A 57,671-nucleotide genomic window follows, 5' to 3' on the forward strand; every position below is an offset into this window, starting at 1 on the left:
AGCTACTCAAAGGAATACTCCTGACGAGGAGTATTCATATTACTGGCTGTGTTATCGGCACGCTGTTGAGTTCTCAAAGAACACGCGCTCACCGGATCCGATCTCCGTTTCCGGAGACTTTCTCTCGGGGCTTGTGTCGAAAGCTTAGCTCGTTCGTTTTCGCTTTGTCAAATCGGCCGTTTTGGCTTCTTCGGTGCGGCGCAAACTCGCTTCGCATTCAGTTTTTGCTTGGTTCAGAAGTTATCCGACTGGCTTTTCCGGTGTCAAATCGGGATCATTTTCAGATCCCGGACAGCCCGGTAGGCCGTTCATTTACTTCTGGGGGTTTGACGCCGTGAAACCTTACCCGGCCCGATCCGCAGTGTCAACCGCTCGTTCCGGGGGTCTCGCTTGCGACCCGGAGAAAGTTACTCACCGGGACGGGCGGTGTCAAATCGCCTGGTCAGCGGGCTGTTTGATCGGCACGGAGGGCGGCGGAGCCGTCGGCTTGGCGCCGACCGGACGCGGTCGCAGCCACAACGTGACCGACCGCAGACCCTCCATCGCCCGCACGATCTGCTCGGGAGCGGCCGGTTGACGGGTGGCCAGCGGCACCAGGTCGTAACCCCAGATGCCGAACTCCTTGAGGACCGTCACCGGATCGTCACCGAAGTCGGCGGTCGCGGTCGCGGAGAACTCCAGGAACACCTGCGGCCGGTCCCTGCGCAGCAACCGGACCAGCCCGGCCAGTGCGCGATGACCGCGTCCGGGGGTGTCGACCCGCACGACCGAGAGCTTCATCCCCTGCGCCAGGGCGATCTCGTCGAGCTCCTTGTCCAGGCGCACCGCCCGCACCCGCGGGACGTCCGCACCGGCGTCGGCCGGCAACGGCACCACCGACACACCGCCGGTCAGCGTCGGCGCGGCCGCGAGCTCGCCCGTGCTCTCCCACGCGGCGCCCTCGATCACGGTCATCCGCGCGGCCACCGCGGCGGGCAGGTTCGCCGTCACGTTGTGCCGAAGCAACGCGGCGGCACCCGGATCGGGCTCGACGGCGACGACCGCGCCCATCAGCCCGAGCCGTGACAACACCCGGACCGAGTGGTAGCCGACGTACGCGCCGACGTCGAGGAAGATCCCGTCCGGCTCGATCTGCGCGTCCAGCAGTTCGGCGAGGTCCGGTTCCCACACGCCGTTGGACGACAGCAGCGGCAGCATGAACGCGTCGTCGGCGGGCAGCCGCAGCAGGCCCGCGTCGCACAGCACCAGTGAGCTGCGCACCCCCGGCACGTCGGCGGAGGTCTCGTGCTGGCGCACGACCACGCGCCGCAACGCGTCCGCGGTCTGCTGTGCCTGGTGAGCGGCACGGGTGACGGCGTCCAGGCGGGTGTCGCGCTCGCGGAAGACCTCGACGACCCGCGACTCCAGGGCGTCGATCCGGTCGAGCGTGCGGTCCAGCGCCACGGTCAGCTTGTCGATCCGCTCGGCCAGCACGTCGCCGGTCTTCGCGCGCTTGGCCGCCTCGGCGACGACCGCGTCCTCGATCTCGCGCAGCCGACGGCCCTGACCGGCCAGGTCGGCGCGGACCCTGACCACGCCGTCGTCCACGCCGACGAGCTGGTCGCCGAAGTGCGACTGCCGTGCGGCGACCTGGTCGACCTCGGCGCGCAGCAGCTCCAGCTCGCCCGCGCCGACACCGGCCCGCAACGCGTCCTGCCGGTTGACCAGCTCGGACACCGTGCGTTCGACGCCGTCGACGAGGGTGTGGAGCACCTCGCGCATGTGGTTGTCGTAGTGGTCCAGCGCGCGCAGCATGACCTTGCGCAGCGCGGGCGCCATGGGCGTGCGGTGAGCGGATCCCACGTCGGGCTGGCGCAGCAGGGCGTGTTTGGCCGACTGCAGCGCGAGCAGCGGGTCGATCTCGGGCCGCGGCTTCGGCCGGCGTGCCCGCCACCCCCGGTAAGAGTGCTCGACGCGCTCGCGGAGGATCTCGCCAACGCGTGCGACGGACCGCACGGACAGCACGTGCTCCCGTGCGGCAACACCCAGTGCCGCCGCCGTGCCGAGGTCGTCGGCCAGGGACCGCATCAGCTTCGCGGCCGCCTGCACGTCGGGTTCCGCGCCCTGGTGGCACGGCACGAGCACCGCGGTCTTGCCGAACAGCTCGGCCACCGCGCCGTGGTCGGAGGCCAGCACGGGGATCCCGCGCACGGCGAGCTCGGCCAGGCGCAGTGCGATCCGGTCGTCCGCGCCGCCGCGGTGCAGTGACACGACGACGTCGGCCGTCTGGCACACGTCGAAGTCCTCGGCCAGGGAGATCCGCTGGTCGGAGGAGGTGGCGAGGCGCAGCCGCTCGGCGGCCTCCGGGTGGTCGTACGCACCGGTCACCGCGATCTGCAGCGACACGTCGGTGCGGTCCGGGAACGCGGTCAGGAACGCCGACACGACGCCGAGCACGTTGCCCGGCCTGTCCAGCGCGTGGTCCGCGATGGCCGCGAACACCACCACCGAGCCGGCCTCGTGCTCACGCGCTCCCACGTCGTGGACGGGCACCGGGACGACGCGCACGACCGGTCCGCCGGGGCGTTCCGCGGCAGCGCGTGACGCCTCGGACGACACCCACAGCTCGTTCACGCCGGTGCGGTCGTCGGCCGGTGACGCGTCCAGCGCGACGTCGACGACGAACCGCCCGTCCGGCACCTCCTCGTCGGACGTGCGCACGACGACGGGGTAACCGGCGGAGTCGGACACCGGCAGCCCGGACGCCCGCGCGGCCGCGAGCACCAGCTCGGCGAGCGGCCCGCTGCCGACGACGGACACGCCGAGCTGGTCGAGCAGCGCCGGGCCCTCGGTCCGCGGCTGCGGCACGGCGGGCACGGGCAGCCGCCCGGAGGCCACACCGGCACCGGCGCACCACTCCCGCCAGGCCTCGAAGTCCGCGCCGAACGGCGCCGGGAACTGCTGTTGCAACGCGGGGTCGGCGCGCCACACGGCGTCCGCCCAGCGCGTGCCGCCCTGCTCGGTCTGCTCGCACGCCCAGATGAGGAACCCGCCACCGCCGTCCGCGCCGAACGCCGGCAGCGGTGTCGGCGAGGTGGCCCGGTAGTCGGCGCGCAGCTCGGACGGGATGACCGTGCCGTCGATCAACGTCCCGAACCGGTAGGGCACCGGGGCCGTGGTCCACCCGCAGCGCACCAGCTCGGCGCGGTAGGCCGTGCACAGCTCGGCGACCAGGGGGTGCTCGGACAGCAGCACGCGCGGCCGTTCGACGAACTCGGCCGACAGCATCCACGGCCGCAGCGGGTCGAAGCCCGCGAAGTGCACGGTCAGCAGGTCCTCGCCGATGACGGTCAGCGAGCCGGACTCCGAGCGGTGCAGCGGCCGGTCGGCCACGTTCCACACCGACAGTCCGACCCGTGCGTCACGCACGACGTGGTGCGGCACGATCGCCGGCATGTCCAACGAACCGAGGTAGGGCTCGGAACCGGGTCCGACCGCGATGAAACCGGGGTCGAACGCGCCGTGCTCGTGCAGCTCCCACGGTCCCGGCTGCAACCCGTCGTCCGGCAGCGGCCGCAGCGTGCGCGGCAGCAGCACGACCGGCGCCGTGCGCAACGCCTCCAGCACCAGCTTCGTGACCGACCCGAACACCTGCACCCACGGGTCGAGGTAGAGCACCGGCATGCCCTGCTGCAGCAACGCCTCCAGCAAGCGCGGCAGCACCGCCGCCTTCAGCCCCGCCGCGTCCAGCTCGGTGGCCAGCACGTGCAGCTCGACCTCGGACACACCGATCTCGAGCGGGGTGATGAGGCCGGGACCGACGTGCTCCGGCTGCGCGTCGACGACCAGCGCGACGAACCTGCCTTCGGGGTGCTCCGCGAGGAAGGAGCTGGACAGCACCTTCACCGCGGGCAGCTCCGCGGCCGTGGCGACCGTGCACGCGCAGATCGTCGGCTGGAACTCGGGTACCTCAGTCACGGAGAGCAACGTAGCGGCCTCACAGCACGGGAAGAAGTGTGCGCAACTCGTACGGGGTGACGCTACGACGGTACGCGTCCCACTCCGTCCTCTTGTTGCGCAGGAAGAAGTCGTAGACGTGCTCGCCGAGCGCTTCCGGGAGCAGCTCCGAGTTCTCCATCTCGGTGAGCGCCTCGCCGAGGTTCTGCGGCAGGTTCGCGTAGCCCGCGGCACGGCGTTCGCGGTCGGTCAGCGACCACACGTCGTCCTCGGCGGGCGGCGGCAGCTCGTAGCCCTTCTCGATGCCCTTGAGGCCGGCGGCCAGGATCACCGAGTACGCCAGGTACGGGTTGCACGCGGAGTCCAGCGTGCGGACCTCGACGCGGCGCGACGACGACTTGCCCGGCGAGTACATCGGCACGCGGACCAGCGCGGAGCGGTTGGCGTGGCCCCAGCACACGGCCGTGGGGGCCTCGCCGCCGACGATCAGGCGCTTGTAGGAGTTGACCCACTGGTTGGTGACGCCGGAGATCTCGCGCGCGTGCTTGAGGATGCCCGCGACGAACATCTTGCCGATGTCGGAGAGCTGGTAGGGGTCTTCCTCGTCGTAGAACGCGTTGCGGTCGCCCTCGAACAGCGACAGGTGGGTGTGCATGCCCGAGCCCGGCTGGTCGGAGAACGGCTTGGGCATGAACGAGGCGCGCACGCCCTGCGTGATCGCGACCTCCTTCACCACGTACCGGAACGTCATGACGTTGTCGGCCATGGTCAGCGCGTCGGCGTAGCGCAGGTCGATCTCCTGCTGGCCGGGCGCGCCCTCGTGGTGGCTGAACTCGACGGAGATGCCCATGGCCTCCAGCGCCTCGATGGCGTGGCGGCGGAAGTGCGTGGCGGTCTCGTGCGAGGTCTGGTCGAAGAACCCGCCGTTGTCGGCGGGGACCGGCTCGCTGCCGTCGCCGGGCAGGTCCTTGAGCAGGAAGAACTCGATCTCGGGGTGCACGTAGCAGGTGAACCCGGCCTCGCTGGCCTTCGACAGCGTCCTGCGCAGCACGTGGCGCGGGTCGGCCCACGACGGGGAACCGTCCGGCATGGTGATGTCGCAGAACATGCGCGCGGAGTAGTTGTTGCCCTCCGGCGTCTGCCAGGGCAGCACCTGGAACGTGGCGGGGTCCGGCTTCGCGACCATGTCCGACTCGTAGACGCGCGCGAAGCCCTCGATGGCGGAGCCGTCGAAGCCGATGCCCTCGCTGAAGGCGCCTTCCAGTTCGGCGGGTGCGACCGCCACGGACTTCAAGAAGCCGAGGACGTCGGTGAACCAGAGCCGGACGAACCGGATGTCGCGTTCCTCGAGCGTGCGGAGCACGAACTCCTGCTGGCGGTCCATAACGCGCAGCCTAAGGCCTGGGGGGACTCTACGATCAACGCATGTCCGCCCGTTGGTTGTCGGTTTGCTTACTCGCCCTGCTCACGAGCTGCACCTCAGGCGGGGATCTCCCCGATGGTGCGACCTTGCTCTCGAAATCGGCGGAGGCGATGCGCTCGGTGTCGAGCGTCCACTTCTCCATCAAGGTCGACGGGGAGCTCCCGGACGTGCCGGTGAAGGACGCCGACGGCGACCTCACCTCGGCCGGGGAGTCCAAGGGCAACGCGAAGGTGACCTTCGCGGGTCAGCTGCTGTCCGTCGAGTACGTGCTGACCGGCGGGAACCTGCACTTCAAGGGCCCGACCGGCGGGTACACGAAGCTGCCGGCGGCGTTCGCGGGCCAGGTGTACGACCCGTCGGCGATCCTGAACCCGGACAAGGGCGTGGCGAAGGTGCTGGCCGCGGCGAAGGACCCGAAGACCAAGTCGTCCGGTGACGTGTCCGTGGTCGAGGCGACCGTGCCGAAGGACGTGGCCGCGGGCCTGGTGCCCGGCATCTCCGCGGACGTGAAGGCGACGTTCTCGATCGACAAGGACTCGATGCTGAAGAACGCGCTGTTCGAGCTGCCCGGCGGGCAGAAGGTCGACGTCGGGCTGAAGGACTTCAACAAGCCCGTCACGGTGACGGCACCCGCATAACGTGCGCAAAGTAGCCCTCGCCGCGTCCGGCGCGGCCGTGCTTCTGGGTGCGTTGGACGCGTACGTCGTCGTCGGCGTGCTCACGGACATGGTGCGCGACCTCGGCATCGCGGTGAACCAGCTGGAGCAGGCCACGCCGATCGTCACCGGGTACCTGCTCGGGTACGTGGCGGGCATGCCGTTGCTCGGGCAGCTGTCGGACCGGCTGGGGCGGCGGTTCGTGCTGCAGGTGTCGCTGCTCGGGTTCCTCGTGGGGTCCGTGGTGACGGCGCTGGCGGCGGACGTGCCGTTGCTGGTGCTCGGCCGGGTGGTGCAGGGGCTCGCCGGCGGTGCGCTGCTGCCGGTGACGATGGCGCTGGTCGCGGACCTGTGGGAGGCCGGGAAGCGGTCGGCCGCGCTCGGGACCGTGGGTGCGGCGCAGGAGCTCGGGTCGGTGCTCGGCACGCTCTACGGCATCGGGGTGGCGTCGCTGTTCAACGCGATGCCGTTGTTCGAGGCGTGGGAGCCGCAGAGCTGGCGGTGGGTGTTCTGGGTCAACGTGCCGTTGGCGGTCATCGCGATGGTGATCGTGCAACGGACCGTGCCGAACACACGGCGTCCTGTTCGGATCGACGTCGTCGGCGGTGTGCTGCTGGCCGTGGCGTTGTCGCTGCTCGTGGTGGCCCTGTACAACCCGAAGCCCGCCGAGTCGGTGCTGCCGTCGTGGGGCTGGCCGGTGCTCGGGGCGGCCCTGGTGGTGCTGGCGGGCTTCTTCGGGTGGGAACGCCGTGCCGCCGTGCGGCTCATCGACCCCGAGGGCGTGCGGTGGGGGCCGTTCTGGGCCGTGCTCGGGGTGTCGCTGGCGGCCGGTGCGGCGTTGATGGTGACGCTGGTCGACGTGGAGCTGTTCGCGCAGACGGTGCTGCGGCGGGACTCGGCCGCGGCGGCGACGCTGCTGACCCGGTTCCTCGTGGCGCTGCCGGTCGGTGCGGTCCTGGGTGGACTGCTGGCCGGCCGGGTCGGTGACCGCTGGGTGTCGTTCGGCGGTCTGGCGATTGCATCGGTGTCGTACGTGTTCATCGCGCGGTGGCCCGCGGATGTCAGCGGGCTCGTGCTCACGCGGGACCTCGCGATCGCCGGGTTCGGGCTGGGCCTGGTGATCGCGCCGCTGTCCGGTGCGGTGCTGCGGGTCGTGCCGCCGATCCGGCACGGGGTGGCGTCGGCGTTCGTCGTCGTCGCGCGCATGACGGGCATGCTCGTGGGCGTGGCGGCGTTGTCCGCGTGGGGACTGCACCGCTTCCGCGAGCTCACAGCAGACCTGGCCACCCCGCTGCCGTTCGGGGTCGAGCCCGCCGAGTTCCAGCGGCAGTTCGCCGAGTACCAGCGCGGGCTCACCGAGGCGCTGCTCACCGAGTACCACGAGATCTTCCTGATCACGTCGGTGATCTGCGCGCTCGGAGCGCTGGGCTCGGTCTTCCTGCCCGGCCGTCAGCAGACCGGGTCGGTCTCCGGCAACCTCAGCTCCACCAGGTAGTTCGTCGCCACCCCGTCCACGCAGCCGATGCCGGCCAGGAACGCCGTGTGCTGGTTGCCGTTGTAGGTCAGCAGCCGCGCGCCCAGTGCGGCCGCGAGGTCCACACCGGACTGGTACGGCGTGGCCGGGTCGCCGGTGGTCGAGATGACGAGCACCTGCGGCAGCCCGGTGACGTTCGGCGGATGCGGTTCCGACGTGTGCGGAGCGGGCCAGAACGCGCACGGGCCGAGGGCGGCGTCGTCGGTGGGGACGGTGTCGTTGCCCAGGATCTCCAGCAGTCTGCGGCGGTTGGACTCCAGCGTGGCGCGGTCCTTGACCGGCGGTTCGTCGACGCAGCGGATCGCGACGAACGCGTCCTGGATGCGCGAGTACGTGCCGTCCTGGGCGCGGCCGAGGTACTGGTCGGCGAGCTGCAGCAACGTGGTGCCGCGGTTGGCGCGCAGCTCCTGCAGGCCCTTGAGCGCGGTCTCCCACAGCCGGTCGCTGTACATCGCCTGGATGATCGCCGTGTTCGCGTCCGAGTGCGACAGCCTGCGGTCGCCGACGGCCAGCGGTGCCTTCTTCAGCGGCTCGATCAGCTGCCGGAACTTCGACTCGGCGACGCCCGTGTCCTTCCCGATGGGACAGTCGCGTTGCGCGCACCAGCCCGCGAACCGCTGGAACGCCTGCTCGAAGCCCTGCGCCTGGCGGGCCGCCGCGTCCACCTTGTCGCCGTCGACGGCCACCGCGCCGTCGAGCACCATCGCGCGCACGTTGCGCGGGTACATCTCGGCGTACAACGTGCCGATGCGCGTGCCGTAGGAGTAGCCGAGGTAGGTCAGCTTCTTCTCGCCCAGCGCGGCACGCAGCACGTCCACGTCCCGTGCGACGTCACGGGTGCCGACGTTGCGCAGCAGGTCGATGCCGCTGCGCTGGGCGCACTTGTCGACGAAGAACCTGTTCTCCGACTCCGTCTGGCTCGCGTTCTCGCCCCTGGGCCGCAGCCGCTGGGCGTCCCGTTCGGCGTCGGTGAGGCACTGCACGCGCGGCTGGCTCGCCCCGACGCCGCGCGGGTCGAAGCCGACCACGTCGAACCGCCTGCCGACCGGGTTGTTCGGCTGCATGTTCGCGACGTGCGTCATGCCCGAACCACCCGGACCGCCGGGGTTCACCACGAGCGAGCCGACCCGGCGCTGCTGCTCGGCGGCGGGCCGACGTAACAGCGCGATCGTGATCGTGCCGATGTCCGGCTTCTCGTAGTCGAGCGGTACGTACAGCCGTGCGCACTGGATGCCTTCGCGTTCGAACAGGCCCTTGCTCTTCGCATCGGTCGCGTAGGGCTGGCACGCGCCCCACGACAACGCCTGCGCGTAAAAGCGTTCGATGCCCTTGCGCGCGGCGACCGCGCTGCCGTCGATGCGCGCGTAGGACGTGGACGTGCCGAGAACGACGATCAGGGCGAACAGGGCCGCGGTGACTCGGGACCGCCGCTTCGTCATGGGGCGCACCGGGTTCCGTCGGCGGGCAGGGTCTGGTCGATCAGGTACTTCACGCCCGCCGCGTCGACGCACGGCTGACCCTGCAGGAACACGGTGTGCTGGACGCCTTCGAACGTGAGCAGCCGCGAGTTGAGCGCCTTGGCCAGGTTCACGCCGGCCTCGTACGGCGTGGCCGGGTCACCGGTCGTGGAGATGACCAGCAGCGGCGGGATGCCGTCGGCCTTGGGCGGGCCGGTGCGGGCGGACACCGGTGCCGGCCAGAACGCGCACGCGTCGAGCGCCGCACCGGGCGGGTTGCCGTCGTCGAGGAACGGCGCGGCGGCCTTGTACTGCCGGGCGGTCTCCAGCAGGGCGTTGCGGTCGGTCAGCCGCGGGTCGTCGACGCAGTGCACGGCGCTGAACGCGTCCGTGATGGTCGAGTAGCCGCCCTGGTCGTCGCGGTCGTAGTACGCGTCGGCGAGGCGCAGCAGCATCGCGCCCTTGCCGTTCTTCAGCTCGTTGAGCCCCTGCAGCAGCAGCGGCCACAGCTGCTCGGAGTACAACGCCTGGATGGCCGCGGTCATCGCGTCGTTGTAGGACAGCTTGCGGTTGCCGACGTCGACCGGCTTGGCGATCAACGGCGTCGTGAGCTGCCGGAAGCTCGTGTTGGCGTCACCGCTCAAAGGACAGTCGTCCTTCTCGCGGCACCACTTGATGAACTCGTCGAACGCCTTCTGGAAGCCGGCACCCTGCGCGACCAGCGACTGCAGCTGGTCCTGGGTCGGGTCGACGGCGCCGTCGAGGATCAGTGCGCGCACGTTCTGGGGGAAGGTCTCGGCGTACTCGGTGCCTATGCGGGTGCCGTACGAGTAGCCGACGTAGCTCAGCTTCGCGTCGCCGAGCGCAGAGCGAAGGACATCCATGTCCTTAACTACGTCCCGCGTGCCCATGTTGGCGAGCATTGACGCACCGAATTTTGTCCCGGCGGCACACTTCTCGGCATACGCCCTGTTCTCCTGCTCCGTTTGGGCGATTCCGGCCGGAGAAGTGTCGATGTCGAGGTCCAGCCGCTCCGCGTCGCGCTCGGAGTTGGACAGGCACCTGACCGCCGGCTCGCTCGCGCCGATGCCCCGCGGGTCGAACCCGATCAGGTCGAACCGTTTCGCGAGGTCGGTCTTGCGGTAGTCAGAGACCATGCCCGCGGCCGAGGCCATGCCGGACGCGCCGGGCCCGCCGGGGTTGGTCAGCAGCGAGCCGATCTTCTGGCCGGTGGCCCGGTACCGCAGGACGCCGATGGTGATGGTGTCGCCCTCGGGCTTGGCGTAGTCGAGCGGCACCTCCAGCCGGGTGCACTCGACGTCGCGCTTGGTGCCGTAGGCCTGCCGGCTCGAGCCGGTCGTGGCGAACGGCGCGCAGTCCTGCCAGGCGAGCTGCTGCCCGTAGAACTTCTCCAGGCCCGCGGGGACGGTGCCCGCCGGGCCGGGCTTCTCGAAGGTCACGCCGGGCTTGGCATCCCCTCCGACGATCGAGGTGCACGAGGCCAGCAGGGGAATGACGAGCAACACGCTCAAGAGACGGACCACAGCCCGATGGTATGGGAGATGATGAGCACATGCCGCAGCTACGCATCGCGCTCGCCCAGGTCAACGCCACTGTGGGCGACCTTTCCGGCAACGCCGCGCTGGTCGTGGAGTGGACCCGCAAAGCCCGTGAGGGCGGCGCCCACCTCGTGGTGTTCCCCGAGATGGTGCTGACCGGCTACCCGGTCGAGGACCTGGCCATCCGCACGTCCTTCGCCCGCGCGTCCGCCGAGGCGCTGGAGGCGCTGGCGGTCTCGCTCGACGACGCGGGCCTCGGCTCGGTGGCCGCGGTCGTGGGCTACCTGGAGCACGACTCCGTCGGCCCGCGCAACGCCGCGGCGGTGCTGCACGGCGGGCGTGTCGTGGCACGGCAGTCGAAGCACCACCTGCCCAACTACGGCGTGTTCGACGAGCGCCGGTACTTCAAGCCGGGGTCCTCACTGGACATCGTGCGGATCAACGGTGTCGAGGTCGGCATGGTGATCTGCGAGGACCTGTGGCAGGACGGCGGCCCGATCACCGCGCTCGGCGACGCCGGCGTCGACCTCGTGGTCTCACCGAACGCCTCCCCCTACGAGCGCAAGAAGGACGACGCCCGGCTGCCCCTGGTGGCCCGCCGCGCCGCCGAGGCCCACGCCCCGCTGGCCTACTGCAACCTCGTCGGCGGCCAGGACGAGCTGGTGTTCGACGGCGACTCGCTGGTCGTCGGCGCGGACGGCCAGCTGATCGGGCGTGCGCCGCAGTTCGTCGAGCACCTGATGCTGGTCGACTTCGACCTGCCGGAGTCCGCGGCATCGCGGGAGCAAGGGCAGGTCGGCGACTTCTACGTGCGCCGGGTGTTCGTTTCGGACGCTGTTCCGGCATATGAGCCGCTGCCCGCACCGCGCGTGTTCGAGCCGCTGTCCGATGAGGCAGAGGTGTGGCACGCGCTGGTGACCGGTCTGCGTGACTACGTGCACAAGAACGGCTTCCGGTCCGTTGTGCTCGGTCTGTCCGGTGGCATCGACTCGGCCGTGGTCGCGGCACTGGCCGTGGACGCCCTCGGCGCCGACTCGGTCTACGGCGTCTCGATGCCGTCGTCGTACTCGTCGGAACACTCCCGTTCGGACGCGTCGGACATGGCCGCGCGCACCGGCCTGCACTTCACCACCGAACCGATCGGCGACATGGTGTCCGTGTACGTCGAACAGCTGAAGCTCACCGGTCTGGCCGAAGAGAACATCCAGGCCCGATGCCGCGGCATGCTGCTCATGGCGTTGTCGAACCAGCACGGCCACCTCGTGCTCGCGACCGGCAACAAGTCCGAGCTCGCCGTCGGCTACTCGACCATCTACGGCGACGCGGTCGGCGGCTACGCGCCGATCAAGGACGTGCTGAAGACGCTGGTCTGGGACCTGGCCCGCTGGCGCAACGCCGAAGCCGAGAAGCGCGGCGAGACCCCGCCCATCCCGGAGAACTCGATCTCCAAGCCGCCGTCGGCCGAACTGCGCCCCGGCCAGGTCGACTCCGACTCGCTGCCCGACTACGAACTCCTCGACGACCTGCTCGACGACTACGTCGAAGGCGACCGCGGGTACGACGACCTGCTGGCCGCCGGGTTCGAGCCGGAGCTCGTGGACCGGGTGCTGCGGATGGTGGACAAGGCCGAGTACAAGCGGCGGCAGTACCCGCCGGGGACGAAGATCTCGAACAAGGCCTTCGGGCGGGACCGGCGGTTGCCGATCACGAACGGGTGGCGTGAGGGCTGAGCCCCTGCCCTGGTGGGGTCGGAGGCTGTGAGGTCGGAGACGGCGAGGTCGGAGGCTGTGAGGTCGGAGGCGGCGGGGTCGGAGGCGGTCTGACCTCGGCGGACCGCTCCGGCCGTCACTCCTTCGGGTGGTCGTTGTCCTGATCCACGCCCGGCCCCGTCTCTTCTCATGTCCTGAACACCTGGTCATCCCCGCCCGCCGAATGAGGAAGCGCGGGGGTGGGCGGGTGTCGGCCAGAGGCAGGGAGGAGGGGTGGCCGCCGGGGAGTGGAGCCTGCTCTACCGCGAACGGACCGGCCGGGTGGCTACGTTTGCACGCATGAAACGGATCTGGGCCGCGCTGGTCTACCTCGCGACCGGGTTGCTGACCGCGATCGCCGCGTGGCTCGCGCTGAGCGTGTTGCTGCTGTCCGTGGTCGTGCTGCCGTTGCTGCCGGTCACCGCTCCGCTCATCCGCAGGATCGTGGACGTCGACCGGTGGCGGCTCGCGCGGTACACCGGCACCGGGGTGCGGGAGCAGGAGCCGCTCGACGGGCCGTGGCTGCACCGGGCGCAGCGGGTGCTGGCCGACCCGGCGAGCCGGCGCGACGGGTTGTGGTTGCTGGTACACGCGCTGGTCGGCACGGTGTTCGGGTCGATCGCCATCTCGATTCCCGGGTCGCTCGTGCAGCAGCCGGTGGCGGCGTTGCTGTGGTGGGTGGTGCCCGGCGGGATCGAAAACTCCTTCGGCATCCACATCGACTCGTGGGCGAAGGCGTCGCTGAGCGTGCCGATCGCGCTCGTGCTCGCGCTCGTCCTGACGCAGCTGCCGCGGCTCGCGGACGTGGACGCGCGGTGGGCGAAGAAGTTGCTGGCGCCGCCGCGGGCCTCGCTGGAGACGCGGCTGGCCGAGGTCGTCGCCACGCGGGCGGCGGCGTTGCAGGCGCACGGGGCGGAGCTGCGGCGGATCGAGCGGAACCTGCACGACGGCACGCAGAACAAGCTGGTCGGGGTCGTGATGATGCTCGGGATCGCGGAGCGGTCGTTGCACCAGAACCCGGACAACGCGTTGAAGGCGTTGATCAGGGCGCAGGACGCGGCGGGTGATGCGTTGGAGGAGCTGCGCAACGTCGTGCGCAGCATCCACCCGCCGGTGCTGGACGACCTGGGGCTCGACGGCGCGATCCAGGCGCTGGCGGCGCGGTGCCCGGTGCCGTGCATGCTGCAGGCCGACCACCTCGGACGGTTGCCGGCGGCGGTGGAGGCGGCGGCGTACTTCGCGGTGGCCGAGGCGCTCACGAACGTGGCCAAGCACAGCGGGGCCCGGCACGCGTGGGTCAGCCTCGGGGTGGACAGCGAGCGGCTCACCGTCGTGGTGCACGACGACGGCAAGGGGGGTGCCGACGAGAAGCAGGGCACCGGGCTGGAAGGTATCCGGGGGCGGGTCGGGGCGTTGGACGGCACCGCTACCGTGTCGAGTCCCGAGGGTGGCCCGACCGTGCTCACCGTCGTGCTACCGATTGGGAAGTGACCATGCGCATCGTGATCGCCGAAGACGACGCGTTGCTCCGCGAGGGGCTGACGCTGTTGTTGCGCAACGAGGGCCTCGACGTGGCCGCGGCGACGGACAACCCGGACGACTTCCTCACGGCCGTGGCCGAGCACGAGCCCGACATCGCCGTGGTGGACGTGCGGATGCCGCCGACGTTCACCGACGAAGGCCTCAGGGCCGCGGTCGAGGCGCGCAAGCGGCACCCGAAGCTCGCGGTGCTGGTGCTGTCGGCGTGGGTCGAGCAGAGCTACGCGCAGGAACTGCTGGCCGGCACGTCCGGCGGCATCGGCTACCTGCTGAAGGAACGCGTCGGCAAGGTCGCGGACTTCCTGGAGTCGCTGCACCGGGTGGCCGCGGGCGGCACGGCACTCGACCCCGAGGTGGTGTCGCAACTGCTGGTGCGCCGCAAGTCCGACGACGCGCTCAGCGGGTTGTCACCGCGCGAGCGCGAGGTGCTCGGGCTGATGGCGCAGGGACTGTCGAACGCGGCCATCGGCGACCGGCTCGTCGTCAGCCCCGGAGCCGTGCACAAGCACATCGGCAACATCTTCCTGAAGCTCGGCCTGAACAGCGAGGACGGGGCGGGTGACCGGCGCGTGCAGGCCGTGCTCGCCTACCTGGACCACTGAAGCCGACGCGGTGGGCCCGGCGCACGGAGCCCACCGCCCGCAACGCCACGGCTCAGGTCGGCCGCACGAACGGGAACAGCACGCTCTGCCGGATCGACGTCCCCGTCAGCATCATCAGCAACCGGTCGACGCCCATCCCGAGCCCGCCCGTCGGCGGCATGCCGTGTTCCAGCGCCCGCAGGAAGTCCTCGTCCAGCTCCATCGCCTCGACGTCACCGGACGCGGCCTTCAGCGACTGCGCCTCCAGCCGGCGGCGTTGCTCCAGCGGGTCGGTGAGCTCGGAGTACGCGGTGCCGATCTCCGCGCCGAACGCCACCAGGTCCCACCGCTCGGCCAGCCGGGGGTCGGTGCGGTGGCGGCGGGTCAGCGGGGACACCGAGGTCGGGAAGTCGATGTAGAACGTCGGGGCCACGGTGACGGGCTCGACGAACGAGTCGTAGGCCTCCTGCACCAGTTGCCCGTGGTCCCAGTCCTCGTTGACCTCCACGTCACGGGCGGCCAGCAGTGAGCGCAGCTCCGCCACCGGCGTCGACGGGGTGATCGAGGCGTCCAGGGCCGTGGACACCGCCGTGTACACGGGGATCACCGGCCACTCCCCCGACAGGTCGAACGTGCCGTCCGGGCGTTCGGCCACCTCCGCGCCGAACGCCTCCCGTGCCGCGTGCTGGACCAACTCGCGCACGAGGTCCAGCATCACGCGGTAGTCGGCGTAGGCCTGGTAGGCCTCCAGCATCGTGAACTCGGGGTTGTGGGTGGCGTCGGCGCCCTCGTTGCGGAAGTTGCGGTTGAGCTCGAACACCCGGTCCACGCCCGCCACGCACAGCCGCTTCAGGTACAGCTCCGGTGCGATGCGCAGGTACATGCGCATGTCGTAGGCGTTGATGTGCGTGACGAACGGCCGTGCGTTCGCGCCGCCGTGTACCGCCTGCAGCATCGGCGTCTCGACCTCCAGGTAGGACCGCTCGTGCAGGAACTCGCGCACGCTGCGGATCACGTCGCTGCGCAGCTTCAGCAGGAACGCCGAGTCGGGGTTCACGACCAGGTCGAGGTAGCGCTGGCGGACCCGCGCCTCCGGGTCGGCGAGGCCCTTGCGCTTGTCCGGCAACGGGTGCAGGCACTTCGCGGTCAACGTCCACGAGGTCGCGCGCACCGAGATCTCGCCCTTGTCGGTCTTCATCACCGTGCCGGTCACGCCGACGTGGTCGCCGAGGTCCACATCGGACTTCCACGAGCCCAGCGCGTCGCCGAGCGAGTCGGCCGTGAGCATCAGCTGGATCTCGCCGCTGAAGTCCCGCAGCCGCGCGAAGCACAGGCCGCCCATCTCGCGCAGCGCCACCACGCGGCCGGTGACGGAGACCTCCTCGCCGAAGCGTTCGCGGGCCGCGGCGAGCAGGTCCGTCCGCGCGAAGCCGACCGGGTACGGGTCGACGCCCTCCGCCATCAGCCGTTCGACCTTCGCGATCCGGACGCGGACCTGTTCCGGGCGGCGCACGGGCTTGGGCTCCACCTTGATCGCGTCGATCTCGGCGACCCGTGCGGCGAACTCGGAGCTCACGTCGGTCTTCTGCAACGCCCGCTTGCGCAGCGACCGCAGTGACGGCACGAAACCCTCGGCCACGCCGGCGGCGATGCTGACCCGCGGCAACGACCGGGACCGCTGGTAGCAGAGGAACCGCGGCTCCCACTCCGGCAGGTACTTGGCGTTCGAGCGGTACAGCGACTCCAGCTGGAAGAACCGCGACGCGAGCGACAGCACCCGCCGCCACGCCCGCAGCACCGGCCCGGCGCCGATCTTCTCGCCCTCCTCGAACACCGCGCGGAACATCGCGAAGTTCAGCGAGATCCGCTGCACGCCGAGGTGTCCGGCGGCCGCGGCGAGCTGGGCGACCATGTACTCGTTCAGGCCGTTCTCCGCGCCGCGGTCGCGGCGCATCAGGTCCAGCGACACGCCCCGGCGGCCCCACGGCACGAACGACAGCAGGCCGCGCAGGGCACCGGAGGCGTCGTAGGCCTCGACCATCACGCACCGGCCGTCGCTCGGATCTCCCAGGCGCCCCAGCGCCATCGAGAACCCGCGTTCGGTCTCGGCACCGCGCCAGGCCGCCGCGAGGTCCAGGATGGACGCCATCTCGTCCGGCGCGATCTCGCTGTGCCGGCGCACCCGCGTGGTGTAGCCGGCGCGTTCGACGCGGGACACGGCCTGGCGCAGCCCGCGCCGTTCCGGGCCGGCGAGGTTGAACTCGCGCACGTCCAGGACCGCCTCGTCACCGATCTCCAGCGCCTTGAGGCCGGCGTCGGTGTAGACCTGCGCGCCGCGTTCGGAGGCACCGAGGACTCCGGGCATCCAGCCGTAGGTGCGGGCCTCGGCCAGCCACGCGAGCACCGCCTCCGGCCACGCCTCCTCGTCGCCGATCGGGTCGGCCGAGGCGAGCGTCACGCCGCCGATCACGCGGTAGGTCAGCGCGGCCTTGCCGGAGGCCGCGAACACGACGCTCTTGTCCCGGCGCGTGGCGAAGTAGCCCAGCGAGTCCGGCTCGCCGTCGGCCGCGAGCAGCCGGCGCACGTCCAGCTCCTGCTCGGGAGTGATCATGCTCTGGGTGCGCACGCCGCGGAAGAACAGGTACAGCGCGCGGATGGCGACCAGCGTGCCGCCCAGTCCCAGCAGCACGCTCAGCCACTGCGGTCCCTCGGGGATGTCCAGCCGGCCCAGCCGGACGACCTCACCGGTGACCTGGTTCGCCGCCCACGCGAGCTTGTCGAGCGGCTGCACGAGCTTGCCGGGGAAGAGCTCCGCGAGGTTCCAGCCGAGCAGCACCAGCGCGATCATCCCGAGCACGAACGACGCGAGCGCCTTGCGCCACGCGCCGCGGGCCAGCCTCGCCGGGAACGCGCCGCGCACCCCCCACAGCAGCGCCACGAACAGCACCGAGGTCGCGACCCCGACGCCGAGGAACACCCAGTAGTCCGCCTCCTCGGCTCCGCCCTCCAGGACTTCTTCAGGTTCGACGGCCAAGATCAGCATGGTGGACAGCACGGCGAGCAGGCCCAGCACCTGGAAGAGCAGCAACGCCAGCAGTGCGGCACGCTTGTGCCTGCGCAGCGCCGCTCCGAGCACGAAGAACACCAGGGCGATGAAGAGGTTGCCGTCGATGGGCAGGCCGGTGAGGTACCCGACACCGTCGGCGACGTCGGTGAACCAGCTGTCCTCCGGCAGGATCACGCGCAACAGCGACATCACCCCGGCCAGCTGCACGATCGTCGCGATCCAGCCAGCGACCTTCCACTGCCACGCCGGTGCCACATCAACTCCCGAGGTCTGCGGATGACGGCCATGATCCCCTCTTCGGCGGGCCGGGTGCATGTCGCCTCCTCCGGGCGTGTTGACCGGCCGGTCGTGGTGCTCAGCTCCGGGCTGGGCGGGGCGTGGTTCGACTGGGACCGGACCGTGCGGCTGCTGGAACCGCTCGCCAGGGTGGTCGTGTTCGACCGGCCGGGCCTGGGCATGAGCGGTCCGCCGCGGCGCGGGCCGTCGCTGGCGCGCGAGGTGGCGGTGCTCGACGCGGTGCTGCGCGGCATCGGGCAGGCGGTGCTGGTCGGGCACTCGATGGCGTCGATGCACGTCGAGGCCTACGCGCGGCTGCGGCCGCACCGGGTGCTGGGGGTCGTGCTGCTCGACCCGGACACGGAGATGCCGGGGGCGGGGGCGCCGTTCGACGTGTCGGCGGTGTTCGCGCAGGTCTTGCGCGCGTTCGGCAGCCGTTGGCTCGGTGCGCGCCTCACGCGGCGGTACGGGCACCGGTTCCGCAACGCGCTGACCGAGCTGTTCACGCTGGGGGCGACCGATCCGGCGCCGCGTGAGCTGGTCGAACTGGTCTACCGGCGGCCCGGTGTGGGCCGCGCCACGCTGGCCGAGCTGGCGTCCTACCCCGGTCAGGTGGCGGCGCTGGAACGGCTGCGGTCACGCCGTGCGTTGCCCGAGGTGCCGTTCCTGGTGCTCACGGCCGGGCGGAGGATCTGGCCGGAGCACCGGTCGCTGGCCGCCCTCGTGCCGTGGGGGCGCAACGTGCCGGTGCCCGGCAGCGGACACATGGTTCAGATGGATCGCCCGGACGCCGTGGTCATGGCCGTGCGGGACGTGCTCAGGGCTCTGCCCTGCCGCTGAGCAGGCAGAACTCGTTGCCCTCCGGGTCGGCGAGGGTGTACCAGCTCACGTCGTCGCCCTGGCCGATGTCGACGCGCGTCGCGCCGAGCTCCAGCAGCCGCGCCAGCTCCTCGTCCTGCGAGCGGTCGGTGGCCTTGACGTCGATGTGCAGGCGGAGCTTCTGCAGCTTGGTGTCGGAGTTCTTGAGGAACAGCAGCGTCGTGCGGCGGTCGGGCGGAGCGATCTCCACCAGGACGTCCTCGCGGTCGACCACCTCGTAGCCGAGGACCTCGCACCAGAAGGCCGCGAGTCGTTCCGGATCGGTGCAGTCGAGAACAAGCTCGGTGATTCGTGATGCCACGCGTGTGACGGTAACCGCATCTACAACCGGTTTCCGGTCAACGGTGCCACTCTGGGTTCCGGCAACCGTGCACAAAGCGCCCGGGGACTCGCAGTGGCGGGCCTCGAGGAAAGGAACGGTCGACGATGACCAATGCCGAAGTTTCCGCGCCCTACGGCTCCGGAGCGGGCCAGAGCGCTCCTCAGAAGGCTCCCGCCAAGCGCGTTCGCGTCCACCACCTGCGTGAGATGAAGGAACGCGGCGAGCCGTGGCCCATGCTCACGGCCTACGACACGTTCACCGCCTCGATCTTCGACGAGGCCGGCATCCCCGTCCTGCTGGTCGGCGACTCCGCGTCGAACACGGTCTTCGGGAACGACACCTCGCTGCCGGTCACGGTGGACGAGCTGCTGCCGCTGGTCCGCGCGGTGACGCGGTCGGTGAAGCGCTCCCTCGTGGTCGCCGACCTGCCGTTCGGCTCCTACCAGGTGTCGGTCGAGCAGGCCGTGGCCACCGCGGTGCGGTTCATGAAGGAGGGCCAGGCGCACGCGGTCAAGCTGGAGGGCGGCGCCTACTTCGCGCCGCACATCCGCGCGATCACCGCCGCGGGCATCCCGGTCATGGCGCACATCGGTTTCACCCCGCAGTCCGAGCACCAGCTCGGCGGCTACCGGGTGCAGGGCCGCCACGAGAACCACGACGTGGTCGTCCAGGACGCCATCGCGGTGCAGGAGGCCGGTGCGTTCGCGGTCGTGCTGGAGATGGTGACCGCCGAGGTCGCCAAGCAGATCACGCACGACCTGGTCATCCCGACCGTCGGCATCGGCGCCGGCCCGGACACCGACGCCCAGGTGCTCGTCTGGCAGGACATGATGGGCCTGAACCGCGGCAAGGCGCCCCGGTTCGTGAAGCGCTACGCGGACATCGGGAACATCATGCTGGGTGCGGCGGCCGAGTTCGCGAACGAGGTGCGCGGGCACCAGTTCCCCGGCCCCGAGCACACCTTCCACTAGTCGCTGTGGTCACGCGGGGGCCCCGCGTTCCCTTCAGGGGTACGCGGGGCCCCCGCGTGACACCGGGCTAGCGGGTCCAGACCCGCGGGTCAGGGCCCGCCGGCACGATGCCGGTCGGGTTGATCTGGTGGTGCGTCACGTAGTAGTGGCGCTTGATGTGGTCCCAGTCGACCGTGTCCCCGAACTGCGCGTAGAGGCGTTTCGCGTACGCCCACAGGTTCGGCATCTCGGTCAGCTTGTTCCGGTTGCACTTGAAGTGACCGTGGTAGACGGCGTCGAACCGCACCAGCGTCGTCCACAGCCGGATGTCGGCCTCGGTGAGCTGCTCGCCCACCAGGTACTCGTGGGCGGCGAGGTGCGCCTCGATGCGGTCGAGCTCGGCGAACAGCTTCCCGTACGCCTCCTCGTAGGCCTCCTGTGACGTGGCGAAACCGGCCTTGTAGACGCCGTTGTTGACGTTGTGGAAGATCGGCTCGATCCAGGCGTCGATCTCGGCGCGCAGGTGCTCGGGGTAGAGGGTGCTCGCCGGGTTCCACCGCAGGCTGAGGTCCAGGGTGAGCTGCGGGTAGTCGTTGGTGACGACCTCGCCGGTGGTGGTGTCGACCAGCGCCGGGACGGTCACGCGGCCGTCGTGGCCGGGGTCGGCTTTTTCGTAGGCCTGCTGGAGGAAGTCGATGCCGAGGACGGGATCGGTCCCGGCGAACCGCCAGCCGCGCTCGTCGCGGATCGGGTCGACGACGGCGAGCGAGATCGCGTCCTCCAGGCCGAGGAGCTTGCGCACGATGACCGCGCGGTGCGCCCACGGGCAGGCGAGGCTGACGACGAGCCGGTAGCGGCCGGGTTCCGGTTCCGGGCGTGCGGTGAAGCGGTTCGGCTGCCGGACGAACGCTCCCGTGGTGGACGTCTCCTTCGTGAACTGCGCCATGTCGTCGACGATAGGCCCATGTACCCGCAGATCGAGCCCCACGCGTCCGGCAGGCTGGACACCGGCGACGGCAACCTCGTGTATTGGGAGGAGTGCGGCAACCCGTCCGGCAAGCCCGTGGTCTTCCTGCACGGCGGCCCCGGCGGCGGTTGCTCGCCGTCGCACCGGCGGCTGTTCGACCCGGAGGTCTACCGGATCGTGCTGTTCGACCAGCGCGGGTGCGGGCGTTCGCTGCCGCACGCGTCCACGACGGGCGACCTGTCGTCGAACACGACCTGGCACCTGGTCGCCGACATGGAGCGGCTGCGCGAGTCGCTGGGCATCGAGCGGTGGCAGGTGTTCGGCGGTTCGTGGGGGTCGACGCTGGCGCTGGCGTACGCCCAGACGCACCCGGACCGCGTCACGGAGCTGGTACTGCGCGGCATCTTCACGCTGCGGAAGTCCGAAGTGGACTGGTACTACCGCGGTGGGGCGGCGAACCTCTTCCCCGACCTGTGGGAGCAGTTCACGGCGCCGCTGACCGGCCTGTCCGGCGACCCGGTGGAGCTGTACGCGCGGCTGCTGGCCGACCCCGATCCCGCGGTGCACGGTCCGGCGGCGGTCGCGTGGAGCACGTGGGAGGGCTCGACGGTGACGTTGCTGCCCCGGCCGGAGCTCGTGGCGGAGTTCGCGGTGCCGTCGTACGCGCTGGCGTTCGCCCGGATCGAGAACCACTACTTCGTGCACGGCGGCTGGTTCGAGGAGGGCCAGCTGATCCGCGACGCCGGCCGGCTGGCCGGGATTCCCGGTGTGATCGTGCAGGGGCGCTACGACGTGGCGACGCCCGCGGTGTCGGCGTGGGACCTGCACAAGGCGTGGCCGGGGTCGGAGCTGGTGCTGGTGCCGGACGCCGGGCACGCCTACGACGAACCCGGCGTTCTCGCGGCCCTGCTGGCGGCGACGGACCGGTTCCGCGACTAGCGCAGACCGGCCCAGCGGGCGCTCGCCGTGCCGCAGGGGGCGACGGTGACCTGCGCGGTCAGGCACTTACCGCTCGGGAGGTTGCGGAACTGGAACGAGGTGCCGGTGGTGGCGACGCGGCGCCAGCGCTGGGTGGCGCTGGTGCCGCACGCCTGGCCGACGACGTCACCGGCGCCGGTCGCGGCGAGGCAGCGGCCGGTGGCCTCGTTGTGCGGCCAGTCGCTGTCGCTGACCGGCACGATCCACCGCTGGTTCGCCGCCGACCGGCCGCACGTGCGCAGCGCGATGCCGGTGCCGGTGCCGGTGTCGGTGAGGCAGCGGGTGGTGCCGGAGAGCTGGTACTGGACGACCGGCTCGGCGTGGGCCGGTGCGGAGCACAGCGTGGTGACGGCGGCGGCCGTGGCCGCGATCGCGAAGATCCTCTTCCCCATGCGGCAGAGCCTGGCAGCGATCACGGACCGGTGAATCCCCCGAACGTCGTCAACCCAGGCCGTGGCCCAGTGCACGTTCGAGGCTCGCCCTCGCCTCCACGAGGGAGGGGCCGTACCACGTGAGATGACGGCCGTTGACGAGCACGTACGGCAGGCCGGGGAAGCTCTCCGGGCCGTCTTCGTGCGTGAACGCGTACGGCTCGTCGGGCAGGACCACCAGGTCGGGCCGGTGCTCGTTGAGCTCGTCGAGACTCGGCCGCGGATAACGCTCCTCGTGCCCGGCGTAGACGTTCTCGACACCGAGCCGCCGCAGCACGTCCGTGGCGAAGGTGTCGCGGCCGACGACCACCCACGGGCGGCGCCACACCGGGACCACGGCGGTGAGCCGGCGCGGTGCGGTGTCACGCCACAGCTCCTCGGCCTCGACGAGCCAGTCCGGTTCGAGGTCCCAGGCGGTGGCGAAGAGCCGCCGCAGCGACGCCAACGCCATCGGCACGCTCGTCGGCGCCTCGGTCACCCAGACCTGGACACCGTTGGCGCGCAACCGGTCCACGTCCTCGGCGCGGTTCTCCTCCGAGTTCGCGAGGACGAGGTCCGGCCGCAGCGCCAGCACCCTGTCGACGTCCGGATACTTCGAGCCGCCGACCCGTGGGACGTCCAGGCCGGACGGGTGGGTGCAGAAGTCGGTGGCGCCGACCAGGGTGCCGGGCAGGCTGACCGCGACGGCCTCGGTGATGGACGGCACCAGGCTGACCACCCGCCGCGGCTGGTCGGCCACGACGGGCTCGCCGAGGTCGTCGGCGGGCAGCATCAGACGCCCGTGATCTTCAGACCGGCGTGGGTCTTGTAGCGGCGGTTGACCGCGATGAGGTTGGCGGTGAACGCCTCGACCTGGTGGGCGTTGCGCAGCCGGCCGCCGTAGACGCCGCGGAAACCGGGCACCAGCTCGGCCAGCGCGCGCACGGTGTCGGTGGCCTCGCGGTCGTCGCCCAGCACCAGCACGTCCATGTCCACCTCGGACACCGAGAGGTCGGCCAGCAGCACGGCGGACACGTGGTGGAACGCCGCGGTCACCCGTGACTCCGGCAGCAGCAGCTCGGCCTGCTGGGCGGCGCTGCCCTCGGTGACCGGCAGCGCGAACGGCCCCTGCTTGTCGAAGCCGAGCGGGTTCACGCAGTCGATGACGATCTTGCCGGCCAGCTGGTCGCGCAACGACGCCAGCAGGTCACCGTGCCCGTCCCACGGCACCGCGACGAGCACGACGTCGGAGTCGGCCGCGCAGTCGGTGTTGTCCGCACCCCTGACGTCACCACCGGCGACGTCAGCGATCTCCTTGGCGGCGAGCTCCGCCCGTTCGGCGCTGCGGGAACCGATGATCACCTTGAGACCGGCCTTGGCCCAGCGGATGGCCAGCCCCTTGCCCTGGGCCCCGGTGCCGCCCAGCACGCCTACGGTGAGGTCACGAATCTCTGTCACCCCTGCATCTTCACACGGCCCGCCGGAGGCAGGCGGCCCAACGTGACCTTGCGCTCGCCACCACCACTACCCCGCGCACGCGGGGATCGTGCGAAAGGTCCCCGCGTGCGGTCAGGCGGCGGTGAAGCGGACGCGGCGTGTTGTGGGGTCCGCCTCCGCCAGGCGGACGCGGACGCGTTCGCCCTCGGGCAGCCGCTTGCCGGCGCACTTGGCGAGGACCGGGGGTGAGGAGACGAAGACGTCGGCCTCGGTGTCGCCGGAGCGCAGCACCACGGCGTCGAACTCCTGGCCCACCCGGCCGGCGAGCACCCACGCCTCGACCTGGTCCACCGACGCCCGTTCCACCTTCGCGGCCAGCGAGTCCGAGGCGCCCATCAGCGACGGCAGTTGCGGCAACGCCTCCGCCAGCCACGCGGGCAGCTCCTGACCGGCCGTCACCGCCAGGCACACCTCCGTGGCGAACCGGTCGACCAGGCGGCGCAGAGGCGCGGTCACGTGTGTGTACGGCGCCGCCACGCCCGCATGCGTCACGACCTCGGGCACCGATCCGTTGAACGCCGTGTACCCCGCACCGCGCAACAGCCGCGTGGCATCGGTGAACAGCGCCAGCGCCTCCGGCTTCGACGCGTCCAGCCCGGCCAGGAACGCACCCGGCGACAGGTCGGCGGGCCACGGCACGCCCAGCGCCGCGGCCGACTTCCGCAGCGACGCGACGGCCTCGGCGTCCGGGTCCGGCAACGTCCGCAGGATGCCGGTCTTCGCCTCCAGCATGATCGACGCCGCCGCCATGCCGGTCATCAGCGAGATCTCGGCGTTCCACGCGTCCACCTCGGCCCGCGGCCGGGCCACGAGCTGCCAGCCGTCGCCGTCGGGCTCGACCTCCTGCTCGGGCAGCTGCAGCTCGATCGCCCCGCGCTGCAGCGCGAGCTCGCGGCGCAACGGCCCGAACTCCGCCAGCGCCGCCACCGACGGGTGCGGGTCACCTGCGTCGAACGCCTTCTGCACCGACGCGTAGTCGAACTGCGCGATCGACCGCACCAGGGCCCGCCGCACCTCCACCGCGGTGGGCACGCCGTCGGCCGAGCACGTGAACGTCCACAGCACCGCCGGCCGCACGACCCCCGGCAGCAACGACGCGGCGCCCTCCGACAGCACGGTCGGGTGCAGCGGCACGTTGCCGTCGGGCAGGTAGATCGTCTGCCCGCGCTGCCGCACCTCCGCGTCCAGCGCACCGCCCGGCGTGACGAACAAGCCCAGGTCGGCGATGGCGTAGTGCACGACGAAACCGGCGCCGGAGCGTTGCACCAGCAGCGCCTGGTCGAGGTCCTTGGCGCCGGGCGGGTCGATCGTCACCAGCGGCAGGCCGGTGAGGTCGGGGCGGTCCCCCGCCGGACGGGAGACCGCCTCCTGCGCCTCGGCCAGTGCCGCGGCCGGGAAGTCCGGCCGCAGCCCGAACTCGGTGCGGAGGTCGTCGAAGGACAGGTCGGCAGGACCTGTGCGGATCACCAGGGAGGCCACCCGCACAGCCTAGGGACCGCTGATCAGTCCTCGTCGTCGCCGCGCCACTTCTTGTCCGCCTCGTCGGCGCTGCGGGTGCGTTCGCGGGCGATGTCCAGCGCACGGGCGGCGGTGGCCTCGTCCGGGTAGGGACCCATCCGGTCCGGGCCCTTGCACCCCTTGCCCTGCTCGACGGTCTGGTGCGTCAGGCAGTAGTACCAACCGCTGTTGTCGCTCATACGCGTTCGCCTCCCAAAGGCGCCGGGAATCCCCGCGGCGGCGTGGACTGGTTGGCGTTGGCGTACTCCGACGGGATCGGATCCAAACACGAGACCAGCACCGTGCGGTCCTCCGCGTTCTCGATCTTACGTCCGGAGCGGTCGCGGTAGACCAGCGAACCGTCGGAGTCGATCTCCATGATGGCGCCGACCTCGGCCAGCTGGTCCTCGTCGAGGTCGGCGAGCTTCTCGTAGCGCGAGGGCACCACCCGGTAGACCGGCCAGTTCAGGTGCGCGTAGGTCCGGTGGAACTCCGCGAGCAGGTGGACCAGGTGCTGCTGCCACGGCAACGGCATCGCCTCGGCCAGCGCACGCGGGATCACCACGTAGTCGGGGGACACACCAGGGGCACCGGCGGCCATGTAGTCACGCACGGGTGTGCTCGACGCAGGTGGTCCGGAAGGCCTCGGAATGGGGTCGTGGTTGAACATGCAGCGCCTCCCCGCGATCTACACGCCCGGCCGGACGGCCATCGGCATCAGCTCGTGATAGTTCCAGTTGATCTTGCTGATCTTCACGACGTCGCCCGTCTGCGGTGCGTGGATGTACTCGTCGCCGCCGAGGTACATGGCCACGTGGTGCACCGAACGGGGGTCGGCCGTGTTGTACGCCCAGAAGATCAGGTCCCCCGGCTGGGCGTCGCGCACCGGCAGGTGGGCGCCGCCCTGCTCGTACTGGTCGTTCGCCACCCGCGGGATCTTGACGTTGGCCGCCGCGAACGCCTTCACCAGGATGCCGGAGCAGTCCCAGGCGTCCGGGCCGTTGCCGCCCCACAGGTACGGCTCGCCGAGCTGCTGCTTGGTGAACTCGATGGCCACCCCCGCCGCGTTGGACGCCACGAGGAACTCGCCGGCGCCCGCACCGCAGCCGGCCGGGTCGCTGACCTGGCCGAGCTCGCTGAGCAGGAAGGCCGCCATGGACTCCCAGTTGTGGTACCGGTCGGGGAACGCCGAGCGCTCCACCGCCTGCGCCGAGTCGCCGGGCCTGCGGTTCTCCCAGTCCGGCACCTTCAGCAGCACGTCGTAGAACTTGTTGATCGCGTAGGTCGGGTCGACGACCTGGGTCTCGGTGCCCCAGCCCATCGACGGGCGCATCTGGAAGATGCCGAGCGAGTCGCGGTCGCCGTAGTTCAACGGGCGCAGCCCCGACTCGGTCATGCCCGCCTGGATCGCGATCTGCCACGCCAGCGGCGGCAGCTTGCGCTCCTGGCCGATGGAGATGATGCGCGCGACGATGTTGCGCTGTTCGTCGTTGAGCCGCGAGGCGTCGTGCCGGCCCCTGTCGCCACCGCCCGCGTCCCACGGGCCGATGGCGGCGTTGCAGCTCATCCGCATCACGCCGGCGGCGCCCGCCCCGCCGCTCTGGTTGTTGATCACCTGCGACACGCCGGACGTCGCGACCACCGTCACGATGGCCACGATGATCGCTCCGACGACCAACATGACGCGCATGGCTCAGTCCGCCTTCGTGTAGCTGTTGACCCGCCACTCGTTGCTGGGCGAAAGCTTGATCAACGTGATGACGACCTTGCCGGAGTCGGTGCCGACCCGGAAGTCGGCCGACGACACCGTGGACCGCACCGGGGCGACCTTCTCGGTGATCTTGTCCGGCACGTTCTTCGGGTCGATCGTCGCCATCTGCGCGAGGAACTCCTCCGTCGTGTACGGGCGGAGGTTCGCGAGCCACTTCTCGACGTCGTTGTTGGGCGGCGGCTTGATCCAGTTCTCCGCCCACAGCTCGGCGACCAGCTGCGCGTCGGCCTGCGGCGGCGCCGCCTGCGCGGAGTTGGACGGCGGCGGCAGCTTGGTCGGCAGCGACGTGGCGCTGACGGGCAGCTGCCCGACCTGGGTCGGCTGCACCGAGGCCGACGTCTGGCCCGCCGCCGACGGATCGGCCGGCCCGCGGTCCAGCAGCTTCGGGATGATCACACCCAGCGCCACCACGAGCAGCACGAAGATGACGATCGACGCGCCGAGGTGGCGCGGGGAACGCATCGGCCAGCCCCACAGGCTGCGGTAGACCGCGGCGCGGCCGCGGTTGGTTCGGATCGGCACCTGACGTCCCCCTCCCTCAGTTGTCGCGGACTTCGAAGCCGCGCGACGGCCGGTAGATCACGTGCACCGGACGGCCCGCGACCACCTCGGTCTCCGCGCGCCGCGGCTCCTGCACCGGCGCCTGGTAGCCGGTGGACCGCGACGGCACCAGCACCGCGTCGTCCACGCGGTCCCACTGCCGGTCGGTGACCGGTGGGCTGTCCACCACGCGCGACCGGCCGACCGGCAGCGCCGCCGGGCCCGATCCCGCGGGCAACGCACCGGAACGCACGCCGTTGTAGCCGTCGCCGCTGGAGCTGACCTGGCTCGGCGCACCGCGGTCGAGCCGCTGGGCGGTGGCCACGACCGGGTTCGACGCCTCCGGGCGCACCCGTCCGCGACCGCGCTGCGGCACCTCGTCGCCGTCGCCCTCGCCCTCGCGCACCGAGTCCCAGAACTCGTCCTGCGGGGTCGGCCCGGCCTGCTTGCGGCCGCGCAGCCGCGACAGGATGCCGCCCTGCATCGGCAGGACGTTGCTCGCGGAACCGACCGACATCTCGACCATCTGCCACATGCGGCGCAGCGGTTTGCCGATCACGAAGCACACGAGTGTGAGCATCAGGCCGAGCAACGTCCTGGTCAGCAACGACAGCCCGGTCGCGTTGAAGATCGCCTGCAGCAGCAACGCGTGCACGCCCGCGAGGACCGCGAGCACCAGCACGTTGAACACCGTCACGGCGGCCGCGCGGGCGACCTTGCGCAGCAGGTCGTGGTGGATCAGCGCGACCAGGCCGATGAGCGGGCCGGCGAGCGTGAGGATGCGCAGCAGCAGCTGGGCCAGCAGCACCGCGGCCTTCGCGAACAGCTGGAACAGCGAGAACGCGACCGCCTGCAGCAGCGAGAGGAACCCGGCGCCGGTGCGGCTGCCGTCGGTGCCGTCGAAGTAGCCCTTCGCGGTGCCGAGCTGACCCTCCAGCGCGATCCACTCGGCCTTCTTCGCGCTCAGGGCCGCCTGGTCGGCGTCCTTGTGCTCGGCGATCTCGGCCGTGGTCCACGCCTGGGCCTTGAGGATGCGCGGGCCGTACTCGACGGCCTGCGGTGCCTCGGGCGTGCCGAACGCGCCGCGCAACCAGCTCTGGTACACCACGGCGTCGTGCAGTTTCGTGGGCAGCACGTGGAGCGTGCCCTGTTCCTCGGGGGCCTCGATGAAGCCCGCCTGGATCTCCGAGGTCTTGGAGACCAGCGTGTTGTCGAGGAGGTTGTAGAACTGCGGCAGCGCCAGTGTCGAGGTGGCGAGCCACATCGCCGCCAGCGCCCACAGCCCGCGTTTGGAGATCGCGGCGAAGTCGCCGGTCCAGATCTGCCGGAACATCAGGATCGCGAGGATCAGCGCCACCAGGCCGAACCAGCGCAGGTAGACGTTGTCGTAGACCTTCTGCACGCCGTTCTTCACGGCGTCGTCCAGCGGCACGAGCAGACCGCGGCCCATCACCGTGTAGTGCAACGCGTTCGTGGCGCCGACGATGTTCTTGCCGACGCTGAACAGCTCGTTGCCCGCCCACGTGTCGATCGTGGCGTTGGCGTTCGGAATGGTGCAGCTCTTCTGGTAGTAGTGCCAGACCATGCCCGCGTAGCCGTAGTCGAGGTACGCCGAGCCCGGCAGGCCGTTGCCGACCGGTGGGTCGAGCGCGCCGACCATGCCGGCGCCGGGCCGTTCCGGGTTCGGTGCCTCGCCGCAGTTCTGCGCGTGCGCGGCCGGGGCACCCAGCACCACCTGGAGGGCCAGGATCGCCGACACGAGGCCGATCGACCTCGTGCGCTGGGACACGCGCAGCCCGAACCGCCGCCTCGCCCAGAGCAAGGCGGCGACCGAGAGCACGATCGCCAGTGCGGTCATGCGGCGCCGTCCCGGTGGCGGTTGGACCCGTCACCGTGGCCCACCAGGTGGGCCTCGTCCTCCGTCAGCCCGAGCTCGAGGTCCGCGGCGAGCTCGTCGTCGATCTCGTCCGGCACGTACGCGGGTTCCGGCACCGACGACACCGCCTCGTCCTCGCCGCCGGGAAGGGCGTCGCGGCCGCGCTTGGCGTCCGGTGTCGTGTCGAGCGAGTTGCGCAGGTGCTCCAGGTGCGGGCCGCTGAAGTCGATGCGGATCCGTTCCACGCCACCGGCACCGTCGCCGAAGATGAACTGCCGCGGCGCGCGGTCGCGTTCGGTCGCGGTGCGCGCCCCACCGGGACGGCGGCCGAGCGAGGCCACGACCTGCTCGTAGCCCGCCCCGACCGGGACCTTCAACAGCCGCAACGCGTCCGCCTGCGCCTGGTCGTCGTCGAGCCGGCCGACGAAGACCGAGTCGAGCAGCGCCACGAAGCCCTGGATGCGCAGGAAGTCCGCGGGGATCTGCGACGACAGCAGCACGCGGACGTTCCACTTGCGGGAGTCACGCGCGAAGCGGTTCATCAGCACGCGACCGGTCGGGACCTCGGAGAGGAAGAACGCCTCGTCGATCCAGACGCCCTTGCGCTGGTCCTTGGGTTTCTCGTAGATCGACCGCTGGGTGAGCCACGCGGCCAGGTTCAGCATCTCGACGCCCAGCGACTCGGCGTCGGTCCAGTGCTCGCGGCCGACGCCGTCCTTCGGCAGGTTCAGGCCCGCCATCGTCAGCACGGTGAGCCGGTCGTCGCGCGCCTCGTTGTACGGGTCGGCGTTGGCCTCGGGGATCAGCAACGACATGCGCTCACGCATCTCGTCGAGGAAGTCCGCGACCACGACGGCGTGCTCGTGGTGCTCGGACGCGTCACGGCGCAGCGCCTCGAAGACGAGACCGGGGTGCGCGTCGAAGCGGCCACCGACCGTGCGGACCGCGCGCAGCAGCACGATGCGCGTCTGCGGCAGGCGGGCGACCTCGAACGGCAGCAGGCCCGTGAGCACGTCCAGCACGAGCCGGCGGCGGGTCGCGGCGGCGAGCGCCTTCTCCCGGCGCCACGCCCGTTCCGGGTCGTCCTCGTCGAGGAAGTGCTCGATCATCGGCTCGGCGACCACCCGGTACGGGTTGAGGATGCCGGGCTGGGCGTTGAGCAGGTTGATCGGCCGGGCGTACGGGCGCAGCTCCGGCAGGTCGCACAGCGCCGCCAGCGGACCGGACGGGTCGAGCAGCGTCCAGTGCGCGCCGGCCCGCAGCGTCTTGTAGACGATTCCGCCGCCGAGGAACGACTTGCCGGCACCCAGGCCGGCGACCATCGCGGTCAGGCCGGAGGCGTCGCGGAGCTCCTGGGCCATCCACGGGTCCCAGGCGACCGGGCGCCGGGTGGCCGTGACGGTCTCGCCGAGCAGGATGCCGCGGCGGTCACCGACCTCGGCCGTGGCCGTGGGCACGGCGGACGCGGCCCACAGCACGCTGCCCCGCCGCAGGTACGCGGCGCTGGACAGCGGCTCGCCGGGGATGAACTCGCGGGCGATGGCGTACTGCGCCTCGGGGTGCTCGATGGCGATCTTCGGCTTGTAGAGCTCCAGCAGCTGCTGGGCCAGCCGCAGCGCCTCGCGCTCGGTCGGGCCGGACACGGCGAGCCGCCACCACGAGCGGACCCTGGTGCCCAGCGCGGTGAAGCCCGACGTCATCTCGTCGTCGATCTCCAGCACGCGCCCGGCCTGGCGGGCCAGCGACTGCGGCGGTTCCAGCTCGTGCTCGTCGGTGTAGTGGCGGACCTGCGAGCGCACCTTGCTCATCTGGCGCGAGAGCTCGCCGGACACCTCTTCGGGCTTGCGCACGTAGATGCGGGCCGACCACTCGACGGAGGCGGGCAGGCGGTCGGCGCGCTGCACCCACGGGTCGTCGACCTCGGGGATCTGCAGGCCGTGCATCAGCCCGACGGTGAGCACCGCGACGTGCCGCTTGATGCCCGCGTTTGAGCCGGTGCGGCCGCGCACGGTCACCGTCGGCGAGTACGGCTCCTGGTGGAAGTCCGCGGCGTCGGTGAAGCTGGCCAGGTCCTCCGGTTCCCACGCGGCGCCCGGCACGGCGGGCAGGTTGCGCGGTGCGGGCAGGCCCAGCGAGCACGACCGGTGCATCAGCCAGGACATCTCCTCGGCCGTCGCGGGACGGCCTTCGAGACCGGCGGACCCGATGACCTGGTCGAGGTGCTCGACCTCGGAGTCCAGCGCCACCAGCTCGGCGTCCACGGCGTCGGGGAAGACCTTGCGCAGCACCGGTGCCGCGCGTTCGACGGCGCGGTCCATCATGTTGCGGGTCTGCACCTGGACGCCCAGGTAGACCTCTTTCTCCGCCATCGAGCGGCCCATGAGCTGCTGCTGCTCGCCGACCATGTAGTCGTCGAACGTCAGCGTGCCGGGGGTGTCCGGCAGGCGCTTGACGGCGTTGTGCACGTGCGCCTCGGCCCACATGCGGATCGGGTACGGCCGTGTCGTGACGCGCAGGTGCATCCAGCGGCCCTGCAGCTCGGCGTACTGGCCGGCGATCGCGGCGATCAGGTCCTGGCGCTGCGAGTCGCTGCGGAACGACCAGCGCTGCGGGGCGAGCCGGTACCAGGCGTAGACCTCTTGCCCGGTGCGCAGCAGGTGGCCGTCGATGCTGCGGGCGCTGATCGACGGGGTGTAGCTCGGCACGGCCTGCTCGCCGGGCAGGCGGCGGCCGCGCTTGGAGTAGACCCGGTCGTGGTCGCGCGGGTCCGCGGCCGCGTGCTGTGCGATGTGCTGGGCGGAGCGACGGTCACGGTCTCGCCGGCGTCCGAACACCGCGAACCTCCTTCTTGCGCGTGGCTGACGTCCGGCGGTTCTGGGCCTGCTGTCTCGCCCGTTGTTTCTTGCTCAACTTGGGACGAGGCCGCTGCGGGTTGACCCGGATCCGGGCGGCGCTGGCCGCTCCGCCGGTGCTTGCCGTGCGTTCTCGAGGTGCGGTGAGCTCGCGGACCCACATCGACATGACGGCCGTGAGAGGCCTCTCATGGCTGATCCGCGCCGTGATGAAGCGGGTGAGGAGGATCGTGGCGACGAGCGCCCAGGCGGTCGAGAAGAACCCGAACCCGATGCCGACCTGGCGCTCGATCGTGAGTACGACGAGGAAGACAACGATCCCGACGCCCCACGCGACGTATCGCGCGCGCCAGGGGAAGGTCGCTTTGGGCGGGCCGAGCCAGACGGCGTCGACCCGGTAGACCTCGTCGTCAGTGCGGACCCGCACGGATCAGCCTCCGACGAACAAGCCGGCGAGCCACTTGCCGATGTTCGCGCCCGCGTCGGTCGTGACCGCGAGGCCGATGATGGCCAGCGCGACGATCACACCACCCAGGCGGCGCATGACACCGGCGTTGTCGCCCTTGCCGCCACCGAGCCACAGCAGCAGCAACGCGACGGTCAGCAGCAGCAGCGGGACGATGTTCCCCAGGATCCAGTCGCGCACGTTGCTTGTGCCCGGCACCGTCGGCTGCTGCTGAGCGAGTGTCACCAGGTCCATGGCGGTCATTAGGTACTCCAGAGTGCGCTCGGGCTTGCGCTACGAGTAGAACACGAGATCGTCACGTCGTGTGAAGCAACTGAAGCGGGCTGTAGATCATCCGGGCGTTCCCCCTGCGACGAATTACGTCTAATCTGGCCGACACATCATCACTGAGGAGACGTCAGTGGGGAACACCAGGACCAAGATTCTCTCCGTCGCTGGCAAGGTTCACCCGACTGCGAACGCCCTGGTCACACACAGTGCGTGCGTCTCAAACATGCGCACGTGTCCACCCCATGTGAACGCCCTGATCGGCCGGTTCGCGGCCCCGTGAGGTGCCCGGCCCGCAGGGACGACTCCGAGGAGATTCGCCCATGACCGAACCTGACCTCGTGCCGGACGGAAGTGTGGACGGAATCACAGCCTCCCCTAGTGCTCCAGGCGTGAACCAGCCTACCGGGGACAGCCCGCAATCCCGGCGCCGGGTCCAGCGGACGATCAACTTCGACCGGTCGGTGCTGGAGCGGGCCCGTGCGGCGGCGACGTACCTCGGCTCGTTCGAGCCCCAGGCCGAGGTGCGGTCGCTGGCCGACATCGTGAACCCCGCTGTCCTGGCGTACGTGACAGAGCTGGAGGAGCTGTACAACGGCGGCGAGCCGTTCCACCCGGTGCTGCGGATGCCGTCCGGGCGGCCGTCCAAGCGCTGAGCACGGCGAAAGGCCCGGCGACCGAAGCCGCCGAGCCCTCACCGTCCAGTCCCTACGAGGCGCCGCGGATGCGCCAGAACATGCCGGTCGAGGCGTAGTCCGGGCCCACGGAGCCCTTGCCCCAGAAGTAGTCGTTGAAGTTGCCGTACCCACCGGTCGAGGGCAGGTACACGCCCATGGTCGCCCATTCGACCGAAGGCGGCTGGGTGTCGATGCTGGCCTGCGCCCACGCGTCGCGGACCTTCATCGGCTTGTTCCACCACAGGAACGGCGAGCGCCACATGTAGTGGCCGAACTTGCCGCCGTGGTTGGCGGAGTTGTAACTGATCGTGGTGAAGCTGTTGATCTGGTGCAGGCCGCGGAAGGCCTGGCCCCAGCGCTGGCCCCAGGACTGGCCACCGGTGCTGGTCTCCAGGATCTGGCAGGTGAAGAGGCTCATCCACTCGACGTCGTTGTTGCCCCAGCGCGCCTCGGTGTTGGCGAGCTTGGTGTCGTTGTGGCTGGAGCAGCCGGTGAAGTAGAAGCCGGTGCCGGAGCCGTGGCCCTGCCAGTAGGTCAGGTCGACGTCGTCGGCCCAGTTCGTGTCGTCACCGCCGGCGGACGCCGGGTCCTTGAAGTCGCTCTCCCAGGCGTTGTGGTCGAGCCAGCTGAAGTCGCGGGTGATGCCGTGGCTGCTCGCCTCGCTGTTGAACGTGCCGATGTTGGCCGCGGTGTTGGGCAGGCCGGCGCAGTTGCCGGTGCCCTCGCTACCGACCTGGGTGCCGCCGGCCTGCGCCTTGAACTGCTGCTCGGGGCGCGGGGACTGCGGCGGCTGCGGCACCGGCATCGCGGCGCCGACCGCCGCGGGCAGGGTGATGGCCTGCGGGGCGCCACCGTCGGCGGTGCGGCCGGTGCAGCGGAACGACGGCTCGACGCGGTCGACCTTCTGGTCGAGCGCCGGTGCCACGTAGACGTAGGCGACCTCCGGCTTCACCTCGGCACCGAGGTACTTCTGGCACAGCTGCAGGCCGTAGCCCAGGTCGTTGACCTTGACGCTGCCCGCCTTCTCGAACGTGCGGGCGGCGTGGCTGACCGACGTCACGCCCTGCTCGTCGAACGCGACGCGGATGTTCGCGCCCTCGCCCTCCAGCGGGATGCCGCCGAGCTGGAAGGTGTAGGAGACGGACGTGTCGATGTTCTGGGTGAGCGCGGTGCGCCCGTTGGCGTCTGCGAGCTCGAACGTCGTGTACCGCGCGATGGGCGTGGCGTTGTCGGGCAGCACACCGGCGGAGCGCAGCGCCTCCTGGACGCGCTGGGCGGCCTCGTCGGCCGGGATGGCCTTGATCCGCTTGAGCGCTTCGAGGTCGAGTGCGGTCTGGGTGGTCTCGTTGCCGTCCTCGTCCGGCCTGCCCTGTCCTTTGTCGACGGTGGGCACGCGGAGGTAGCGCTGCTCGTCGGCGAACGCCACCTCACCGCTCTCGGACCGCGCGATGTCCTTGAGCCCCAACGCTCTTTGCAGCCTCTGCGCCTGTTCCTGGTCGAGCCCCGTGCCGGTGACCCCGTACACCGGCAGCTCCGGTTCCGCGGCGAGACCGGTCCCCGCCGCCCCCGCGGTGATCAGGCTGGACAGGGCCAGCACCACGGTCAGCTTGCGTCGCATCGTTCGTTTCCCCTCCTCGGTGGAGACGGCCGACTGCAGGGGCCGACCGTCTGACAGGAGGATCGGGGCGGTGCGTCCGTGATACCGACCGCGGCGGGCCGGGCCGGACGCACCACTCGAACGGCCGCACTTCTGTAACGCGCCTTGGGGTCGCGGGTACTTAGAGGCGGGCAGCTGGGTATTTGATGCCGGCACCGGTGTTGAGGACGACCACCTCGTCGCCGGCCCGGATCCAGCCGTCCTCGCGCAGTGCCTTGACGGCGCTGAGCGTCGCGGCGCCCTCCGGGCACAGGAACACGCCCTCCAGCCGTGCGCATTCGACCCGGTCGGCCTCGATCCGCTCGTCGCTGACGGCGACCGCGGTGCCGTTGGTCTGCCGGAGCGCTTCGAGGATGATGAAGTCCCCCAGCGGTTTCGGCACGTTGATGCCGAACGCGCTCGTGTGGGCACCGTCCCAGAAGACCGACTCCTCCGCGCCCTCCACGAACGCCCGGACGATCGGCGCGCACCCCGTCGACTGCACCGCGACCAGCCGGGGCAGCTTCTCGCTGATCCAGCCGAGCTCGCGCATCTCCTGCAACGCCTTGTAGATGCCGATGAGGCCGACACCGCCGCCGGTCGGGTAGACGATCACGTCGGGGACGCGCCAGCCGAGCTGTTCGACGATCTCGTAGCCCATCGTCTTCTTGCCCTCGACGCGGTAGGGCTCGCGCAGGGTCGAGGCGTCGAACAGGTCGACGTCGGCGAGCGCCTGGGCGGCGTCGGCGATGGTGCCCGGCACGACCCGCAGCTCAGCGCCGCTCGCCAGCACCTCCTCGCGGGTGATCAGCGGGGCGTCCTGCGGCATGGCGATCACGCTGCGCAGGCCGGCGCGGGCGGCGTACAGGGCCCAGGCGGCGCCCGCGTTGCCGTTGGTCGGCATCTTGATGCCCTTGATGCCCAGCTCCTTGGCCTTCGCGACACCGACCGCCGCGCCGCGGGCCTTGAACGAACCGGTCGGCACGAGCGACTCGTCCTTCATGATCACGGTCGTGCCCAGGACCCGGCTGAGCGCGGGCAGCGGCACCAGCGGCGTCATGCCCTCGCCGAGGCTGAACAGCGGGTCGGGCGAGAACACCGGCAGCACACCGCGGTAGCGCCACAGCGAGTTCTCGGCCGTCGGCCGCGTGACGCGGGTCAGGTCGTAGCGGGCCAGCAGCGGTGACGCGCAGGAGTGGCAGAGGTTCTGGACGGCGTTGGCGTCGTGCTCACGGCCGCACCGGGCACACTCCAGATGAGAAAGCATGCGTCCATCAATACAGGCGGATGAGCCGGCATGTAAGCCGGATCCTGTTCACGGAGCTCACGCCCCGATCGGCGGCCATCCATCTGGGCCTGCCGTTGCCGACAGGCTCTAGCGGCCTACCCGCGAGCATCGGGCGGGCCGCCCTCGAACGCTCGCGCAGACGCTTGCGCGCCCTCCTGGCCTTGCTCCGGGTGGGGTTTACCTAGCCGCCCCAGTCACCTGGGGCGCTGGTGGTCTCTTACACCACCGTTTCACCCTTACCCCGGCCTGGTAGGGCCGGGGCGGTCTGTTTTCTGTGGCACTGTCCCGAGGGTCGCCCCTGGTTGCCGTTAACAACCACCCTGCCCTGTGGAGTCCGGACTTTCCTCGACGGTCACCCGCCGCGGCCGCCCTGCCGACTCATCCGCGTCCACCAGGATATCCCAGCGGCTGGGAGCGGTTGTCCACCGGTCCGGACGTTGCTTCACTCGACGCATGACACGACGTCGCCACGTCGACTACGGCCGCGTGGCAGCCAGCCTGTGTTGCCCCTGAGCCCCGCCGCCACCCACGTCCGCGATCTCAGGGAGCGCCCTGCCGTGTCCAACTTGCTGATCATCTCCGGCGCGCCGTCCCCGGCCGCGCCCACCGGTCTCGTCGTGTCCCACGTCGGCGCCCTCCTGGAGGCCGCGGGCCACCGCGTGACCCACCTGAACGTGCGCGCACTGCCGACGTTGTCCCTGCTCACCGAGGACCTGCGCGACCAGGAGATCGCCGCCGCGGTCAGCGCGGTGCTCTCCGCCGACGGCGTCGTGGTCGCCTCCCCCGTCTACCGCGCCGCCTACAGCGGCCTGGTCAAGGCACTGCTCGACCTGCTGCCGAAGAAGGCGCTGCGCGGCCGCGCCGTGCTCCCCCTGGCAACCGGCGGCAGCCAGGGGTTCCTGGTGGCGATGGACTACGCGCTGCACCCGTTGCTCGCCTCGAAGGGCGCGGACCAGGTGGTGCGCGGCGAGTTCGTGCTCGACCAGAACGTCGGCACCCCCGCGGCGGCACTGGCCCTGGAGGCGGCGACGGACCGCTTCACGACCGCGCTGACCCCGCGCTTGCGCAAGGCCGGCTGAGCTCAGCCCAGGTGTGACGTGTCGTTGACGAGCTTCACCGACGCGTGCCCGTCCGGGTAGAACTCGGCGATCGAGACACCCGTCAGGTCGAGGTGCATGCGGAACAGGAACTGCGGCCCCACGTCGAGCGCCTGCCGCAGCAACGTCTTGATCGGCGTGACGTGACTCACCACGACAAGCGTCTTGCCGCCGTACTTGGCGATGAGGTCCGTGCGCGCCTTCCGCACCCGTGCGTGCACCTCGTCGAAGCTCTCGCCGTTGGGCGGCTTGACACTCGTGTCCCCCAGCCACCTGCGATGCACGTCGGGGTCCTGCCGCGCCGCCTCCGCGAACGTCAGCCCTTCCCACGCGCCGAAGTCCGTCTCGATGAGCCCCTGGTGGGTGACGACGTCGAGCCCCACGGCGTCGGCGAGCTTCTGCGCGGTCTGCGTGGCCCGCTGCAGGGGCGAGGAGACGATCGCCGCGATGTCCTCCACTGTGGACAACCGCTGCGCGGCCCTGCTCGCCTGCTCCAGCCCCAGCTCGGTGAGCGGGTGGTCACCCCGCCCGGAGTAGCGGCGTTCGACGCTCAACCTGGTCTGCCCGTGCCGCAACAGGATCAGCCGCGTCGGCTCGCCGACCGCGCCGCTCCAGTGCGGCTGCTTGGCCCCTTCGGCCTGCTGGGGTTGCTTGTCTTGCTGGTCCTGCTTTGCATCGTCCATGGCCTCGTTGGCCAGCCGGTCAGCCTGCCGGTTGCGCTCCCGCGGAATCCACTCGTAGGCAACCCGGTCGAACCCGTCCGCGAGCTGCCGAGCCTCCCGCGCCAACGGCTGCATCGAGGGGTGCTTGATCTTCCACCGCCCCGACATCTGCTCCACGACGAGCTTCGAGTCCATCCGCACCTCGACGACCTCGGCCCCGACCTCCCCCGCAGCCCGCAACCCGGCGATCAACCCCTGGTACTCGGCCACGTTGTTGGTCGCAACCCCCACGAACCCCTTGCGCTCGGCCAGCGTCTCCCCGGTCCGGTGATCACGGACAACGGCCCCGTACCCAGCCGGCCCCGGGTTGCCCCGCGACCCTCCATCGGCCTCGACGATGACCTTCACCGGCCGTCCTCCTCGCGTGTCCAGGTGTTGTCGGCACCGATCGTAGGCACCGCGCGGGGGCGTTGCGTGCCCCCTGGTTCGAGGGCGTTCACCGGGCGTATATGATTCAGCCACACCGGTCCGGGTGGCGGAATGGCAGACGCGCTAGCTTGAGGTGCTAGTCCCCGAAAGGGGGTGGGGGTTCAAGTCCCCCCTCGGACACCAGCACTATTCACCAAGGGGGTGGGGGTTCAAGTCCCCCCTCGGACACCAGCACTATTCACCCCCACTGGGTTGATGGAGACATCAGCTTCGTGGGGGTTTGCTTGTAGTGGACCTGCGGGTCTATCGCGTCGTACAGCTCCTCCAGTCTCGTCGGGGCGTGTCCTCGCAGTGCCTCGCTGACGTCTCCGATGGAGTCGATCGCCGCGTAGATCTGGACGATGTCCCGCTCGACCGGTGCCGGAACGGGCGTCCGGGCAGCCCGTGCCGCTGCGCATCGTTGATCACCTCAACCAGCGCAGCCGAGTTGACGCCGGCCATGATGGCGTTCTGGAATCTCGTCAGCTTGGCTTCCACGTCAGCGAGCCTCTTCTTCGCGGCAGCACGACTGAAATCGATCACCGGTTCTTGTGAGTCCATCAGCGCGGCAACGATCCGGTTCCGCTTCTTCCGGTCGAACAAGTGCCCGAGTCAGCCGTTGATGGCGTCATGAAGAAGGCCCTCCCGCAAATAGACCGCTCCGGGATGCGACGCGAGCACCGGAGAGCCCGGAGCCAGGGTGCGTGTGGGCACCGGTAGTACATGGCTTTCTTGCGTGGGCTGCCCTCCATCTTCCTGCCGCAGATGTCACACCGAATCCGGCCGCGGAACAGGTAGCGGTGCTTCGGACAGGCGGCAGAGGACTTCGACGACCGAGGAAACGAAGGCATTCCACCACCTCTACGGCGCTGCGGTCGGTACTGGCTACCCGGAGAACGTCCTGGAGCACCTGACGTTCACGCTGGCCGAGGCAGGCTGGACCGAGCTGGAAACGTCCGAGTGGGAGGGGCATCGTGGAAGCGCTCCTACACCGGGGCGAGCACTGCATCCGAGCCTCAGACGACCCGGTGAACCGGCAGGTGCGCCTGAGCGACGGCAGGGACGAGCTGAACCTGGACCTGCTGGCGACGGCGTCTTGGTCGACGGCGCCATCGACTTCGGGGACGGTTCGGCGCCCTTTCTGAGGTTGCCCTCGCCAGCCCAAATTACAGTGCTCGGGCTGCACCCGACCACCGACGGGACGCTGCGCGGTCCGCACTCGGTCGAGCTCGCCGGACATCAGCTCCACGCATTGGCCGAGGTCGCCGGCCTGCGACACCCGGCGACCGGCTAAACGGCGATCGCGGCGACTCGTAGAACTCAGGCAACTGGTCCTCGGGCCTTCTCTAGCACCCTCTCCACTTCGGCCACGACCTCGTGCGACCGGCCGTAGGTGGCGACCGCGTCGTCGTACAGGTTGCGGAGTTTCGCGAAGGCGGCCTCGACCTCGCCGCTCACGAGGTGCTCTTCGGCATTTCCCAGACGCTCGTGAACGACCTCGCGGGTGAGGTACGTGCCGCGCCGGCGGCGAGAGAAACCGAAATCACGCTTCGCACCGGTCCGCCCGGATCGATTCGAGTCGTTCGCGGATCGGATCCGATGAGGGATCGTCAGGTCGAACTCGAACGCCGGGTCGGGTGCGGCATCCCCCTCCTTCGGGAGGTACGGAGTGAATACACGGATCACGTCCTGGCTCGTCAGCCGCTTTTCGTGGTCCTTCGCCAAGAGCCCCAGAACCAGCTCGTCCACTTCAGGAGGAATTCCCGGTACGCGTTGCCGCAAAGACGTCGGCACGGTATATAGGTGGTGCTGCTGGAGCGACGGCCCGCCGTTCACCGCACGGAAAGGCTCGGTTCCGGTCAGCATCAGATGGAGCACGCAGCCGAGTCCGTACAGATCGGAACTGGGCAGGTCCCCTTTTCCCTGGAAACGCTCGGGCGCCATGTACGGCTCGGTGCCGACATTCAGCTCGGTGTACCGCGTCGGATCGCCGTCGATGGCCAGGGCGATGCCGAAATCGATCAGGTAGACCCAGCCCTGCGAGGTGATCATGAGGTTGCTCGGGGTGAGGTCGCGGTGCAGGACGTTCTTCGCGTGCGTGGCAACGAGAGCCTGCGCCACGGGCACCGCCAGACAGGCGACCTCCGTCACCCTGGGACAGTTCCTCCCCAGGTAGTCGTGCAGCGTGATGCCGTCGACGTACTCCATCACCAAGTACGGACGCGTCCCGTGCACGCCCTGGTCCAGGAGCTTCGGAACGTTCGGGTGATCGACCTTCGCCAGGTTCCTCCCTTCGTGGGCGAACCGGCCCAAGAGCTTCCTCTCGGCATTGGCGTTGACCCCCTCCGAAACCGTCCGGGGGGTTTTGACGACGACATCGCGACCTGCGATCCGATCGAAGGCGATGAACGTGAGCGCCATCCCGCCACCGTCGATCGCACGATCGACGCGGTATCGATCGCCGACCGATTCACCAATCCGCAATTCTCCGCGCTTTCATTCCGAAGGCCACACGTGCCGGGCGGAGTATAGCTGACGGACTCCGGCTACCACTCGTGGCGGCAGTTCCTCTAGCATCTCCAAGACTGCGGGGCTGTTCCATGCTCATCACCACCTGTCATCCGGACCGGAAGGCTTCGATCGACTTGATTCGCCATGCCGTGGAAATGATCAGGGTCAGCGCGAGCAACCTGCGGGAAGACGATCGAAGGTGTCCGAAATCGGTCGCGCTCAACGTCCGGAACAGCACGACCGGGAAGGACAAGTTCCGGGCGCGGCTCGAGCTGTTCACGCTCGGGCCGTTGATGCAATCGCTCGATGGCATGGAGTTCGCGGGCTCTTCGCGAGACGAAACCGTCGCGCATCTCCTGGAACGCACCCAGGCAAACACGTGGAAGAGAGTTCACCCCGGACTCGCCGAGTGGACGATCCAGGCACTCGATCACTACCTGGCCGCCCTCCGGGACCATCGAGAGAGAGCCGGGATACCCGCGCTGATCCCCGTCAAGGCCGAGTGGGTGATCAGCAAGGAGCAACGTCCGCGGGACGGCCGCGGGGCCGACCTCTACGAGTGGACGAACTGGGGCCGCCGGTACCGCTCCGCCGACGGGAGCCTCCGAGAGCTGTGGCTCATGCACCTGAACGACCTCAAGGAGCGCTCCGCCGCGGAGCTGACGGCCGCGGCGCACGTGCTGGCCCACGGCACACCGGTGGGGCCGGCGGCACCCGCAGACCACACGACGCCGATGCGCGTCCGGTTGATGGCCTTCTGCGGCGGGTCCGGCGAGGCGGAGCCCAGAGGCGAGTGGGAAACCTCGACCACGCACGCCGAGTTCGGTGATCGCGTGGTGAGACGGGCCATGAAGGTCATGGACGCCAACGATCGTATCGCCGGGGGTGACTGCGCCGAATGCAAAATCACCAACAGCTGTACCGCACTCCCCAGGTTCCCCGTTCTGCCGGACCTGCGGACGCGACAACGGGGCAGGCGCACCGTGTCGGTGACCGACCTGCGCGCCTACGACGAATGCCCGGCCCGTTACCACCTCGAGCGGCAGCACCACCTCGCGGACAAGGAGAAGTCCGAACCGGCACCGGTCGTGCTCGGCCGCGAGGTCGACGACTGGCTCAACAAGCGCCACGAAGCCTCCGCGGCGCGGTGCCGCCCGGATGAGATGACCGACCTGTCGTTCCCCGCGCTACCACCGGAGGACGCGTCGCGCGCCGCGAGGATGCTCATGCGGCACACGGCATTCTGCCCGCTGTCGGACAGGACGCAGGCGCCGCCCAGGGTGCAGCCCTCAGTGGCGGCGTACGACGACGACCTGCGGGTCGTCCTGATCGCGACACCGGACCTGATGTTCCACCGCGACGGGACGTGGATCTGGAGGGAGACGAAGACCTCGTCGAAACCGCCATGGAGAGGCGGCTCGTTGCTCGGCCAGTTTCCCCAGCTGGCAATGGGAGTCCTGCTGCTCACGGCCAAAGGTCTGTTCAAGACCTCGCGCGTCGAACTGGAACACCTGCGCGCGGACGGGGGTTCGCTCGAAGTGGTCGATCCGAATCAGCCCGAGGTGCTCGCCGAGGCACGCGAGGTGATCGGCGCGCTGATGCGTCCTCTGCTGGACGACGACGAGTTCGTGGCCACCCCGTCGACCGGCTGCGGCGACTGCCGGGTTCTCGCGTGGTGTGCACCAGGACGTACACACCTCGCGGAAAGCGCCCACGAGAAGGGTGGCCGGTGAACCTGAACGACCCGAACCTGGAGCTCGTCGGCGACGTGGCGCGTGCCCTGGTGGCACTGGACGCTGTGAAGGACCTCGCCGCGTTCCACCTCCCGTATCCCGCCGAGGCGCAACGAGCCCTCGATCGGCTGGTGCTCAGGACGTTGCGGGACAGGGCCGCACCGCCGGCCAGTGTCCCCGGAATGGTCACCTTCTGCCAGGAACGACCGGTCGTGGACTGGCCGCTCACGCTTCCGAGTGGCCTGTTCGCCCCGGGAAGCCGTTTCGTCGACGAGGAGTACGGCTACCTGACCGAGCTCTGCTTCGAGGCGGCAACCGCCCTTGGCACTGCCTTTCCTCGCGAAAGTCCGGTCGACACCATGCTCGACGACCTGGCGAAGCGGTGCCAGGCACGGCAGGACGCGGCGGCGTACAGCACGTTCCGCCGGATGCTGGCGGAATCGCCGGTGCTGGACAACGAGGCGGTGAGCACAATCAACTTCGAGCTGCCGCTCGGCCTGCTCGACGACGTCATCTGGAACGTGTACCGCAAGGCTGATGAGCGGTGGGCCGATCGCGGCCTGTACCGGGCCTGCGGTGGCTGCTCTCACCTCGCGATTCCGCTCGGCGCGGACGAGTGGTGCTGTGAGAGCGACAAGTGCGGCGAGGACGTCGTGGAGTCCGGCGGCAGCTGGACCGACGACGAGGGACCGCTGCACCACCTCGACCGCTGGCACCGCCAGTTCGTGTCCAGGCAGGCGCAGGCCGTGCTGAGGCTCGCCGGGAGGCTGGAGGCGGTGGGGGCGAAGGCCGAGCCGTGGCCGCGCTTCGGCACGTACGACCTCCAAATCCTGTTGTCACACGGTCGAACTTGGGGAATCAGGATGGTGGACTGGGGCAACGCCGCTCTGGCGGGTGTGACGGAGCGGCCGATCGACGAACCGTCCACGGTGGACAGGGTGTACCGGGTGGTCCCCGGTGAACGCCTGCTCGCGGATCCCGGCTACCTGAGCACATTCCGCGCGTTCGGACCGGCGGACGGTGTGGAGGTCGTCACCGACGAGGAAGTCCTGCGCACCACCGAGGCCGCGCTCGTCCCAGGGGGTGCGGGTGCGTAACGCCGACGCATGGCTCATGCCGCTGGTCGATAGCTTGCAGGAGAACTGGCCGGACCACGACACCCGGGCGACGCCTTTCCTCCTCTGCCAGGTCGAGCTGGGGTTGCGCCTCCTGGAACGCCTCGATCCGAACGAGCGCGCGGACGGTGCCTGGGTGCTCTTCGGCGGATATGCGTTCGGGCAGATCCGTGGTCTGGTGTCCACCAGGGAGCAGGAGTGGATGGTGGCATGCGCACGCCACCGGCTGTGGCCGCTTCGCCGCCGGCAGGCGTGGCGGGACGCCCTTGACGCCTATCGGCAGCTCGACGCACAGGTCCGCGCCTACACCGTGCCCGAAGACCTGGGGCCTGCCGTGTTCATCGGCCCCGGCGACACCGCGACCGACCGGGTGAAGCACTACGATCGGGCGCTTTCCGAGCTTCCTGAGCACCTCGGCCACACGATGCTCATGGCCGAGGCCGGTCCTTACCACTTCCTGCGCTGGGGCAAGCGCACGACCATCGACATCCCCGGCGACCTGGTCGAGGACATGCCGGTCGCCGAACGTCATCCGGTCGACCGGCTCACCGCGTTCAACGGCGACCCTGTCGACATCAGGCGAGCCGAACTGCTGGACACCGCGGAATGGCTGGTGGGCAGGGAGTACGAGCTCGGGTTCGACCCGATCAGGGATTGGGTCTCCCACCTGCGGGACGTGCTCTTCGACGTTCTGGAGCAGGACGGCTCCAGATATGTCGAAGCCGAGTCCTTCCGGCTCGACGGCCTGGTCAACGCGGTGGGCATCGTCGGCGCAGGCAAGAGCACGCTCATGCAGCTCATCGCGGTGTGGGCCGCTCGCCACCCGCGCTCCCCGCACGTCACGATCGTCGTCGGGGACGTGGCCGAGCAACTGCGGCTCACCGAGTACCTCTGTTCGGTACTCGGTACTGCGGCGGCGGCACCGGTCATCGGGTTCTCGACGCGAGGACGTCACATCCAGGGGTTGCACCGGCGGCTCACCGCGCAGGGCAGGACGTCCCTCATCGACCATCGCGGCGAACCCGGTTTCGATCTCCTGAGCACGGCGTGCCCCCTCGACGCGCTGCGTCCGGAGACGAAGAGAGAACCGACACGGTTGCTCGACGCACCCTGCGTCGGCCTGCACGTCCCGTCCGACGACGAGCCCGACGAGGACGACGACCGCCCCGTGCGCGGAAGGCCCCGTGGTTGTCCATTGTGGAATGACTGTCCGCGGCACGGCGCGGCGCGCACGCAGGTAAAGGCGTCCATCTGGGTCGCGAACATGGCGTCGCTGGTGACCAGCCCGCTTTCCCCACACGTCAGCGACGTCAGGTTGCGCCAGCTGGAACTCGCCTGCCTGCGCAGCGACATCGTGATCATCGACGAGTCCGACAGGGTGATGATGAACCTCGACGAGATGTTCGCCCCGTCGGCGACGCTCGCGGTCAAGGGACCCGACTCCTGGCTGGACCAGCTCCACTCCCACAACATCGGTGAGCTCGCCAGAGAAGGACGCATCCAGCTGTCTGACGGCAACGTACGGCGCTGGGACGCGTCGCTCGGCGTTGTGTCGACCGCCACGAACAGGCTTCACGAGAGGCTGATCCGCCGCAAGGACGTCCGCGAGTGGGTCGGCATCGAGTTCTTCAACTCGTGGACGCTGCAGGAAAGGCTGCTGAACGAGGTCTACCCCCGCGTAGAAGGCGACGACGCGGCCGCCTCTCTCGACGAGGACCTCGCCGTCGACGACTTCGACCACCACGCACACGCACGGGCCTCCGCCGCCGCAGCACCGGACTCAACCGACCGGCGAACCCGGCTGGAGGCCATCTTCGACGTCTTCCGCGACGATCCGCTCGGTGATCGTGGTCCCTACGACGACGAAACGGACCTGCTGGTCGCGTCACTGCACGACGTTCTCCACACGCTGGCGCCCTCTCGATCGCGCGGCAAGCTCGCCACCGTGCTGCAGGCGCTGTTCGGCGCCCTCCCCACCCCGCACGTCAACGAACTCGTGTGGAAACTGGAGTTCGTCTTGCTGGTCACGGCCCTGCACCACCGGCTGAACCAGCTGACCCACCTCTGGCCTCAAGTGGAGGCGGCGCTGAGACTGGAACTGACCGACAACGAACTGGTTCGCAGGCCGCCCCTCGACTACTCACCTCTCATCCCCGAGTCCCCCATGGGTAACCTGCTGGGCTTCCAGTACATCCCGGACGACGCCTCGGACCCCGACCAGGACCTCCTCACCGGGACGCTGCGGTTCTTCCGCTGCGCAGGTGTGGGCAGGGAACTGCTGGTCGCACTGCCGGGGCTCACAGCGGACCCGCAACGGAAGAGGTCCGGCCCGCACACCCTGCTGATGTCCGGCACCAGCTGGGCCGGCACCTCGACGAGGGCGCACGTCCCCGAGACGGTGAAACTGGTGCTCCGGCCGCGGGACGAACGGCTTCAGCCCGTCAACGAGTCGGTGTTCACCACGAGGTTCCTCTACGACAGGGGCGTACCGATCAGCCTGTCGGGCCAGCCCAGAAGTGTCCGTCCGGCCGTGCTCAAGATGATGATCGAGCAGCTCGGCGAGGAACGGCCGGGCGCGCACCCGATCCTCCAGGAAGAGCTGAACGAGGTCCCCCACGAGCGCCGACGGGCGTTGCTGTTGGTCGGCAGCTATCGCGAAGCCGAGATCGCGGCCGACCAACTCAACGGGATGGGCCGGTGGAAGGGACGTGTTCACGTGCTCGCCGCCGACGACGCCGACCTGGACGACGCGGCGCCTGGCATTGGCGACACCCGGCGGCTGAAGGCGGGCTCGATTCGCCGCGGCAGCGTCGCGCGGTTCGCCGACGATCCGAACGCGCTGGTCCTCGTCGCGCCTCTACTCGCGGTCGAACGCGGTCACAACATCCTCAACAGGGTGGGTAAGGCAGCCTTCGGGGTCGCGTTTTTCCTCGTCCGGCCTCATCCCGTGCCCACCGACCTGAGCCTCGCGGTGTTCGCGATCAACGACTGGGTGACCCGGTTCGTGCGGGGAACGCTGGAAAAGCCTCTGGTTCCGACCACTCCACCGAGCTTCCGCGAGCTCGTGAGCGCTGCGCCATCGCTGGACGCGGCGGGCAAGGCCTTTCGCGACCTCGCGCGTGCCCGCTGGGGCAAGCTGCTGACCAGGAGGTACTCCTACCTCCGGTTGTCCGCCGCCGAACGCCGTTCGTTCGCCTGGGACCAGCTCGTGACCATGTGGCAGGTAATCGGCAGGCTCGTCCGCGGTGGGGTGCCCGCGAGAGTCGTGTTCGTGGACGCCAAGTTCGCGCCGCGACTGGCTGCGGCGGGAGCGCCCGGAGCCACCGGTGCGAAGAGGAAACCTCGTGACACTCCGGCGACAAGTCTCCTGGTGAACATCAAGGACGTGCTGGAGCCGTTCTTCGCATCGCACGGTGCCGACGCCCAGCTCGTGCGGATGTTGTACGCCCCCATATACCACGGGCTGAACAAGATGTTCCTCCAGTCCCAGCTCGAACTGGCCCGGCGGGCCGCTACCGAGGACCGGTGATCATGGGGTTCGAGTACGAGAGGATCGGCTTCGGCGTCTACGAGCCGAGGCCGGGCTACGACGACCTGGCGATGGACTTCGACGCCCTGGCGTTTCCCGAGCACTTCGCCGGTGTCGCAGACCTGCTCGGTTCCGTCAGGGAGGACGGGGAGCCCCTGCGCGCGGCTCCCACGTACCAGCTGAACGGGCTCATCCAGTCCCTGGCATCCGATCTCTCGGTGATGCGGCGAGGATGGGACCGCGGTGTTCCGCGCACGCACGGATGGCTCTACCACCCCGCCGCGCGGCCGAATCCGTTGCCGGAGCGAGTTCTCACCAGGCTTCTCGAGTTCTGGATCACCGGTCTGAGCTCCGGTGACGAGTACGAGCTCGCCGCCCGCCGGCTCCTCGATCGGCTCAGCGCCACTCCTCCGCAGTGGAGCAAAGCGACGATCCCCCTGTTGCGCGCCGATGTCAGCAGCGGAGGCACAGCCGCGCCGACGAGCCTGCAGTACGTGCTCCTCGCCGACCACTTCGCGCGACGAATCCAGCAGCTGCCTCCGTTTCGCCACGGCGGCCGTCAGCTTCGGTTCCGGGCCGTCGCCCGGGGCCCGCGGCAGCAGGGCGCCGAACTGATGTCGCAACCGCTGGACCACGACTTCGGCGGCAGGACCTCCTGGTTCTCGGTGTACCTCCACGTCACCGTGCACACCGTGCCGTTCGATCCGTTGCCCAAGATCCACCTGCACACCGGCATCCGCCGCTGGGCGACTCATCCGGACGAGGAGATGGGCAGGCTCAAGCTCGGCTTCGGCCGGGCAACATCGGTCTACCTGAGGCCGACGGTTCCCTGGCTCCCCCAGGCACCGGTGAGCGACCGCTACGGCGTGGCCCAGCTCATGTGGGACAGGGAAGCCGAACGTCCGGACTGGCGTCGAGGCGGTCCCGCGCACCTTCTGAACCGAGTAGCCGGTACGCGGAGGTTCCCCGGAGTCGACGAACTCCTGAGCGACCCTGAACCGTGGTTGCGGGGCAACGACAAGTTGGAGGCGCTGGTCGTCCACTCGACCGCCATGGGCAAGCACGACATCGCCACCGGGCTGATGTCGCAGCAGCGGTCCAAGATCATCGAGTGGGCACAGGAGGGCCTGTTCCCCGAGCTTCGGAGAGTTCCCGACCTCGTGCGCTCCGACATCGTCCAGGACGCACCCGCGAACGTGCGCAGGCCTGTGCCGAAGAGTCGGCGCGACGATGCGGACGCCGCAGCGGCCCAGCGCCTTCGACAGTCGCTGGGCGCCCTGTGCGCGCACCGGACGGAGAGCGGCGAGCGCGTGTTCGAGGCGAGATTGCTGTGGCAGTCACAAGCCGTGCGCGACTCGGCGATCAACGCGTTGATCGCGACCCTGGGGCTCACCGGTGACGGTGGCGCGGGGCAGCACGGCGAGATCGATCACGAAACGAGCGAACCGGGTTCGCCGGTGCTGCTGATCTGGGAGAGCCCGGAGCTCACGGTCCGTCTCCGCTGTCTGCGCCTCGGCCCGCTCGGCGGTTCGCTCGGTGTGAACAGGAAGTCCCGGACCAAGCGCCAGGACCGGCTGGTGGCCATCGGCGAACGCAGGAAGGCACTGGAGAAGTTCCTGGCCGGCGACGGGGCGAGTGTGGCGCTGCCGACCCTGTCGTTCGTGGAGATCCCGAGACGCCGAAGCTTCGCCTACCGCGGCAACGATCCGAAGTTCGCCATCCGGCTGGGCTGCGCCGACGCCGGCGTGTTCACCCAGTTCATCGCAGATCGCGGGCCGCAGCGGGATCACCGCGCCAGGTCGTCCTGGCTGGACGGGTTCCGCCAGGCCGGAGCCACCACCGTGCCTCTGCCGGACGTTCCGGCCGGCCTGCCTGCCGACACGCAGTACCTCGCGCTCTGGATGGCGAGCACCCGGCGGGACAGCCCTTCCTGCCCACGCCGGAAGCTGCCGGTGGCCGTGCTCGTCCGTCCCGGCGCCGACGAGGGCGAGCATGTGCTGGGCTGGGATCCGGAGGCGGTCCACGGCATCGGTGGCTGGACGACCTACCCCCGCCTGCTGACCAGGTTGCCCGCGTTGGCCCGGGTCGCGCCCGAGGAACTCGACGACGATCCACGGCTGCAATGGGTGCCGTGGTCCGTTCACACCCGCGACCTCGAAAAGCAACGAGAGACCCTGGACGGCTTCCTGCAGGCGGTCCTGCGCTCCCCCGAGGTCGTCGACCGGCCGACCGTGCTCATGGCGCACAGCCAGAACGCGCGTCAGCAGTGGACGTGGCTGCAGGACGGCGTGGTGCGCAAGGACCTGATCCGGACCGGGATCGCTCCGCCGTCCGGCATCGGCCCCGGTCTGAAGCTGGTCCGCGTCCGCACCAATGATCAGCGCGAGACGGGCACGTGGTGGGGCGTCGACCACCCGGACGAGGTCAACGGCTACTCCAAGGGCCTGTGGAAGCGGGGCGACCAGGCCGGTGACGCGCGGGTCTTCTACAGCACGGCATCGAAGGCCTCCACCGCCGGCAAGGCCGCCGCGGTGGCGGACAAACTCGGCACCCGTCCCATGCGGACGGGTGCCAACAAGGGTGAGCCGACAACGGACATCGGGGTTCCCGGCTGGAACCCTTCACTGGTCGAGTTCGCCGTTCTCGCGTGCGAGGCCGACGCCGGTGACGATCCCGAGTCGATCGCGATGGCGCTGCACCAGTTCCGGCAGGCACCCGATCATCTCGACTGGTTGCGCCTGCCCCTACCGCTGCACCTGGCCCGCCACGCACAGGAGTACGTCCTGCCCGTGGCGGCAGCTGACGAGGAGGACCCCGAGCAAGCGCCGGAGGTCGTCGAACCCAGCGCACTCGTGGAGGACTGATCAGCGTTCCGACATTATCTCTTCCAGGCGAGCCAACGCCGCCTTGTCGCTGTCCCTGAGATGAGGCAGGGTCTTGAAGAGTGCGCGTGCGCGATCGGCCGCGAGCACGGCGTCGGCATCTCTGCCTAGTCGTCGGCGGGCCTCTGCCACCGACACAAGAACGCGGGCCTCGTTCGCCGGGGAGTCTTCGCGGTAGAGCGCCGCCGCCGCTTCGCCGTGCGCCGCCATCTCGGACCACGCGCCCAGTTTCCGATGAACCCGCAGGACGTTGCGGTGGATCGAGGCCTTGCCGTAGTCGTCACGTACATGACCGATCGCCGCGAGCGCCTCGGCACCCCGTTCCTCGGCGCGCTCCAGCTGTCCCGTGGCCAGGTCAGCGCTGAGCATCGTGTTGAGCACGTGGGCGATGCCCCGTCGGTCGCCCAGCTCCTCGTAGATCGACAACGCGGCCGCGCAGTGGTCCAGAACCTCGTCCCACCGCCGCTGGTCTTCAAGAACAACGGCGAACTGCTGGTGTGCGTTCGCTACGTCGAGTCTTGCCCCTGCCGTCTCCGCGATGCGAACGGACTGGCGCAGGTGCCACATCGACGGCTCCCAGCTGCCCAGCTTCCGTTGCGTCAGACCGACGAGCCGATGACTCACAGCGTCGAAGCGGGCCGCGTCCCGCCCCAGGTACGACCTGTCGACCTTCAGCGCGTCGCGCAGCAGCTGCTCGGACTCGCGCCAGAAGCCGGACCTGATGTGGAAAGTGCACAACGCGGCGGGGAGAAGCCATCGGTACGACGACCAAGCAGCGAAGACAGGTGCCTTCAAAACGTCGGTGAACGCCTGGTGCTCGGCGAGCAACCACTTCATCGCCTCCTCCCGCGTCGCCGGGCGCGGCAACGGCACGTCGTTCTCTGGCTCACCGACGGGCAGGTCACGTCCTGAGCCGAGCACCCGGTCGCAGCGGATGGCGAACCACAGCAGGTACTTCAACAGTGTTTCGCGCACGTGCTCGGCGAACTCGGGCTCGGAGGTCGTGAGCGCGTACTCGCGAATGACGTCGTGCACCGCGTAACGATCGTCTTCGGCGGCATGCGCGACGTGAGCACTCAGCAGTTCGTCCAGTGCTGCGGAAACCTCTCTCACGGACAACCCCGCCAGGTAGGCGATGACCTCCGGGCGCACCGAACTGCCGGGGTGCAAGGCGAGAACGTGCGACACCCTTGCCGCGTTGCGACTCAAGGCGTTGCAGGTCCAGGAAAACATTTCTCTCAGGGTGGCTCGGTCGCCGGTCTTGATCTCCAGAATCGCACCGGCGCCATCCAGTTCACCCAGAACACTGCGCAACGAGTGCGACTCGCGCTGCGACGTCTTCGCCCCGACGATCTCGATGGCTAGCGGCAACCCTCCGCACCTTGCCACGATGTCCTTGGCGACAGCCGGTTCGTCACGGACGCGTTTCTCGCCGATCAGGTCCGCCAGCAAGCGCAGTCCCTCTTCCTCAGGCAGCTTCGGCAGGCGGATCTCGCAGGCGTTGGGAACGTGCAGTGCCGACCGGCTGGTGACGACCGTTCTGCTCCTCGGCCCGACCGCGACCAGATCTCGCACCTGCTCGTAGTTCTCCGCGTTGTCCAGCACGACCAGCACGGCGGAGTCCGCGAGAATCGACCGATAGGCGGAGCGGAGGTCCTCGACCGGCCACCCAACCGGTTCAACGCCGAACGAGCGGACAAAGTGCGAAAGCACGGTCTCCGGCTGTACCGGGGTGCGGCCGGAGAAGCCCGCAAGGTCGACGTAAAGGCGGCCGTCCACGAATCGGCGGCGGTCTACCCGCGTCGCCCACGCCAGCGCGACCGCGGTCTTGCCGACTCCCGCAGCCCCCGTGATCGTCGCGACCGGAGCCGCCGAACCGTCCTCGCCCAGCAACACGTCCAGCCGCGCCAGTTCGGCATCACGCCCGCGCAACGCCGTGACGAACGGCGGCAACTGGTACGGCGCCGAGTAGGACTTGGCGACCGGAGGCGTCCCCGCACGCTGGTGCTCCCTCACCGCAGCCCTTATCTCGGAGGACGCGCCGATGCCGTGCCGTTTCGCGTTGGTCAGGTACCGGGTGAACGCCGACTCGATCTCACGGCCGCGGCCGGCAGCCGACAGCGCGCGGAACAGCGTGCTCCAGACGTGCTCGTCGATCGGCCACAACGTGATAGCGCGCTCGGCGGAGGTCACCGCCTCATGCGGTTCGTCGCACCGGATCTCCGTATCGATCAATTCCAGGTATAGCGCCCTGCGGCTGTCGCCGAGCCGTTCGACCTGGGACGCCAGGGCTTCGCAGTCGCTGAGCGGCCAGCCGGGACGCCAGAGGTCGCGAGCCTTGCGCAACATGGCCAGCTTCGCCCGTCGCGGCAGGGATCGCGCCGCCGCCAACAGCGACTCGTACTGGTGAACGTCGATGTTCCCGGGTTCGATCGCGAGCCGGACGTCGTCGCGCAGCGGAATCACCTCCGGCCCCAAAGCCTTGCGCAGCCTGGACACATGGCTGCGAACCGTGGTCTGTCCCCCGACGTCGCCAATGACACCGAAAGCGTCGTACAGCCTTGCGTAGCTCACGGCGCGCCCATCGGACAACGCAACGAAGGCCAGCACGGCGAGCGGACGAGGCGGGAGGGGAACCTCCTCACCACCGCGGAGAACTCGCGGTTTGCCGAGCAGTTGAACCTGGACATCACTGGCGTTCATCAGGGTCAAGTGAATCACCGTTCCCTCACGAACAGAGCGCAACGCGCCGATGTTGACGCCAGCGCCCGGCGCGTCAACATCACGCCAACAAGGCGCCAACAACGGTCGGCGACGCTTTCGTCATAGCAATCGAGTCGAAAGTGGGACTTCGAATGACGACAGAGAGGTGGCCGGTGCCGCACGGCACGGGCGGCGGAGTCCGGCACACGGTCGCTGCCGACCGGACGGTGCTGGCCGTCGTGCACGGCGTCGCGGCGGGCAGGCGCCTGTGCGACGCCATCACCGCGGTCGAAACATTGCCAGGAATACAGGTCGTGTTCACAAGTCCACCAGTTCCCGGCAATGGCGTGAACGAGTTCCTGACGAGGACGGGAGCGCTGACGACGCCTTGGAATCAGGCACTCCAGGACCGGTTCGACCTCACCATCTCCACCTCAGCGACCGGTGTCGACCAGCTCGGCGGCCCCGTGTTGCTGCTCCCCTCGCTCAGCGAGCAGGGGCGAATCGTGGACCACCACGGCCGCGACGCGATCACCGCGGTGCGCCGCGTGTTGAACCGGCCCATCGGGGCACGTCGGGCCCCACTCGTGATCGGCGTGCCCCGGCACACGGACCTCCACCTGCTGAGCCGCCCCTTTCCCGAGGTCGGGCGACACGCGCAGCTCGTGGGCGACCCGAGCTTCGACCGCCTGCTGCGGATCGCGGATCAGAGGACGGCGCTGCGCGCACGACTCGGCATGGCTGCAGGCGACCGCGTAGGTCTCCTGCTGTCGTCCCGGGGATCGCGCTCGCTGCTCGGGCGGGAGCCGGGAACGCTGCAGGCGATCAGCCGGGCAGGGCGTCACCGAGGTGACCGCCTGTACTGCTCGCTGCACCCCGACGTGTGGATCGGCCACGGAGTCAGGCAGGTCCGGGCGTGGACGGCAGGCGCGGTGCGGGAGGGCCTCGTGCTGATCCCGCCCCACGCCGACTGGCGTCCCGTCCTGGCCGCATCCGACTACGTGATCGGAGATCACGGGATCGTTACGTCCTACGCGGCGGCATTTGGCAAGCCTGTGCGGTTCGCCCACGCGCCCAAAGCCACCGCCCAGTCGGATCTGCAGGTCCCCACCCTGTTGCCGTCTCGCCATCCGAACCGGGTTCCCGCAGCGAGCCGATCGCTCGATCGGATCACCTCGGCGCCGTTGAGGTCCTCGGCCCTGCTCCAAAGACTGGTCATGCGCCTTCTCGGAGCGCCGATGTGAACGCCGGACGCTTGCAGCGACTGCCTCAGGGAAGGAGGTAGACCATGACGTGCACGTGCTCGCACACTCACCTGCGAGACAACGGAGGCGAGGGAGAAGGAAGCACCGGCGACCGGTAGGTGACTGGAGCGCTCCGAGCACAAGAAGGGCGTGGCCCGCATCCTTCAGACCTGGGCCACCTCCCAAGCCCATCTACAGTGTTCCATCTCAAACAACTCTGGGGCCTCAGTGCTCAGCACCATCACCGACCGGCCAATTCGGCGAGACAGCGGTTGCAGCCTCCGACGGCTCCATGCGGCTGACGGAAACAGGAACACAGACAGCAATGACATTGCCGCTGGCTTTGCACAGAAAAGACCAGGTTGAACTAGCCAGGGCTAAGAAGAGTCACACGGGTGAATACTGTGCGACTTCGTCCTCGGACGCTGGCTTTATTCCTACCAGCAGGGCGGAAGCTGCTATCGAGCGTCCGCCCTGCTGCGTTTTGGACCGTCTTCAGGCCTAGCTTCTCGTACAGTTCTTGCAGCTCATCATGCTCGCCGTGACACGTCATACTCCTCACTGCGCCGAACGCGTCGATCATCGCGTAGATCTCGGCTTGCTCCAGCCTTGACCTGGGACGCCCTGTTCGGCCGCGAGCATCTGTCCGGCGCGATGAATGGCCGGCCATGACTTTGCCCGGACGGTTTCGTGTCGGCGATCGCCCCCTGACTGGAGGCCAACGCCTCGCCGAGTCACGCGGGAGCAAGCGAAAGGGTAGGGAGCGAAACTAGGCTCTCTGTCCCCGTTCGTACTCGTCATCCGGCTCGGATCAGCGGCCCCTTGCCCGGCCGGAGCCGCAGCATGCTCGTGTGGCACTGCGTTCCCCCGTCTGCGACGAAGTCGGCCTGAGCCAGATCCTCGAAGACCTCGGTGGACAGGGGGAACTCCGGCTTCTTGAACGTGGCCCCGGAAACGGTGACCAGCTGTATCAAGTCGTACACCCGCGTGCCGACGTAAATGCTCACAACCTCGTCCAGCGCCGTTTCGTCGGTGTGCTGCAGCTGACCACGCGGAGGCCGCACTCGTCGACCTTGACCAGAAGCGATACGCGGCCGCACGTCGTCCCGTCCCACCCGCTACAAGCATCTTTTGAACGCAGGCTGGGGAAGCGGGACAGGGTCACACTTCCGTCCCATTCCCCTGTATCGAGCTGTTTACTAGCTGATTGCCTGGTTTACGCGTCCTATGCAGTCGTCCTAGCCGTCGTCGCCGGCGTCATCACCGGGACAACTCGACCAGCCATGATCAGTTCAGGTGGAGGCGCAGGCATAGAGAACAAGTCGCTCCTCGGACACCAGTTCCTGCTTGACGACGAAGGGCGGTGTGCTCAGGGTTTCCTGCCGAGGCTTTCCATCACACGGTGGTGACGACCTTCGCGCGGGCGTGTTCGGTCTCGACGTAGCGAACGGCATCGGGCACTTCGTCCAGCGAGTAGACACGGTCGATGACCGGCGTGAAGCCGCCGGACTCGGCGAGGTGCCGCAGCGCCGCGAGGATCTCCCGGTCCTGCGCCGTGGTGAGCACCAGCAGCCGGTCGCGGACGAACGGGGCCAGCAGCTTCACTCTGATCATCAGCCATATGGGACCGACGAGGCTGCTGCCGCCGGACACTCCCCCTCCGGACAGCACGATCGTTCCGCCGGATGTGAGCGCGCGCCGAAACGCGGTCAGGGAGTGGTTGCCGACCAGGTCGAGGACGAGGTCGTAGCGCGTGCCGGTTCCGGTGAAGCCGTCCGCGGTGTAGTCGATGGCGTGGTCCGCGCCGAGCGACGCCACCAGCTCGACGTTCCGAGTGCGGCACACGCCGGTCACGGTGGCACCCGAGGACTTCGCGATCTGCACGGCGAACGTCCCCACGCCTTCGGATGCCCCGTTGACCAGAACGTGCTGTCCCGGCTGGAGGTTTCCGACGTCCCGCAGTCTCTTCAACGCGGTCTGCCCGGCCAGCGGTACCGCGGCGGCCTGTTCGAACGTCAGGCTGGCGGGCCTGGTTTCGACGAGGTCCTCGGACACGTACTCGGCGAACGCCCCGTCGGCGGTGCCGAGGTCGCCGTACACCTCGTCACCGGGGCGGAAGCGCCGCATGTCCCTGCCCACCGCCTCCAGCGTGCCCGCGAGGTCCCGACCGCGGATCTTCCTGCGTGGAGCGGGACTCCGGTCCCGGTGAGTCTGGCCAAGCAGGGGTCTCCGCGCATGATGTGCCAGTCGTACGCGTTGATCGAGGCCGCGCGCACGAGCACCTCGTTGCCGGAGGCCGCCGGTGGCTCCACGTCGCGGAGCTCCAGCACATCCGGCGATCCGCACCGGTCCTGGACGACTGCCTTCACCGGGTCTCCTCGAACACGCGGTCGGCGGGGACCGGACGAGTCGGTGACGCCGGGCGGCGGATGATCCACTCCGCGACGGCGAGGTTGATGAGCCAGGCGGCGAGCATCAGTGCGGCCTTGCTGGGCCGGTCGAGCTCGCCGACGGCCACGAGCCACGCGGTCAGCGTCACCGCCTGGGTGCCGGCGGCGAGGCCGATCGCGAAACCGCGGATCATCCAGGCGCGGTGCCCGGCGACGTCACGGCGGCGGATGGCGGTGACACCGAGGACGAGGGACAGGGCCCACGCCGTGCCGAAGATCAGCCGGATGCCGGTGAGCAGAGCGCCCACGTCATCGGGTTTGGGGTAGAACACGGTCATCCACAGGCCCGACAGCGCGCCGAGGAGTCCACAAAGGACCAGAAGTCTTCCTGCCGCGCGGTGCCATCCCCGTCTGCGGCGGCGGAAGCCGGGTGCGAACTGGAAGGCGCCGAGGACGGAGTACACGGTGACGGTGATGGCGTGCAGCACCACGGGCACGGGTGAGGCGAAGAACCGCGCGTTGTCCGGTGTGATCTCCGCACCACCGCCCAGCTCGGCCAGTCGGAGAGCGCCACCGAGCACCGGGACGACGCTGAACAGGATGATCGCGGCCGGGATGAGCTTGTCCAGCTTGGCGGAGGAGGTCATGCACCAGATCGTGGCCCGTGCGGGGGTGTCACCTCATCGGC

44 protein-coding genes, 1 tRNA gene, 1 other RNA gene and 1 pseudogene are annotated in these 57,671 nt (G+C 69.6%); 18 read left to right on the plus strand and 29 right to left on the minus strand.

The genetic code is table 11. The features are described 5' to 3' along the window. Positions 1 to 429: 429 nt before the first annotated feature. Together ADL03_RS41915 and ADL03_RS41920 are read right to left on the minus strand one after the other, a co-directional pair. Entirely contained in the window at positions 430 to 3,957 is a 3,528-nt protein-coding gene (locus tag ADL03_RS41915; RefSeq protein WP_053739224.1) for an FkbM family methyltransferase, read from the minus strand. Between the two features lie 19 nt (positions 3,958 to 3,976). Next, positions 3,977 to 5,320 carry a glutamine synthetase family protein gene (locus ADL03_RS41920; RefSeq protein ID WP_053739225.1) on the minus strand — a complete coding sequence of 448 codons (1,344 nt, stop codon included), beginning with the start codon at positions 5,318 to 5,320 and terminating at the stop codon, positions 3,977 to 3,979. Between the two features lie 125 nt (positions 5,321 to 5,445). Between ADL03_RS41920 and ADL03_RS41925 the strand changes: the two genes are divergently transcribed. After that, positions 5,446 to 5,997: an LppX_LprAFG lipoprotein gene (locus ADL03_RS41925; RefSeq protein WP_197289130.1), complete on the plus strand. Its 552-nt coding sequence runs from the start codon at positions 5,446 to 5,448 to the stop codon at positions 5,995 to 5,997. Position 5,998: 1 nt separating this feature from the next. Continuing rightward, on the plus strand, positions 5,999 to 7,510 hold the full coding sequence (locus tag ADL03_RS41930; RefSeq protein WP_053739227.1) for an MFS transporter: 1,512 nt from the start codon (positions 5,999 to 6,001) through the stop codon (positions 7,508 to 7,510). Here ADL03_RS41930 and ADL03_RS41935 read toward each other — a convergent pair. Both ADL03_RS41935 and ADL03_RS41940 read right to left on the minus strand, forming a co-directional pair. Further along, positions 7,465 to 8,988: an alpha/beta fold hydrolase gene (locus tag ADL03_RS41935; RefSeq protein ID WP_063798894.1), complete on the minus strand. Its 1,524-nt coding sequence runs from the start codon at positions 8,986 to 8,988 to the stop codon at positions 7,465 to 7,467. The genes ADL03_RS41930 and ADL03_RS41935 overlap by 46 nt on opposite strands. After that, entirely contained in the window at positions 8,985 to 10,550 is a 1,566-nt protein-coding gene (locus tag ADL03_RS41940; RefSeq protein WP_082373986.1) for an alpha/beta hydrolase, read from the minus strand. The genes ADL03_RS41935 and ADL03_RS41940 overlap by 4 nt, the downstream gene beginning before the upstream one ends. 29 nt (positions 10,551 to 10,579) lie before the next feature. Here ADL03_RS41940 and ADL03_RS41945 point away from each other — a divergent pair, with 29 nt between their 5' ends. The 3 genes from ADL03_RS41945 to ADL03_RS41955 all read left to right on the plus strand — a co-directional run bounded on the left by ADL03_RS41945 (position 10,580) and on the right by ADL03_RS41955 (position 14,454). Continuing rightward, complete coding sequence (locus ADL03_RS41945) at positions 10,580 to 12,295, plus strand: NAD+ synthase (RefSeq protein WP_053739228.1); 1,716 nt, start codon at positions 10,580 to 10,582, stop codon at positions 12,293 to 12,295. A 318-nt stretch (positions 12,296 to 12,613) separates the two neighbouring features. Further along, entirely contained in the window at positions 12,614 to 13,804 is a 1,191-nt protein-coding gene (locus tag ADL03_RS41950; RefSeq protein WP_053739349.1) for a sensor domain-containing protein, read from the plus strand. Between the two features lie 2 nt (positions 13,805 to 13,806). Beyond that, positions 13,807 to 14,454 (plus strand): response regulator transcription factor, encoded by a 648-nt coding sequence (locus ADL03_RS41955; protein ID WP_053739229.1) that lies wholly within the window; start codon positions 13,807 to 13,809, stop codon positions 14,452 to 14,454. Positions 14,455 to 14,506: 52 nt separating this feature from the next. Here the strand turns inward: ADL03_RS41955 and lysX are convergent, their stop codons facing one another. Continuing rightward, positions 14,507 to 17,815, minus strand: coding sequence for a bifunctional lysylphosphatidylglycerol synthetase/lysine--tRNA ligase LysX (lysX, locus tag ADL03_RS41960; protein ID WP_082373987.1), 3,309 nt, complete (start codon positions 17,813 to 17,815; stop codon positions 14,507 to 14,509). Here lysX and ADL03_RS41965 point away from each other — a divergent pair. Then, entirely contained in the window at positions 17,777 to 18,616 is an 840-nt protein-coding gene (locus ADL03_RS41965; protein ID WP_063798895.1) for an alpha/beta fold hydrolase, read from the plus strand. The genes lysX and ADL03_RS41965 overlap by 39 nt on opposite strands. On the opposite strand, the gene ADL03_RS41970 is transcribed toward ADL03_RS41965, so the two are convergent. Continuing rightward, positions 18,594 to 18,956, minus strand: a complete 363-nt coding sequence (locus ADL03_RS41970; RefSeq protein WP_053739232.1) for a VOC family protein — start codon at positions 18,954 to 18,956, stop codon at positions 18,594 to 18,596. The genes ADL03_RS41965 and ADL03_RS41970 overlap by 23 nt on opposite strands. 125 nt (positions 18,957 to 19,081) lie before the next feature. On the opposite strand from ADL03_RS41970, the gene panB reads away from it, so the two are divergent. Then, the gene (gene panB, locus ADL03_RS41975; protein WP_053739233.1) at positions 19,082 to 19,948 is read left to right on the plus strand and encodes a 3-methyl-2-oxobutanoate hydroxymethyltransferase; all 867 of its coding nucleotides are present in this window, start codon (positions 19,082 to 19,084) and stop codon (positions 19,946 to 19,948) included. Between the two features lie 67 nt (positions 19,949 to 20,015). On the opposite strand, the gene ADL03_RS41980 is transcribed toward panB, so the two are convergent. Then, entirely contained in the window at positions 20,016 to 20,873 is an 858-nt protein-coding gene (locus tag ADL03_RS41980) for a glutathione S-transferase family protein (RefSeq protein WP_053739234.1), read from the minus strand. Between the two features lie 18 nt (positions 20,874 to 20,891). On the opposite strand from ADL03_RS41980, the gene pip reads away from it, so the two are divergent. Then, positions 20,892 to 21,833: a prolyl aminopeptidase gene (gene pip, locus ADL03_RS41985; protein ID WP_053739235.1), complete on the plus strand. Its 942-nt coding sequence runs from the start codon at positions 20,892 to 20,894 to the stop codon at positions 21,831 to 21,833. Here the strand turns inward: pip and ADL03_RS41990 are convergent. The 12 genes from ADL03_RS41990 to ADL03_RS42045 form a co-directional block, all read right to left on the minus strand. After that, complete coding sequence (locus ADL03_RS41990) at positions 21,830 to 22,264, minus strand: RICIN domain-containing protein (RefSeq protein ID WP_053739236.1); 435 nt, start codon at positions 22,262 to 22,264, stop codon at positions 21,830 to 21,832. The genes pip and ADL03_RS41990 overlap by 4 nt on opposite strands. A gap of 49 nt (positions 22,265 to 22,313) precedes the next feature. Continuing rightward, a complete protein-coding gene (locus ADL03_RS41995) occupies positions 22,314 to 23,075 on the minus strand; it encodes a helical backbone metal receptor (RefSeq protein ID WP_053739237.1) in 762 nt (253 codons plus the stop codon). After that, entirely contained in the window at positions 23,075 to 23,740 is a 666-nt protein-coding gene (gene npdG / locus ADL03_RS42000) for an NADPH-dependent F420 reductase (RefSeq protein WP_053739238.1), read from the minus strand. The genes ADL03_RS41995 and npdG overlap by 1 nt, the downstream gene beginning before the upstream one ends. Positions 23,741 to 23,851: 111 nt before the next feature. Beyond that, on the minus strand, positions 23,852 to 25,258 hold the full coding sequence (locus tag ADL03_RS42005) for an RNB domain-containing ribonuclease (RefSeq protein ID WP_157529748.1): 1,407 nt from the start codon (positions 25,256 to 25,258) through the stop codon (positions 23,852 to 23,854). Positions 25,259 to 25,281: 23 nt separating this feature from the next. Then, on the minus strand, positions 25,282 to 25,476 hold the full coding sequence (locus ADL03_RS42010) for a hypothetical protein (RefSeq protein ID WP_053739239.1): 195 nt from the start codon (positions 25,474 to 25,476) through the stop codon (positions 25,282 to 25,284). Further along, complete coding sequence (locus ADL03_RS42015) at positions 25,473 to 25,889, minus strand: hypothetical protein (protein WP_197289131.1); 417 nt, start codon at positions 25,887 to 25,889, stop codon at positions 25,473 to 25,475. The genes ADL03_RS42010 and ADL03_RS42015 overlap by 4 nt, the downstream gene beginning before the upstream one ends. Positions 25,890 to 25,964: 75 nt before the next feature. Continuing rightward, positions 25,965 to 26,966, minus strand: a complete 1,002-nt coding sequence (locus tag ADL03_RS42020) for a C40 family peptidase (protein WP_053739241.1) — start codon at positions 26,964 to 26,966, stop codon at positions 25,965 to 25,967. A 3-nt stretch (positions 26,967 to 26,969) separates the two neighbouring features. Further along, positions 26,970 to 27,569: a hypothetical protein gene (locus tag ADL03_RS42025; protein ID WP_053739242.1), complete on the minus strand. Its 600-nt coding sequence runs from the start codon at positions 27,567 to 27,569 to the stop codon at positions 26,970 to 26,972. A gap of 16 nt (positions 27,570 to 27,585) precedes the next feature. Further along, positions 27,586 to 29,445, minus strand: a complete 1,860-nt coding sequence (locus ADL03_RS42030) for a hypothetical protein (RefSeq protein WP_053739243.1) — start codon at positions 29,443 to 29,445, stop codon at positions 27,586 to 27,588. Further along, positions 29,442 to 32,297: an ATP-binding protein gene (locus ADL03_RS42035; RefSeq protein ID WP_157529749.1), complete on the minus strand. Its 2,856-nt coding sequence runs from the start codon at positions 32,295 to 32,297 to the stop codon at positions 29,442 to 29,444. The genes ADL03_RS42030 and ADL03_RS42035 overlap by 4 nt, the downstream gene beginning before the upstream one ends. Then, complete coding sequence (locus ADL03_RS42040; RefSeq protein WP_053739244.1) at positions 32,272 to 32,742, minus strand: hypothetical protein; 471 nt, start codon at positions 32,740 to 32,742, stop codon at positions 32,272 to 32,274. The genes ADL03_RS42035 and ADL03_RS42040 overlap by 26 nt, the downstream gene beginning before the upstream one ends. 3 nt (positions 32,743 to 32,745) lie before the next feature. Then, complete coding sequence (locus ADL03_RS42045; RefSeq protein WP_053739245.1) at positions 32,746 to 33,024, minus strand: hypothetical protein; 279 nt, start codon at positions 33,022 to 33,024, stop codon at positions 32,746 to 32,748. 416 nt (positions 33,025 to 33,440) lie between these two features. Here ADL03_RS42045 and ADL03_RS42050 point away from each other — a divergent pair, with 416 nt between their 5' ends. Then, positions 33,441 to 33,704 (plus strand): hypothetical protein, encoded by a 264-nt coding sequence (locus tag ADL03_RS42050; RefSeq protein WP_197289132.1) that lies wholly within the window; start codon positions 33,441 to 33,443, stop codon positions 33,702 to 33,704. A gap of 52 nt (positions 33,705 to 33,756) precedes the next feature. Here the strand turns inward: ADL03_RS42050 and ADL03_RS42055 are convergent, their stop codons facing one another. The 3 genes from ADL03_RS42055 to rnpB form a co-directional block, all read right to left on the minus strand. Further along, a complete protein-coding gene (locus ADL03_RS42055; protein WP_053739247.1) occupies positions 33,757 to 35,343 on the minus strand; it encodes a DUF6345 domain-containing protein in 1,587 nt (528 codons plus the stop codon). A 160-nt stretch (positions 35,344 to 35,503) separates the two neighbouring features. After that, a complete protein-coding gene (locus ADL03_RS42060) occupies positions 35,504 to 36,628 on the minus strand; it encodes a threonine synthase (RefSeq protein ID WP_053739248.1) in 1,125 nt (374 codons plus the stop codon). Between the two features lie 17 nt (positions 36,629 to 36,645). Then, positions 36,646 to 37,030: RNase P RNA component class A (rnpB, locus tag ADL03_RS42630), an RNA gene on the minus strand. Between the two features lie 176 nt (positions 37,031 to 37,206). Between rnpB and ADL03_RS42070 the strand changes: the two genes are divergently transcribed. Next, on the plus strand, positions 37,207 to 37,728 hold the full coding sequence (locus tag ADL03_RS42070; RefSeq protein WP_053739250.1) for an NAD(P)H-dependent oxidoreductase: 522 nt from the start codon (positions 37,207 to 37,209) through the stop codon (positions 37,726 to 37,728). A gap of 2 nt (positions 37,729 to 37,730) precedes the next feature. On the opposite strand, the gene ADL03_RS42075 is transcribed toward ADL03_RS42070, so the two are convergent. After that, positions 37,731 to 38,816: a bifunctional RNase H/acid phosphatase gene (locus tag ADL03_RS42075; RefSeq protein ID WP_053739251.1), complete on the minus strand. Its 1,086-nt coding sequence runs from the start codon at positions 38,814 to 38,816 to the stop codon at positions 37,731 to 37,733. Between the two features lie 118 nt (positions 38,817 to 38,934). Between ADL03_RS42075 and ADL03_RS42080 the strand changes: the two genes are divergently transcribed. Beyond that, positions 38,935 to 39,020: transfer RNA gene (locus ADL03_RS42080), tRNA-Leu, on the plus strand. A 106-nt stretch (positions 39,021 to 39,126) separates the two neighbouring features. Beyond that, on the plus strand, positions 39,127 to 39,510 hold the full coding sequence (locus tag ADL03_RS50070) for a hypothetical protein (protein WP_053739252.1): 384 nt from the start codon (positions 39,127 to 39,129) through the stop codon (positions 39,508 to 39,510). Here the strand turns inward: ADL03_RS50070 and ADL03_RS50975 are convergent. Together ADL03_RS50975 and ADL03_RS42090 are read right to left on the minus strand one after the other, a co-directional pair. Further along, the gene (locus tag ADL03_RS50975; protein ID WP_369809085.1) at positions 39,437 to 39,727 is read right to left on the minus strand and encodes a zinc ribbon domain-containing protein; all 291 of its coding nucleotides are present in this window, start codon (positions 39,725 to 39,727) and stop codon (positions 39,437 to 39,439) included. The genes ADL03_RS50070 and ADL03_RS50975 overlap by 74 nt on opposite strands. A gap of 469 nt (positions 39,728 to 40,196) precedes the next feature. Then, the gene (locus tag ADL03_RS42090) at positions 40,197 to 41,360 is read right to left on the minus strand and encodes a serine/threonine-protein kinase (RefSeq protein WP_255353468.1); all 1,164 of its coding nucleotides are present in this window, start codon (positions 41,358 to 41,360) and stop codon (positions 40,197 to 40,199) included. Between the two features lie 116 nt (positions 41,361 to 41,476). On the opposite strand from ADL03_RS42090, the gene ADL03_RS42095 reads away from it, so the two are divergent. The 5 genes and pseudogenes from ADL03_RS42095 to ADL03_RS50985 all read left to right on the plus strand — a co-directional run bounded on the left by ADL03_RS42095 (position 41,477) and on the right by ADL03_RS50985 (position 50,628). Next, positions 41,477 to 43,120 carry a PD-(D/E)XK nuclease family protein gene (locus tag ADL03_RS42095; protein ID WP_082373989.1) on the plus strand — a complete coding sequence of 548 codons (1,644 nt, stop codon included), beginning with the start codon at positions 41,477 to 41,479 and terminating at the stop codon, positions 43,118 to 43,120. After that, positions 43,117 to 44,217 (plus strand): HU-CCDC81 and SPOR domain-containing protein, encoded by a 1,101-nt coding sequence (locus tag ADL03_RS42100; RefSeq protein WP_053739255.1) that lies wholly within the window; start codon positions 43,117 to 43,119, stop codon positions 44,215 to 44,217. The genes ADL03_RS42095 and ADL03_RS42100 overlap by 4 nt, the downstream gene beginning before the upstream one ends. A 16-nt stretch (positions 44,218 to 44,233) precedes the next feature. Further along, on the plus strand, positions 44,234 to 47,764 hold the full coding sequence (locus ADL03_RS42105; protein ID WP_053739256.1) for a hypothetical protein: 3,531 nt from the start codon (positions 44,234 to 44,236) through the stop codon (positions 47,762 to 47,764). 2 nt (positions 47,765 to 47,766) lie between these two features. Next, positions 47,767 to 49,602 (plus strand): annotated as a pseudogene (locus tag ADL03_RS50980) (pPIWI_RE module domain-containing protein); the annotation flags it as partial. A 3-nt stretch (positions 49,603 to 49,605) separates the two neighbouring features. Then, the gene (locus ADL03_RS50985) at positions 49,606 to 50,628 is read left to right on the plus strand and encodes an RNAseH domain-containing protein (protein WP_369809087.1); all 1,023 of its coding nucleotides are present in this window, start codon (positions 49,606 to 49,608) and stop codon (positions 50,626 to 50,628) included. Here ADL03_RS50985 and ADL03_RS42115 read toward each other — a convergent pair whose 3' ends face one another. Beyond that, positions 50,629 to 53,349, minus strand: a complete 2,721-nt coding sequence (locus ADL03_RS42115) for an NB-ARC domain-containing protein (protein ID WP_231642840.1) — start codon at positions 53,347 to 53,349, stop codon at positions 50,629 to 50,631. Positions 53,350 to 53,522: 173 nt separating this feature from the next. On the opposite strand from ADL03_RS42115, the gene ADL03_RS42120 reads away from it, so the two are divergent. Then, positions 53,523 to 54,593: a hypothetical protein gene (locus ADL03_RS42120; protein WP_157529752.1), complete on the plus strand. Its 1,071-nt coding sequence runs from the start codon at positions 53,523 to 53,525 to the stop codon at positions 54,591 to 54,593. Between the two features lie 797 nt (positions 54,594 to 55,390). Here the strand turns inward: ADL03_RS42120 and ADL03_RS42125 are convergent. From ADL03_RS42125 to ADL03_RS42135, 3 genes are all read right to left on the minus strand, one after another. Beyond that, positions 55,391 to 55,600, minus strand: coding sequence for a hypothetical protein (locus ADL03_RS42125; protein WP_231642838.1), 210 nt, complete (start codon positions 55,598 to 55,600; stop codon positions 55,391 to 55,393). A 388-nt stretch (positions 55,601 to 55,988) separates the two neighbouring features. Beyond that, a complete protein-coding gene (locus tag ADL03_RS42130; RefSeq protein WP_231642839.1) occupies positions 55,989 to 56,732 on the minus strand; it encodes an NAD(P)-dependent alcohol dehydrogenase in 744 nt (247 codons plus the stop codon). Positions 56,733 to 56,958: 226 nt separating this feature from the next. After that, a complete protein-coding gene (locus ADL03_RS42135; protein ID WP_053739261.1) occupies positions 56,959 to 57,630 on the minus strand; it encodes a DUF2306 domain-containing protein in 672 nt (223 codons plus the stop codon). Positions 57,631 to 57,671 lie beyond the last annotated feature (41 nt).

The organism is Nocardia sp. NRRL S-836 (assembly GCF_001279525.1).
Lineage (GTDB): Bacteria > Actinomycetota > Actinomycetes > Mycobacteriales > Pseudonocardiaceae > Lentzea.

Coding starts and splice junctions, on each gene's coding strand:
- ADL03_RS41920 (WP_053739225.1), bottom strand. CDS start 5,320: ATGGACCGCCAGCAGGAGTTCGTGCTCCGCACGCTCGAGGAACGCGAC.
- ADL03_RS41935 (WP_063798894.1), bottom strand. CDS start 8,988: ATGACGAAGCGGCGGTCCCGAGTCACCGCGGCCCTGTTCGCCCTGATC.
- ADL03_RS41945 (WP_053739228.1), top strand. CDS start 10,580: ATGCCGCAGCTACGCATCGCGCTCGCCCAGGTCAACGCCACTGTGGGC.
- ADL03_RS41950 (WP_053739349.1), top strand. CDS start 12,614: ATGAAACGGATCTGGGCCGCGCTGGTCTACCTCGCGACCGGGTTGCTG.
- ADL03_RS41955 (WP_053739229.1), top strand. CDS start 13,807: ATGCGCATCGTGATCGCCGAAGACGACGCGTTGCTCCGCGAGGGGCTG.
- ADL03_RS41965 (WP_063798895.1), top strand. CDS start 17,777: ATGACGGCCATGATCCCCTCTTCGGCGGGCCGGGTGCATGTCGCCTCC.
- lysX (WP_082373987.1), bottom strand. CDS start 17,815: ATGCACCCGGCCCGCCGAAGAGGGGATCATGGCCGTCATCCGCAGACC.
- panB (WP_053739233.1), top strand. CDS start 19,082: ATGACCAATGCCGAAGTTTCCGCGCCCTACGGCTCCGGAGCGGGCCAG.
- ADL03_RS41980 (WP_053739234.1), bottom strand. CDS start 20,873: ATGGCGCAGTTCACGAAGGAGACGTCCACCACGGGAGCGTTCGTCCGG.
- pip (WP_053739235.1), top strand. CDS start 20,892: ATGTACCCGCAGATCGAGCCCCACGCGTCCGGCAGGCTGGACACCGGC.
- ADL03_RS41990 (WP_053739236.1), bottom strand. CDS start 22,264: ATGGGGAAGAGGATCTTCGCGATCGCGGCCACGGCCGCCGCCGTCACC.
- ADL03_RS41995 (WP_053739237.1), bottom strand. CDS start 23,075: ATGCTGCCCGCCGACGACCTCGGCGAGCCCGTCGTGGCCGACCAGCCG.
- ADL03_RS42010 (WP_053739239.1), bottom strand. CDS start 25,476: ATGAGCGACAACAGCGGTTGGTACTACTGCCTGACGCACCAGACCGTC.
- ADL03_RS42020 (WP_053739241.1), bottom strand. CDS start 26,966: ATGCGCGTCATGTTGGTCGTCGGAGCGATCATCGTGGCCATCGTGACG.
- ADL03_RS42030 (WP_053739243.1), bottom strand. CDS start 29,445: ATGACCGCACTGGCGATCGTGCTCTCGGTCGCCGCCTTGCTCTGGGCG.
- ADL03_RS42045 (WP_053739245.1), bottom strand. CDS start 33,024: ATGACCGCCATGGACCTGGTGACACTCGCTCAGCAGCAGCCGACGGTG.
- ADL03_RS42055 (WP_053739247.1), bottom strand. CDS start 35,343: ATGCGACGCAAGCTGACCGTGGTGCTGGCCCTGTCCAGCCTGATCACC.
- ADL03_RS42060 (WP_053739248.1), bottom strand. CDS start 36,628: ATGCTTTCTCATCTGGAGTGTGCCCGGTGCGGCCGTGAGCACGACGCC.
- ADL03_RS50975 (WP_369809085.1), bottom strand. CDS start 39,727: ATGCCTTCGTTTCCTCGGTCGTCGAAGTCCTCTGCCGCCTGTCCGAAG.
- ADL03_RS42095 (WP_082373989.1), top strand. CDS start 41,477: ATGCTCATCACCACCTGTCATCCGGACCGGAAGGCTTCGATCGACTTG.
- ADL03_RS42105 (WP_053739256.1), top strand. CDS start 44,234: ATGCCGCTGGTCGATAGCTTGCAGGAGAACTGGCCGGACCACGACACC.
- ADL03_RS42115 (WP_231642840.1), bottom strand. CDS start 53,349: ATGAACGCCAGTGATGTCCAGGTTCAACTGCTCGGCAAACCGCGAGTT.
- ADL03_RS42135 (WP_053739261.1), bottom strand. CDS start 57,630: ATGACCTCCTCCGCCAAGCTGGACAAGCTCATCCCGGCCGCGATCATC.